The organism is Flavobacteriaceae bacterium, from assembly GCA_014075215.1.
Lineage (GTDB): Bacteria > Bacteroidota > Bacteroidia > Flavobacteriales > Flavobacteriaceae > Polaribacter.
Genome location: CP046177.1, coordinates 2,131,542 through 2,189,212 on the forward strand (window position 1 = coordinate 2,131,542; position 57,671 = coordinate 2,189,212).

At 34.0% G+C, this 57,671-nt stretch carries 51 protein-coding genes, 1 tRNA gene, 1 other RNA gene and 7 pseudogenes; 30 read left to right on the forward strand and 30 right to left on the reverse strand.

The window, feature by feature from the left end; genetic code table 11:
• The first annotated feature begins 25 nt into the window (after positions 1-25).
• The 9 genes and pseudogenes from GKR88_10500 (at position 26) to GKR88_10540 (ending at position 6,449) form a co-directional block, all read left to right on the forward strand.
• The gene (locus GKR88_10500; protein ID QMU64675.1) at positions 26-586 is read left to right on the forward strand and encodes a pyridoxal-phosphate dependent enzyme; all 561 of its coding nucleotides are present in this window, start codon (positions 26-28) and stop codon (positions 584-586) included.
• 128 nt (positions 587-714) lie between these two features.
• Positions 715-1,068 (forward strand): transposase, encoded by a 354-nt coding sequence (locus GKR88_10505; GenBank protein ID QMU64676.1) that lies wholly within the window; start codon positions 715-717, stop codon positions 1,066-1,068.
• A 19-nt stretch (positions 1,069-1,087) separates the two neighbouring features.
• Positions 1,088-2,041, forward strand: a complete 954-nt coding sequence (locus tag GKR88_10510; protein ID QMU64677.1) for a DDE transposase — start codon at positions 1,088-1,090, stop codon at positions 2,039-2,041.
• Between the two features lie 15 nt (positions 2,042-2,056).
• Positions 2,057-2,487: pseudogene (locus tag GKR88_10515) on the forward strand (pyridoxal-phosphate dependent enzyme).
• A gap of 127 nt (positions 2,488-2,614) precedes the next feature.
• On the forward strand, positions 2,615-2,932 hold the full coding sequence (gene trxA, locus GKR88_10520; protein ID QMU64678.1) for a thioredoxin: 318 nt from the start codon (positions 2,615-2,617) through the stop codon (positions 2,930-2,932).
• 67 nt (positions 2,933-2,999) lie between these two features.
• Positions 3,000-3,920, forward strand: a complete 921-nt coding sequence (locus tag GKR88_10525; protein QMU64679.1) for a DUF58 domain-containing protein — start codon at positions 3,000-3,002, stop codon at positions 3,918-3,920.
• Positions 3,921-4,060: 140 nt separating this feature from the next.
• Positions 4,061-5,176, forward strand: a pseudogene (locus GKR88_10530) (ISAs1 family transposase).
• Between the two features lie 78 nt (positions 5,177-5,254).
• A tRNA-Asp gene (locus GKR88_10535) sits at positions 5,255-5,328 on the forward strand.
• A gap of 86 nt (positions 5,329-5,414) precedes the next feature.
• Positions 5,415-6,449, forward strand: a complete 1,035-nt coding sequence (locus tag GKR88_10540) for an IS1595 family transposase (protein ID QMU64680.1) — start codon at positions 5,415-5,417, stop codon at positions 6,447-6,449.
• A 67-nt stretch (positions 6,450-6,516) separates the two neighbouring features.
• On the opposite strand, the gene GKR88_10545 is transcribed toward GKR88_10540, so the two are convergent.
• The 5 genes from GKR88_10545 to GKR88_10565 all read right to left on the reverse strand — a co-directional run bounded on the left by GKR88_10545 (position 6,517) and on the right by GKR88_10565 (position 8,836).
• Positions 6,517-6,771, reverse strand: coding sequence for a hypothetical protein (locus tag GKR88_10545; GenBank protein QMU64681.1), 255 nt, complete (start codon positions 6,769-6,771; stop codon positions 6,517-6,519).
• A 195-nt stretch (positions 6,772-6,966) separates the two neighbouring features.
• Entirely contained in the window at positions 6,967-7,248 is a 282-nt protein-coding gene (locus GKR88_10550) for a type II toxin-antitoxin system mRNA interferase toxin, RelE/StbE family (GenBank protein QMU64682.1), read from the reverse strand.
• A gap of 7 nt (positions 7,249-7,255) precedes the next feature.
• The gene (locus GKR88_10555) at positions 7,256-7,501 is read right to left on the reverse strand and encodes a hypothetical protein (protein ID QMU64683.1); all 246 of its coding nucleotides are present in this window, start codon (positions 7,499-7,501) and stop codon (positions 7,256-7,258) included.
• Positions 7,502-7,673: 172 nt separating this feature from the next.
• A complete protein-coding gene (locus GKR88_10560) occupies positions 7,674-8,075 on the reverse strand; it encodes a hypothetical protein (protein QMU64684.1) in 402 nt (133 codons plus the stop codon).
• Positions 8,076-8,086: 11 nt separating this feature from the next.
• Positions 8,087-8,836: a hypothetical protein gene (locus GKR88_10565; protein ID QMU64685.1), complete on the reverse strand. Its 750-nt coding sequence runs from the start codon at positions 8,834-8,836 to the stop codon at positions 8,087-8,089.
• Between the two features lie 106 nt (positions 8,837-8,942).
• Here GKR88_10565 and GKR88_10570 point away from each other — a divergent pair, with 106 nt between their 5' ends.
• Together GKR88_10570 and alr are read left to right on the forward strand one after the other, a co-directional pair.
• Positions 8,943-9,560 (forward strand): thymidine kinase, encoded by a 618-nt coding sequence (locus GKR88_10570; protein ID QMU64686.1) that lies wholly within the window; start codon positions 8,943-8,945, stop codon positions 9,558-9,560.
• Positions 9,553-10,653: an alanine racemase gene (alr, locus tag GKR88_10575; GenBank protein ID QMU64687.1), complete on the forward strand. Its 1,101-nt coding sequence runs from the start codon at positions 9,553-9,555 to the stop codon at positions 10,651-10,653. The genes GKR88_10570 and alr overlap by 8 nt, the downstream gene beginning before the upstream one ends.
• A gap of 41 nt (positions 10,654-10,694) precedes the next feature.
• Here alr and GKR88_10580 read toward each other — a convergent pair whose 3' ends face one another.
• The 6 genes and pseudogenes from GKR88_10580 to GKR88_10605 all read right to left on the reverse strand — a co-directional run bounded on the left by GKR88_10580 (position 10,695) and on the right by GKR88_10605 (position 17,313).
• Complete coding sequence (locus tag GKR88_10580) at positions 10,695-11,459, reverse strand: alpha/beta fold hydrolase (GenBank protein ID QMU64688.1); 765 nt, start codon at positions 11,457-11,459, stop codon at positions 10,695-10,697.
• Positions 11,460-11,802: 343 nt separating this feature from the next.
• Positions 11,803-12,780 (reverse strand): polyprenyl synthetase family protein, encoded by a 978-nt coding sequence (locus tag GKR88_10585; GenBank protein ID QMU64689.1) that lies wholly within the window; start codon positions 12,778-12,780, stop codon positions 11,803-11,805.
• Positions 12,781-12,824: 44 nt separating this feature from the next.
• Positions 12,825-13,481, reverse strand: a pseudogene (locus tag GKR88_10590) (23S rRNA (adenine(2503)-C(2))-methyltransferase RlmN).
• 16 nt (positions 13,482-13,497) lie between these two features.
• Positions 13,498-14,663, reverse strand: a protein-coding gene (locus GKR88_10595; protein ID QMU64690.1) for an IS3 family transposase whose coding sequence is annotated in 2 segments (ribosomal slippage) — positions 13,498-14,414 and positions 14,414-14,663 — 1,167 coding nt in all. Because the reading frame shifts where the segments join, the coding sequence is not laid out codon by codon here.
• 170 nt (positions 14,664-14,833) lie between these two features.
• Positions 14,834-15,883 (reverse strand): tRNA preQ1(34) S-adenosylmethionine ribosyltransferase-isomerase QueA, encoded by a 1,050-nt coding sequence (gene queA, locus GKR88_10600; protein ID QMU64691.1) that lies wholly within the window; start codon positions 15,881-15,883, stop codon positions 14,834-14,836.
• Positions 15,884-16,089: 206 nt separating this feature from the next.
• Positions 16,090-17,313 carry a 3-phosphoshikimate 1-carboxyvinyltransferase gene (locus GKR88_10605; GenBank protein ID QMU64692.1) on the reverse strand — a complete coding sequence of 408 codons (1,224 nt, stop codon included), beginning with the start codon at positions 17,311-17,313 and terminating at the stop codon, positions 16,090-16,092.
• Positions 17,314-17,373: 60 nt separating this feature from the next.
• Between GKR88_10605 and GKR88_10610 the strand changes: the two are divergent.
• Positions 17,374-19,704 (forward strand): annotated as a pseudogene (locus GKR88_10610) (glycosyl hydrolase).
• Between the two features lie 30 nt (positions 19,705-19,734).
• On the opposite strand, the gene GKR88_10615 reads toward GKR88_10610, so the two are convergent.
• Positions 19,735-20,697 (reverse strand): IS1595 family transposase, encoded by a 963-nt coding sequence (locus GKR88_10615; protein QMU64693.1) that lies wholly within the window; start codon positions 20,695-20,697, stop codon positions 19,735-19,737.
• A 43-nt stretch (positions 20,698-20,740) separates the two neighbouring features.
• Here GKR88_10615 and GKR88_10620 point away from each other — a divergent pair.
• A pseudogene (locus tag GKR88_10620) lies at positions 20,741-21,529 on the forward strand (glycosyl hydrolase).
• Between the two features lie 77 nt (positions 21,530-21,606).
• Here GKR88_10620 and GKR88_10625 read toward each other — a convergent pair.
• The 9 genes and pseudogenes from GKR88_10625 to ruvX all read right to left on the reverse strand — a co-directional run bounded on the left by GKR88_10625 (position 21,607) and on the right by ruvX (position 30,120).
• Complete coding sequence (locus GKR88_10625; GenBank protein QMU64694.1) at positions 21,607-22,848, reverse strand: hypothetical protein; 1,242 nt, start codon at positions 22,846-22,848, stop codon at positions 21,607-21,609.
• 33 nt (positions 22,849-22,881) lie between these two features.
• Positions 22,882-23,634: a 3-deoxy-manno-octulosonate cytidylyltransferase gene (kdsB, locus tag GKR88_10630; protein ID QMU64695.1), complete on the reverse strand. Its 753-nt coding sequence runs from the start codon at positions 23,632-23,634 to the stop codon at positions 22,882-22,884.
• 400 nt (positions 23,635-24,034) lie between these two features.
• A complete protein-coding gene (locus tag GKR88_10635) occupies positions 24,035-24,616 on the reverse strand; it encodes a hypothetical protein (GenBank protein ID QMU64696.1) in 582 nt (193 codons plus the stop codon).
• An 11-nt stretch (positions 24,617-24,627) separates the two neighbouring features.
• Positions 24,628-24,879, reverse strand: a complete 252-nt coding sequence (locus GKR88_10640) for a hypothetical protein (GenBank protein ID QMU64697.1) — start codon at positions 24,877-24,879, stop codon at positions 24,628-24,630.
• Positions 24,869-25,864, reverse strand: a complete 996-nt coding sequence (locus GKR88_10645; GenBank protein QMU64698.1) for a transposase — start codon at positions 25,862-25,864, stop codon at positions 24,869-24,871. The genes GKR88_10640 and GKR88_10645 overlap by 11 nt, the downstream gene beginning before the upstream one ends.
• A gap of 281 nt (positions 25,865-26,145) precedes the next feature.
• On the reverse strand, positions 26,146-27,654 hold the full coding sequence (locus tag GKR88_10650) for a hypothetical protein (GenBank protein QMU64699.1): 1,509 nt from the start codon (positions 27,652-27,654) through the stop codon (positions 26,146-26,148).
• Between the two features lie 551 nt (positions 27,655-28,205).
• Positions 28,206-28,985, reverse strand: a pseudogene (gene mazG / locus GKR88_10655) (nucleoside triphosphate pyrophosphohydrolase).
• A gap of 71 nt (positions 28,986-29,056) precedes the next feature.
• Complete coding sequence (locus GKR88_10660) at positions 29,057-29,644, reverse strand: peptide deformylase (protein ID QMU64700.1); 588 nt, start codon at positions 29,642-29,644, stop codon at positions 29,057-29,059.
• A gap of 65 nt (positions 29,645-29,709) precedes the next feature.
• Positions 29,710-30,120 (reverse strand): Holliday junction resolvase RuvX, encoded by a 411-nt coding sequence (gene ruvX, locus GKR88_10665; GenBank protein ID QMU64701.1) that lies wholly within the window; start codon positions 30,118-30,120, stop codon positions 29,710-29,712.
• A 345-nt stretch (positions 30,121-30,465) separates the two neighbouring features.
• On the opposite strand from ruvX, the gene GKR88_10670 reads away from it, so the two are divergent.
• The 9 genes from GKR88_10670 to GKR88_10710 all read left to right on the forward strand — a co-directional run bounded on the left by GKR88_10670 (position 30,466) and on the right by GKR88_10710 (position 38,285).
• Positions 30,466-30,978, forward strand: a complete 513-nt coding sequence (locus tag GKR88_10670) for a hypothetical protein (protein ID QMU64702.1) — start codon at positions 30,466-30,468, stop codon at positions 30,976-30,978.
• Positions 30,956-31,450, forward strand: a complete 495-nt coding sequence (locus GKR88_10675; GenBank protein ID QMU64703.1) for a hypothetical protein — start codon at positions 30,956-30,958, stop codon at positions 31,448-31,450. The genes GKR88_10670 and GKR88_10675 overlap by 23 nt, the downstream gene beginning before the upstream one ends.
• Before the next feature lie 27 nt (positions 31,451-31,477).
• Complete coding sequence (locus GKR88_10680) at positions 31,478-32,683, forward strand: hypothetical protein (protein QMU64704.1); 1,206 nt, start codon at positions 31,478-31,480, stop codon at positions 32,681-32,683.
• 311 nt (positions 32,684-32,994) lie between these two features.
• Positions 32,995-33,810 carry a 2,3,4,5-tetrahydropyridine-2,6-dicarboxylate N-succinyltransferase gene (locus GKR88_10685; protein QMU64705.1) on the forward strand — a complete coding sequence of 272 codons (816 nt, stop codon included), beginning with the start codon at positions 32,995-32,997 and terminating at the stop codon, positions 33,808-33,810.
• Between the two features lie 7 nt (positions 33,811-33,817).
• Complete coding sequence (locus GKR88_10690) at positions 33,818-34,585, forward strand: glycosyltransferase (GenBank protein QMU64706.1); 768 nt, start codon at positions 33,818-33,820, stop codon at positions 34,583-34,585.
• Positions 34,586-34,602: 17 nt separating this feature from the next.
• Entirely contained in the window at positions 34,603-35,604 is a 1,002-nt protein-coding gene (locus GKR88_10695) for a glycosyltransferase (GenBank protein ID QMU64707.1), read from the forward strand.
• Positions 35,597-36,247: a methyltransferase domain-containing protein gene (locus GKR88_10700; protein ID QMU64708.1), complete on the forward strand. Its 651-nt coding sequence runs from the start codon at positions 35,597-35,599 to the stop codon at positions 36,245-36,247. Before GKR88_10695 ends, GKR88_10700 begins: the two co-directional genes overlap by 8 nt.
• 15 nt (positions 36,248-36,262) lie before the next feature.
• Entirely contained in the window at positions 36,263-36,826 is a 564-nt protein-coding gene (locus GKR88_10705; protein QMU64709.1) for a threonylcarbamoyl-AMP synthase, read from the forward strand.
• A gap of 4 nt (positions 36,827-36,830) precedes the next feature.
• Positions 36,831-38,285 (forward strand): HD domain-containing protein, encoded by a 1,455-nt coding sequence (locus GKR88_10710; GenBank protein QMU64710.1) that lies wholly within the window; start codon positions 36,831-36,833, stop codon positions 38,283-38,285.
• On the opposite strand, the gene GKR88_10715 is transcribed toward GKR88_10710, so the two are convergent.
• From GKR88_10715 to GKR88_10745, 7 genes are all read right to left on the reverse strand, one after another.
• Positions 38,269-39,240 (reverse strand): lipopolysaccharide biosynthesis protein, encoded by a 972-nt coding sequence (locus GKR88_10715; protein ID QMU64711.1) that lies wholly within the window; start codon positions 39,238-39,240, stop codon positions 38,269-38,271. The genes GKR88_10710 and GKR88_10715 overlap by 17 nt on opposite strands.
• 614 nt (positions 39,241-39,854) lie before the next feature.
• Positions 39,855-41,687 (reverse strand): ATP-binding cassette domain-containing protein, encoded by a 1,833-nt coding sequence (locus GKR88_10720; GenBank protein QMU64712.1) that lies wholly within the window; start codon positions 41,685-41,687, stop codon positions 39,855-39,857.
• Between the two features lie 20 nt (positions 41,688-41,707).
• A complete protein-coding gene (locus tag GKR88_10725) occupies positions 41,708-41,878 on the reverse strand; it encodes a hypothetical protein (protein QMU64713.1) in 171 nt (56 codons plus the stop codon).
• Positions 41,871-42,860, reverse strand: a complete 990-nt coding sequence (locus tag GKR88_10730) for a glycosyltransferase (GenBank protein ID QMU64714.1) — start codon at positions 42,858-42,860, stop codon at positions 41,871-41,873. The genes GKR88_10725 and GKR88_10730 overlap by 8 nt, the downstream gene beginning before the upstream one ends.
• Positions 42,861-44,570 carry a phospho-sugar mutase gene (locus GKR88_10735; GenBank protein ID QMU64715.1) on the reverse strand — a complete coding sequence of 570 codons (1,710 nt, stop codon included), beginning with the start codon at positions 44,568-44,570 and terminating at the stop codon, positions 42,861-42,863. It lies immediately after the preceding gene.
• Positions 44,571-44,613: 43 nt separating this feature from the next.
• Positions 44,614-45,570, reverse strand: coding sequence for a glycosyltransferase (locus tag GKR88_10740; GenBank protein QMU64716.1), 957 nt, complete (start codon positions 45,568-45,570; stop codon positions 44,614-44,616).
• A gap of 74 nt (positions 45,571-45,644) precedes the next feature.
• Positions 45,645-46,166: a DUF4199 family protein gene (locus GKR88_10745; GenBank protein QMU64717.1), complete on the reverse strand. Its 522-nt coding sequence runs from the start codon at positions 46,164-46,166 to the stop codon at positions 45,645-45,647.
• A 466-nt stretch (positions 46,167-46,632) separates the two neighbouring features.
• Between GKR88_10745 and GKR88_10750 the strand changes: the two genes are divergently transcribed.
• The 8 genes from GKR88_10750 to GKR88_10785 all read left to right on the forward strand — a co-directional run bounded on the left by GKR88_10750 (position 46,633) and on the right by GKR88_10785 (position 54,811).
• On the forward strand, positions 46,633-46,797 hold the full coding sequence (locus tag GKR88_10750; GenBank protein ID QMU64718.1) for a hypothetical protein: 165 nt from the start codon (positions 46,633-46,635) through the stop codon (positions 46,795-46,797).
• Positions 46,798-47,150: 353 nt separating this feature from the next.
• Positions 47,151-50,192 (forward strand): hypothetical protein, encoded by a 3,042-nt coding sequence (locus tag GKR88_10755; protein QMU64719.1) that lies wholly within the window; start codon positions 47,151-47,153, stop codon positions 50,190-50,192.
• On the forward strand, positions 50,173-50,880 hold the full coding sequence (locus GKR88_10760; GenBank protein QMU64720.1) for a hypothetical protein: 708 nt from the start codon (positions 50,173-50,175) through the stop codon (positions 50,878-50,880). The genes GKR88_10755 and GKR88_10760 overlap by 20 nt, the downstream gene beginning before the upstream one ends.
• Positions 50,881-50,949: 69 nt before the next feature.
• Positions 50,950-51,984 carry an IS1595 family transposase gene (locus tag GKR88_10765; GenBank protein ID QMU64721.1) on the forward strand — a complete coding sequence of 345 codons (1,035 nt, stop codon included), beginning with the start codon at positions 50,950-50,952 and terminating at the stop codon, positions 51,982-51,984.
• Between the two features lie 86 nt (positions 51,985-52,070).
• Positions 52,071-52,169: signal recognition particle sRNA small type (ffs, locus tag GKR88_10770), an RNA gene on the forward strand.
• 75 nt (positions 52,170-52,244) lie between these two features.
• A complete protein-coding gene (locus tag GKR88_10775; GenBank protein QMU64722.1) occupies positions 52,245-53,048 on the forward strand; it encodes an SDR family NAD(P)-dependent oxidoreductase in 804 nt (267 codons plus the stop codon).
• A gap of 503 nt (positions 53,049-53,551) precedes the next feature.
• The gene (locus tag GKR88_10780) at positions 53,552-54,478 is read left to right on the forward strand and encodes a hypothetical protein (protein ID QMU64723.1); all 927 of its coding nucleotides are present in this window, start codon (positions 53,552-53,554) and stop codon (positions 54,476-54,478) included.
• 57 nt (positions 54,479-54,535) lie between these two features.
• Positions 54,536-54,811 carry a hypothetical protein gene (locus tag GKR88_10785; protein ID QMU64724.1) on the forward strand — a complete coding sequence of 92 codons (276 nt, stop codon included), beginning with the start codon at positions 54,536-54,538 and terminating at the stop codon, positions 54,809-54,811.
• 132 nt (positions 54,812-54,943) lie between these two features.
• Here GKR88_10785 and GKR88_10790 read toward each other — a convergent pair whose 3' ends face one another.
• The gene (locus GKR88_10790; GenBank protein QMU64725.1) at positions 54,944-56,023 is read right to left on the reverse strand and encodes a cell filamentation protein Fic; all 1,080 of its coding nucleotides are present in this window, start codon (positions 56,021-56,023) and stop codon (positions 54,944-54,946) included.
• Positions 56,024-56,117: 94 nt separating this feature from the next.
• Positions 56,118-57,459: pseudogene (locus GKR88_10795) on the reverse strand (tyrosine-type recombinase/integrase).
• Between the last annotated feature and the right edge of the window lie 212 nt (positions 57,460-57,671).

The following is a 57,671-nucleotide window of genomic DNA, read 5'->3' on the forward strand; positions in this document are numbered from 1 at the left end:
TTATTTTAGTTGTCAAATTAAAAGCATGCTTCCGGGTAAAGCACTCCTTATAAAGGCAAAAGCAACTGTAACACCTTTTGTACATAACACTCCCGTATTGACTTCTACATTGATCGATGAGTTAGTAGGAGCAAGGATCTATTTTAAATGCGAAAATTTTCAGAAAATGGGTGCTTTTAAAATGAGAGGAGCAGTTCATCATATGATGAATTTACCTGAAGAGCAAAGAGTTAAAGGGGTCGTTACACATTCTTCGGGAAATTTTGGGCAGGCAGTAGCACTATCTGCTAAAAATCTGGGAATTGATGCATATATCGTAATACCTGCCAATGCACCCCGGGTAAAAAAAGATGCTGTAAAGAGTTACGGAGGAAAAATCATAGAATGCAAACCTACTATTGAGGCTAGAGGAAGAGCGACGAAGCGAATTCAAAAAGAAACAGGAGCTGCCTTTATACATCCTTCAAATGATATGCACGTTATTTTAGGAAATTCAACCGCAGCTCTGGAATTGCTTGAAGCGCATGCGGATTTGAACGATATATATGTGGGATCAGTCACAAAAGTTGTGTGTGAGTTCAGATGAAGATTAATTGTTAATTGAAGATTGAATGAAGTGTGTCTTTGCGAGTGAAACGAAGCAATTAGGGATCAGGGTCAAAAGTTTTGTGTGGATTGAATTAAAGTTTTGATCTTTGTAAAAAAAAACAGAGATTGGAATTATCCTTAGACCTTTTAAAATTCATCTTACCTGAGATGCTCGTAGAACATTTTGATTTGGTAAGACACACTCATCGAAATGAGGAACTTCATTTGTATTTTGAAGAGCGTAATGTTGTTCCTAAAGAAGTCATAAATCCTAATGTAATTGCTCATGGTTTCCACAAAGAGATTACTATTGAAGACTTTCCTTTGCGTGGAAACACTGTGTATCTTCACGTAAGGCGACGTAGATGGTTAGATAAAGAGACTAGGCAAATCATTCAAAGAGATTGGAATCTAGTAGCTCAGGGAACTCGCATGACAGGTGAGTTTGCTGCTTTTTTAAAAGAGATTAGTCGATACTGAGAAGAGTGATTGCAAAACCATTGCAAGAATCTATGGCGTGAATGGGAAGAAGTTCCAAAGGCAGTATCGAGATTATTTGAGTGAGTTTAAACAGTGGAAGGAAAAGTCTCATGCCAAAGAGTGGTTGATCTTCCCTGAGAATATAGGAACTCGATTATCTATCGACGAAGTAGCCTTATCAAAAGGAGAACTCTACACCATCGTTACCAATAAAAAAGCTAAAGGAAAGAAAGGAAGTATTGTGGCGATCATAGCTACTACCAAAGCAGAACCTATTATCAAACACCTATTTAAAATCTCATCTGCGAAAAGAAACAAGGTCAGAGAAATTACCCTAGATATGGCGAACTCCATGAAGCTGATTGCCAAACGGTGTTTCCCCAAAGCCATACAAGTAACCGATAGATTCCATGTACAGAAACTAGCTCTAGAAGCACTTCAAGAAATTAGGATCAAACATCGATGGGAAGCCATAGATACAGAAAATGAACGGATCAAACTTGCCAAAACCAATAACAAAGAATATTACCCTGAAATATTAGAAAATGGAGATACCATAAAGCAACTCTTGGCTAGAAGCAGATACTTACTCTACAAAGCACCAAGTAATTGGACAGAAGATCAAAGAGTAAGAGCTAACATCCTCTTTAAAAGATATCCTGATATCAAAACAGCTTTTAAGCTCGTACAAGGACTTAGAAATATCTTCAACACAGCAAACTCAATACAAGTCGCTTATACAAAACTAGCGCATTGGTATAAAGATGTAGAACAAACAGCATACAAGGCTTTTAATACCATAGCAAACTCTATCAGGCTTAACTATAGATCAATATTGAATTACTTCATTAATAGAAGTACTAATGCAGCGGCAGAATCTTTCAATGCCAAAATCAAAGCCTTTAGATTACAATTTAGAGGGGTCAAAAACACAGAATTCTTCCTCTATAGATTAACTACAATTTTTGCATAAACACAACAATTAGTCTTGATCCTATATGTGCCCGTTGGCGGCGGAGGGTTGATTGCCGGAACAGCACTGGCAACTCATTATTTTGGAAAAAATTGTAAAACGATTGGCTGTGAACCCAAAGAAGCAGATGATGCGTACAGGTCTTTACAATCAGGGGTCATTGAAAAAAATAAAACAGCAAATACTATAGCTGACGGATTACGAACGTATTTGGGAGATCAAAACTTTCCGATTATTAGAAAGTTGGTAGAAAAAGTGGTGTGTGTGGAAGAGCAAGAAATCATTAGTGCGATGCAGCTTGTATGGGAGCGTTTAAAAATTGTCATAGAGCCTTCTAGTGCAGTGGCTTTTGCAGGGTTGCTAAAGCACAAGCAACATATCGGGGGGGAAAAGTAGGAGTTCTTTTTTCAGGAGGAAACATAGATGTGAGAAATTTACCTTTTTAAATAGTAAGGATAGAGAAGGTTGATAGACAGATACGGAAAAGCAATTCCTTGTTTTAGAGTCAGGTTAAATAATTGCTTATTTTTGTATCGGAATTTAATGAGTTAAATAATTTAAAAGATCAATAAAATGGCATTAGAAATTACAGATGCAACGTTTGAAGAGGTTGTATTAAAATCAGATAAACCCGTATTGGTAGATTTCTGGGCAGCATGGTGTGGCCCTTGTAGAATGGTTGGGCCCATTGTGGATGAAATTCACGCAGAATACGAAGGAAAAGCCGTCGTAGGTAAAGTAGATGTAGATGCAAATCAGGAATATGCAGCAAAGTATGGAGTGCGTAATATTCCGACAGTACTGGTTTTTAAAAATGGCGAAATAGTAGATAAGCAGGTAGGTGTTGCACCAAAGGATGTCTATACCGGGAAGATTGACGCTGTGCTTTAAAAACATTAACAATTTATATGAATGAAAGGTTTGGTCAATGCCAAACCTTTTTTTATGTTTGGGAAGTATGAATTTATCAGCAGTACAATCTTCGGAAATTAAAAATCTCGACTTATTGGCAAAACAAGTAGTGGAAGGATTCATTACGGGTATGCATAAGAGTCCTTTTCACGGTTTTTCGGTAGAGTTTTCCGAGCATAAGTTATATAATAAAGGCGAAAGTACGCGTCATATCGACTGGAAACTCTTTGCTAAAGCAGAGAAGCTCTACACCAAAAAATACGAAGAAGAAACCAATTTACGATGTCATATTATTATAGATAACTCAGCATCTATGTACTATCCCTTGGCCAAAGAACAACGTTTGGATAACTTGAACAAAATTGGGTTCTCTGTAGTAGCTGCCGCTGCAATGATGGAATTATTAAAACGGCAACGAGATGCAGTGGGTTTAAGTATTTATGCTGATTCCTATGAATATTATGCTCCGGAGAAGGGAAGTAACCGGCATAGAAAAATGTTACTGCATCAACTGGAGCGTTTGTTAACCGCTACTTCTTCAAAAAAGACGGATACGTATCAATATTTGCATGAAATTGCAGAGAAAATACATCGCAGGTCGTTAATCTTCTTATTCACGGATATGTTTCAAGCCGATACAAAAAGCGAATGGCTATTTGAAGCGTTGCGTCATTTAAAATACAACAAACATGAAGTAGTGCTGTTTCATACATATGATGCACAAACAGAATTGAATTTTAATTTTGATAATACGCCTAAAAAATTTGTAGACGCGGAGACTAATGAAGCTATTAATTTATATAGTGAAACGATGCAGGAAGCATATTATAATGTAATGCAAAGCTATTTCAGTGATCTAAAAAATAAGTGCCTGCAATACAAAATAGATTATGTTCCCGTAGATATTTATAAAGGGTACAATGAGATTTTAACAAGCTATTTGATCAGTCGTCAGAAAATGCTATAATTTTCAGGGCAAACGCATTAAACTTTTTAAAAACCCTATTGATATGTAATGTTCTTAATTCATTGAGATTCAGTTAGTTATTAGTTGTTTATGTTATTGATTGTTTGTATATTATACTGATAATCAATAATTTAATAGTTTTGAAAACAACAAACAAACTAAAGACCATATTCGGTCAAATTCCTGATTTTAGACGCACCCACAAGCAACTTTACGATTTAGAGAGCATCCTTCTTATCGGGATAATTTCAGTTATTTGTGGTGCAAATTCATGGAATGAAAAGGAAGACTATGCCTATTCAAAAGAAGATTTTTTACGCTCTTTTTTAGATCTACCCAATGGCATAACCTTCTCACGACACTTTTAATCGTGTATTCTCTAATATTGATAGTGTAGAATTTGAAACATGTTTTATACAATGGGTTAGTATGTTAGCTAAACTGCAACCCAAAGAAGTAATTGCTATTGATGGTAAAACCATTAGAGGGGCTAAGGCATCTGGTAAAAAATCCCCTGTACATATGGTAAGCGCTTGGGCAAATGAAAACAACTTAGTTTTAGGGCAGGTAAAGACCCATGAAAAATCTAATGAAATTACTGCAATTCCAGAATTACTAAAAGTGTTATCATTAAAGATACTATTGTAACTATTGATGCTATGGGATGTCAGACAGATATAGCTACTGCCATTGTTGACAAACAAGCGGACTATATTTTAGCTGTAAAACAAAATCAAGCACAATTATATCAAAATATTGAAGATGAATTTAGATTTGGTGAAAATATAGCAACCTCTATAAGTGAAGAACTAGACCATGGAAGGATAGAAACCCGAAAATGCAGTGTTATGACAAACTTTCAATGTATTCCACCGGATAATAAATGGGATAGTCTTACTGCTATTGTTAAAATAGAAAGCAAGCGTGAATTTAAAAACTCTGATAAACCAATAGAAACAGCTACACGCTATTATATATCTAACACAAAGGCTAAGCCTAAAGATTTTCAAAAAACCATACGTTCACATTGGGGTATTGAAAATAAACTGCATTGGACCTTAGATGTTGCATTCGAAGAAGATGCTTCTAGAAAAAGAAAAGATAATGCTGCGCAAAACTTTTCTATTCTAAACAAAATTGCGCTTAATCTTCTTAAAAATGAAAAAGCATCTAAAGTTGGTGTCAAAAGTAGAAGATTAAAGGCTGGATGGGATAATCATTACCTCATTAAAGTGCTAAATCTTATGAAAGTTTAATGCGTTTGCCCTGTATAATTTTTAGATTTTTTTGAAAATAAAAAAAACTCATGTATATTTGCAGCCGCTTTAGGCAACGGTTTGGTAGTTCAGCTGGTTAGAATACATGCCTGTCACGCATGGGGTCGCGGGTTCGAGTCCCGTCCAGACCGCAGGTAAGAAAAAGCCTCAGAATAGGAATATTCTGGGGTTTTGTTTGGCTCTAGTTAATAACAGCTATTATTTGTATATTTAATACATGAATTTACAAGAAATAAAGCGAGGAATTTCCAAACTTTCCCCATCTGAAAGGCAGGAATTGTTAAAAGAATTGTCAACATCACCAAAAGATTCAGTTCCAACGGTAAGAAGCCAAGAATCTAGGCGTTTTTTATTAGACAATAAGTTAGGTTGTTGCGCCCATTGCTGGCATCCAAAGTATGTAAAATTTGGTATTGACAAAGGCTCTCAGCGCTATAAGTGTAAATCCTGCAAACGCAGTTTTACAGAATACACAGGTACTTGGATGGCAGGTTTGCAACATAAGGACAAGATTGATGACTACCTTGAATTAATGCTAGAAGAAAAGAGCTTAGATAAGATAAAAGTAGCCTTATCGATAAACAAGAAAACGGCTTTTGACTGGCCTCATAAGATATTAGTCCCATTATCAGAAAACGATAAAGATGATTTTACAGGCATTACAGAAAGTGATGAGACCTTCTTTTTAAATTCAGAAAAAGGGCGACCAGTAAATCATCGGGAATCAAGAAAACGTGGTGGTAGCTCTAAAACCAAAGGCATCAGTAATGATCAAGTAGCTGTTATTGTAACCCAAGATAGAACATCTAATCCAGATATTACTGTAGCCACTATGGGAAGATTAAAGAAAATAGATATTGTAAATGCTATTGGCAGCAGAATAAAGGCAAGTAAAGCCATTTTATGTAGGGACACACATCTAAGCTACAAAGGATTTGCAATAGACAATAAAATAGAGCATCACACTCTAAAAGGCGTCATAAAACAACGTGTCAAAAACAAAGTGTATCATATACAACATGTCAACTCAACTCATAACAGAGTTAAGAAATGGATAGATAACAAGTTTTGGGGAGTATCTACCAAATACTTGCAACAATATTTGAACTGGTATCGCATCAAAGAAAAATTAAAATATAGAAACGATAAACTCAATGCCTTTGTAAATAAAGTGTCAGAACATATTAATGCGTATCAAAAATATCAAAATATTGGATTGAAGTATCAAAAATTAATATCAACGCAATTTTAAACTAGAGGGTTTTGTTTTTCTAAATTTATTATCTTTACGGGCATAAGTGAGGGCAAATTGGCAAAAGTTAGTGTAAAATACGCGACAAATTAGCGACAAAAGTGACCGGAGAAATCCGGTCTCTTATCGGTAGTTCAAGTTCACTTTGAGTAAGTTTGTATGCAACCCAAAAAGGTTGCTCATGTTCCTCTGAATAACACAGCGTAAATTGATCATATCTCACTATCTCTCCTTTTTTACCTTTAGGAGTAAAATCAAAAGATTGAGAATAGGAAAAAAGACAAGCAGCAAAAAAGCAACCGAAAAAAGTAAATCGTTTCATAAGAGGGTATTTTTAATATGCTCGCTAAAATATAAAAAACTACCTCCGTTTCCTAAGGTGGCTTCATTAGAAATTGCTATGAGGTACAACTCAAGCTCAATGAGCTTGCTTTCTAACTCCCTCTTGTATTGCTCTAAGGACTGTTACAATTGAGAATCTTAAAAAAGTACTTTCTTTATTATACGTCACTTAGTATTATTGAAACAAATCCGAATGTGAACCTAATCGAACAAGTTTTATCGTTTTGGGTTTTTCTACTTGTATCCAAATAATAAGTAAATCAGGTTTAATATGGCATTCCCAATTATCTTTATACTTTCCCTTTAATTTGTGAGGTTTCATTTGAATAAGAATGCCTTCAAACCCTTGTAATTGCAGTATTTTCAATACAGAACGAACCATATTAAAATCGCCAAAATTCTTTCTAACCTTTTTTAGATCTTTTTTAAACCGGGTAGTCGCTACAAGCTGATACATATATCATTTACAAATTTTCTAAATATTCATCTAAGTCATTAATAGGAGTTAGATTGATATTTTTTCTTGCATCATTTATCGCTTGAACTGTTTCATCATTAGGAATATTTCCTACTACTTGATATAAAATATACTCAATATAGTTATTAAGACTTCTCTTCTGAGCTTTTGCTTTTTCTCTCAGAAGTTCTAATAATTTCTCATCAATTCTAAAAGCTGTTTGTGTTTTCATAAATTCAAATTTGAATAACATAATGTTATACAAATATAATACAAATGTACTTTATACCGGTAATTTCAAGTGATAAATGGTATGAATTCTATAAACCTACGTGTCTCTTTGATTTTTGGTAATACTTACTTTACCTATTCCCTTCCGGGTGTTTTTTACCAAAACGGTTCTTTATTGAGGGAAAACTAAGGATTCATTGTGGTTTATAATCTTCATATGATTTTTCTTCTATTAAGTCCGACCCTGTGAATATATTGATCGCTTTTTTAATATCCGAACGATCGTCATTGGTGTAATATACCGAACGAGCCAGATGAACAAAGGTTTCTCCAAAGTTGCCCGAGCGCTCACATTCTCTGATATCATCTTCTATTTTCCATAATTTTTTATTTACCAGAAGCAAGTCGTTTTGTAGTTTTTTTAGATGTTTTTTATCATCTTTACTTGCCTTATAAATGCTCTCAACAATGGGAGTTAAAACATTATATTCATTCCGAATATTCGTCAATTTTTTAGCATCTTTTATCTCGGAAAGCTTAATTTCTAAAATTGTGAGCTTATCTATAATTTCTCCGTTGGAAACTTCTATTTTCATAGAACCCTTTTTTATAAAAATTTACGTTCTACAATACTTATAAAGCGTTCTTCAAACTCCTCTTTATCTGTCCAATCGTAATCCGGTTTTACTACCTTATTAATGAACCTCTTGGCTTCTTTTTCTGTTTTGATGATATTTAATTGTGAAACTATCCTGTTAAAATCTTCCTGACTTCCGTCAAATAAATTCTTGACAAAAGCAATTCGATCGTTCAAACCAATCTGAATATCTCCCTGTAGTGCATCGTTTAACGATTTTTTTGCAACATTTTCAAACAAATCGGCAACAACATCTACCGGAATCGTGTCTTCTAATTCATCTTCTAAAGAACTTTTTTTATTTTCAGAAGGTTTTTTCTCATCATTTTTCTTTGATTTTTCTTCTGTAAACAAATCATCGGTTGATTTTTCATCTTCATTTTGAACTTTTATATCGGGTTTGTCAAGGTGCTCTTCGGAGTTTTGCTGTTCTAAAGTTTTTCCCTGAGCTTTTATGTTCTCCATTTCGGGTTCCGTAGAAGTGCCGGTTTCTTCCATCTCCTTTTCAATATCGGCAGCTGCTATTTTTTCGATAATAGCTTCTTTCGTATAAGTTGGATTTGGAGTACTATTGATATATTCCTCCACATATGCCAGTACAGCTAATTTTTCATAAACAGCATATGCCTTTTCTTTTAAAGCAACAACATCTTCTTTGTTTTTCATTTGCAAAATACTATGAGCCAAACTGGTCAAATCTGCTGCTAGTTTTTTGTGCATAAGTTATGTTCTTTAATTCTCGTTTGAACTGTTTTTTTAATAAATTTGTTATTCCCCTTAATTACAAACTATAATATACAATCATTTATAAGCCTAAAATTACAAAATGTTTCTTGAAAATACGGTAAATCATGTAGAACAATTTGGTTGGATAGAAGTAATTTGTGGTTCCATGTTTTCCGGTAAAACCGAAGAATTAATAAGAAGGCTTAAGAGGGCCCAGTTTGCCAAACAAAATGTAGAGATTTTTAAACCTGCAGTAGATACCAGATATGATGACGAAATGGTAGTCTCTCATGATGCTAACGAAATCAGGTCCACTCCGGTTCCTGCATCTTCTAACATTCGGTTATTAGCAAATAATGTAGATGTTGTGGGGATAGATGAAGCACAGTTTTTTGATGATGAAATTGTAGCTGTTTGTAATGACTTGGCTAATAGGGGTATTCGGGTGATTGTTGCGGGTTTGGATATGGACTTTAAAGGAAATCCTTTTGGACCTGTGCCTGCATTAATGGCTACAGCCGAATATGTAACCAAAGTACACGCCGTTTGTAGCAGAACAGGAAATCTGGCAAATTACAGCTTCCGAAAAACTTCAAACGATGCCATTGTTTTTTTAGGAGAAACCCAAGAATATGAGCCTTTAAGCAGAGCTGCATACTATAAGGCTATGAAAGAGGTAGCGCAGAAAAAAAGAAAAGCAGCAAAAAGAGATGAATAATCATGTAACGGTTTTGGAGATTGATGCAAATGCATTAATGCATAACCTTGATTATTTTAGAAAAAAACTCAACCCTTCAACAAAAATATTAGCTGTGGTAAAAGCGTTTGGCTATGGAAGTGACGGGGTTAAAATAGCTTCTTTTTTACAAGATAAAGTTGCTTATTTCGGTGTGGCTTATACACACGAAGGTATAGCCTTAAGAAAATCCGGAATTCAAACTCCGATTTTAGTCTTACATCCTCAAATCCAAAATTTTAAGTATTTGGTACAATACCATTTGGAGCCTGCAGTTTATAGTATCAAACTGCTTACCTCCTTTTTAAAATTTGCCGATGAGCACACGCTGACAAATTATCCGGTTCATTTAAAATTCAATACCGGTTTAAACAGATTGGGCTTGTGGCACAATGATATACCACTCATTTGGGATAGGATCAAAGCTTCCGATCATATTAAAGTGATATCTGTTTTCTCGCATTTGGCTGCCAGTGAAGACCCTCATGAAAAAGATTTTACCATTGGGCAAATCGATAATTTTAAAGTCATTGTAGAAAAACTGTGCAAGCATTTGGATAATCGGCCTATGATTCACACACTAAACACTTCGGGCGTTATTAATTATCCTGAAGCACAATTTGATATGGTGCGGATTGGTATTGGTTTATATGGTTTTGGGAATGACAAAAAGGAAACTTCCCAGTTAAAAAACACGCATAAATTAAGTTCTGTTATTTCTCAAATCCATAAGATTGAACCGGGAGAAACAGTAGGTTATAATCGTGCTTTTGCTGCCAAAAACTTTTCTAAAATTGCTACTATCCCTATTGGACATGCAGATGGGATTTCAAGAAAATCAGGTCACGGAAAAGGGTATGTAACTATTCAAAATCAGAAAGCACCTATCGTTGGAAACGTATGTATGGATATGATAATGGTTGATATTTCTAAAATTGATTGTAAAGAAGGGGATAAGGTTATCATTTTTGACACTCAGGAAACCATCCTGCATTTTGCCAACATTTCCGATACCATTTCTTATGAGATTTTGACTGCTATCTCTCAAAGAGCACAGAGAGTACTCATCTCTTAAAAGCTTGCTTATCTTAAAAAAATCAGGTAAAAACTATTTATTTAGCTCACAAACCCCATTACTAAATCGTAAAATTCTTGTGGTTTTTCAGCATGCAACCAATGTCCTGTGTCTGCCATAGTTATAATTTCAGCATTTGGAAAATGAGCTTTGATGGCAGGTTCTTCTTTGTCCGTAATATACCCCGAATTTTCACTGGCTATAAATAAGACATTGCCATAAAAAGATGTAAAATTGGGCAGTGCTGCTCCTATTTTAGAATTATTTTCCGATAGTGATTTTAAGTTAAACCTAAAATTCAGTTGCCCTTTTTCTTTCCAATATACATTTTTCATTAAAAATTGCCTGACACCGATTTCCGGTATCAACTCACTTAATTTTTCATCTACTAACTGCCTGGAATTATGTACGGAAAAATCAATCGAATGTAATCCTTTCAGTATTTCATTGTGGTGAGGCTTATAAGTGCCTGGGGAAATATCCGCGATCACTAATTTTTGGACAAACTCCGGATAGGTTACTGCAAATAACATTGCCGTTTTACCTCCCATAGAGTGTCCTAATAAAATACAGTTCTTTATATGATGATGCTTTATATACGCATGTAGATCGCTGACCATAATTTCATAATTAAAATCAGCTGCATGAAAACTACGGCCATGATTGCGTTGATCTATCAAATGAACTTCAAAATCCTCTGCGAATTTGTTCCCCAGAGATTTCCAGTTATCACCCATGCCAAAATATCCGTGTAATATCAGAAAAGGCACTCCCCGGCCAATAATTTTTGAATGTAATATATCCATTTTATACTATGCTGTAACTTTAAAAATCATTAACTGCCCGTTGGTACGTCTAATTGTGTTTTTTGATTCTGAAGATTTAATAAGTTTCATTTATAGTGCCATAAAAAATTAAGCTCTAGTTCATTTTAGGTATTATGCCTTTCACTCCTGATATTGCTGAGCTCTGAATGCTTTTTACTTCTAATTTGACTCAAAATTCAATAGAAAGAATAAATAATCGTATTTATCAATGCTATTTCAAACTAGAGCCAAAAATTATTATAAAATACTCATTACCTACATTTTAAAAGCGTTTTTAATCCACTTCTTTCTTAAACTCATAACTGTCTAACTTTTAACTTGATTAAATCTTACGTTCTACCACGTAATCAATCATTTTAATCAATGAACTTTTATACGGAGAGTCTTTGTAATTGCTCAGAATTGCAAGTGCTTTGTTTTTATAAGCATGCATAGTAGCAATGGTATATTGTATTCCTCCGCTCTGCTTAACAAAATGAATGAGTTCTTTTATTCTTTTTTTCTCTTTATTGTGCTTTTTTATAGAATCAATAATCCATGCTTTATCTTTTTCCGAACTATGGTTAAGCGCATAGATCAGCGGTAAAGTCATTTTTTTCTCTTTAATGTCTATTCCGATAGGTTTCCCGATTTTTTCATCGGAATAATCAAATAAATCATCTTTGATTTGAAAAGCCATTCCGATATACTGCCCAAACATTCTCATTTGTTGGATGGTCTCTTGATTTACTCCTACGGAGGCTGCTCCGATGCCACAACAAGCAGCAATTAATGTAGCTGTTTTCTGACGAATAATTTCAAAATAAACATCTTCGGTAATGTCTAGCTTTCTTGCTTTTTCAATTTGTAATAATTCTCCTTCACTCATTTCGCGAACTGCAATAGAAATGAGTTTTAACAGATCAAAATCTTCATTATCTATAGAGAGTAACAACCCCTTGGAAAGTAAATAATCGCCTACTAAAACAGCAATTTTGTTTTTCCAGAGCGCATTGATAGAAAAAAATCCCCTTCTGCGGTTACTGTCATCCACAACATCGTCATGTACTAAGGTAGCCGTGTGAATTAATTCCACTATGGAAGCTCCTCGATAGGTTCGCTCATCAAATCCTCCGTCAGAGGCCATTTTTGCAGTTAAAAAAACAAACATCGGGCGCATTTGTTTTCCTTTTCTTCGTACAATATAATAAGTAATTCTATTGAGCAGCGGGGCTTTGGAGATCATTGCATCTTTGAATTTACTTTCAAAGAGCTCCATCTCTTTTTTGATAGGCTGTTTTATGTTTTCAACTAGCTTCATGTAGTACTACAAAAGTACAAAATATAAGCCTATACGGAAATATACTACGATTTATTTGCTAATTGCCCGCAAGCCGCATCGATATCTTTCCCCCTCGAACAGCGAACATTTACCACAATATCATATATTTCCAAGTGAGATATATAATTCTGAACCACTCTTGAATCGGCCTGCCGAAATGTTCTGTCACCAATCGGGTTGTATGCTATCAAATTTACTTTGCAAGGAATATGCTGACAAAAATCTACTAAAGCTTTGATATCTTCTTCTCTGTCATTGATTCCATCCCAGACTATATATTCATAGGTTACTTTTCGCTTGGTTCTTGAATACCAATACTTTAAAGATTCAGCCAAATCTTGCAGAGGAAAGGTTTTGTTAAAAGGCATAATGGAAGTTCTTTTTTCGTCTACAGCGGAATGTAGCGATACGGCAAGATTAAATTTTACCTGATCATCCGCCATTTTTTGAATCATTTTCGGAACTCCGGATGTCGACACTGTTATCCTTTTTGATGACATTCCCAAGCCTTCAGGTGAAGTGATCTTATCAATTGCCTTAAGTACATTATTATAATTCATCAGAGGTTCTCCCATTCCCATAAAAACAATATTAGATAATTTACGATCGTGATATAACCTACTTTGTTTGTCTATGACTACAACCTGATCGTAAATCTCATCGGGGTGGATATGCAACAAAAAATGGTACAAAAAGTTAAGCTACATTTTTGATTTGATATAATTTTTCAAATTCGATGATATTTTTGTAACCAAGAGCAGAATGTCTTCTGTATCTGTTGTACCAAGTTTCTATGTATTCAAAGACTTTAATTTGAAGACTTTTGTTGGATATAAACTTATTGTCTATCATTAGTTCTGTTTTGATTGTTTTAAAAAAAGATTCAGCTACTGCATTATCCCAACAGTTTCCTTTTCTACTCATACTGGGTGTTACATGATAACTTTTAAGGATATTAACAAACGCATGAGATGCGTATTGTACACCTCGATCAGAATGAAAAATCATACCTTCACAAGGCATTCTGTTGTTTACAGCCATTCTCCATGCAGCAATGATAGTTTGTCTTGCTTTGAGTCCATTGCTCAAAGACCAACCAATGACTTTACGATCAAACAGGTCAATAATTACCGTTAAGTACAGCCATCCTTGTGCAGTCTTTAAATAGGTAATATCAGAAACCCATTTCTGTGCAGCAGCGGTAGCTTTAAAATCTCTATCCAATACATTATCAGCTACTGGATATTGATGCTTAGAATCTGTCGTGACAACAAATTTCTTTTTACGAACTGCTTTAATCCCGTGTTTTTTCATCAATCGTGCTACCCTAGACCTATATACTTTAAACCCTTTAGCTTTGAGTTCCTCTGTAATTCTAGGACTTCCATAAGTAGATTTACTTCGCTCACAGATACGGTGAATCTCAGAGAGTAGCATACGATTTTTTCCATCTCTATCTGATGGAACATAATTCTTACTCCTGTAATAACTGTTTCTACTAATTTTAAAAATTTTACACATCTTCCCAACCGGATATTCTCTACTGTAATCTTTGATAAATTTCAATACTTCCGATCGCTCTTGGAGAAGATGCTCACGGCCTTTTTTAAGATATCCCGCTCCATGGTAACATCCTTGAGCTGTTTACGTAATCGCTCTAACTCTTTCTGATCTTCTGTGAGTTGTTTGACGCCATTACCGCTAAAAGCTAAATCAGGACGCTGTTCTAATTCTCTACGCCATCTGTAAATAAGATCTGCACTGATTCCCAATTCCATGGCAATCTGCTTTGTGTTACCTCGTACATTGCTTAATTCTACTGCTTTAATTTTAAACTCTTTACTGTATTTTCTTCGTTTCATATGGTTAAGTTATTTTAGATAAAATTAGCTTAACTCTTTGTCACTCTAAATGTAGCAAGTCCAATTTTCTCTTTTGCAGAGGATAGGAGAAAAGTAAAAATTCATCAGAAAGAAAAAGAGCTATGAAAATTTACAACCCCTCACACTAAATGAATTACTACATTAATCCGTTATAAAATCAACATCGCATCTCCATAAGAATAAAACTTGTACTCTTCTTTTACTGCTTCTTTATACGCTTTCATAATGAAGTCATACCCTACAAACGCGGCAGTCATCATCAATAAAGTTGATTGTGGCATATGGAAATTCGTAATCATACTATTCGCAATACTGAAATCATAAGGAGGGAAAATAAATTTATTTGTCCATTCTTCATAGGAATTCAACCGGCTATCTGCAGATACTGAAGATTCTATGGAACGCATTACTGTTGTTCCAACGGCACATACTTTATTCTTTTGATCCAAGGCATTGTTAATGGTCCGTGTGCTATTTTGTGGAATGATAATTTGCTCGGAATCCATTTTATGTTTTGATAAATCCTCCACTTCCACCGGGCTAAACGTACCTAAACCAACATGTAATGTCAATTCGGCAAAATCAACTCCTTTAATTTCCAGGCGTTTCATCAGGTGTTTGGAAAAGTGCAAACCGGCAGTAGGTGCAGCTACTGCGCCTTCATTCTTAGCAAATATGGTTTGATATCTTTCTCCGTCCGAAGGCTCAACAGCTCTCTTTATGTATTTTGGCAACGGTGTTTGCCCTAATTCTACTAATTTATTTCTAAACGCTTCATAGCTGCCGTCAAATAAAAAACGTAATGTTCTCCCTCTTGAGGTAGTATTATCAATTACCTCGGCTACCAAACTATCATCTTCTCCAAAAAATAATTTATTTCCAATCCTGATTTTTCTGGCCGGATCAACCAAGACATCCCACAATCTGTTTTCGGGATTTAATTCCCTTAGCAGAAATACCTCAATCCTGGCACCTGTCTTTTCTTTATTACCATACATTCTGGCAGGAAAGACCTTGGTATTGTTTAAAATCATTACATCTCCTTCACCAAAATAATGAATAAGGTCTTTAAACACCTTATGTTCTATTGACTGATCTTTTCTGTTTAATACCATTAAGCGAGATTCGTCCCTGTGCTCCGAAGGATATTCTGCCAGTAAACGAAGAGGTAGATCGAATTTGAAATGAGATAGCTTCATCTAAATTGTTTTTTTATAATGGTGGCAAATATACGATCTACAAACTGCCCTTGTCAAGTATTTTTAGATATCGAATCTAAAAAGCAATAATAAATTTTATTATTAAAAAAAGGATTTTTAACGAGTATAAAACTTAAAACTTTCAAACCAGAAAATATAAGGCTAAATCAATATAAGCAGATACCCTATCTAACAAAAATCTCTACTTATGAAAGTATATATCCCAACTGCTTCATGTCCTGCCAAAAATTACGATATGATTTTGTAACAACATTTGCATCTAATATATACAATGAAGTCAATAATCCTAACGGAGCAAATGCCATAGCCATCCGGTGGTCGTGATATGTTTCAATGGCTACGCCGGAATGTATTTTCGAAGCAGGTTTTAAATCTAAACGCTCATTAGTAACCGTAATATCCGCTCCCAGTTTTGTCAACTCATTCTTTAGTGCTTCCAATCGGTCTGCCTCTTTGATCTTCAGCGTATGCAAACCCGTTAAACGGCAACCTATTTGCAATCCAAAACAGGTTACGGCAATGGTTTGCGCAATATCGGGAGCCTTGTTTAAATCAATCTCCAGAGGTTTTTTACAAGATGCTGCCACCTTCTTTAGTACAATTGTATTTTCCTTAAAAATCGTTTTCACTCCAAAATACTCATAAATTGCTGCAAGTACGGCATCGCCTTGTAAACTCTCTTTTTTATAAGATGACAGCGTAATTTCAGAACCAAGGCTACTCAATGCCGCCACGGAATAAAAATAAGATGCGGAACTCCAGTCAGACTCCACAACCACAGATTGTTTTTTAAATCCCCGTAAAGGCTTTACCTTAATGATTTGATTTTCAAAATAAGTTTCAACCCCCAATTGGTTTAATAATGACAATGTCATATTTATATAAGGAATTGAAGTAATTTCACCTAATAGCTCAATCGTCAATCCATGGGTCAGACGAGTAGCAATCAGAAGTAATGCGGAAATATATTGACTGCTTACATTTCCGCGAATTTTAACAAAATCCTTTGTCAGTTTTTTTCCGGAAATTTTCAAGGGAGGATATCCTCCTTTATCTATATAAGAAATGTCAGCTCCCAAATCTTTCAGAGCGCCTACTAAAATTTGTATCGGTCGGTTATGCATCCTGTCCGATCCGGATATAATTACCATCCTCCCCTTTTGTATGGCAAAAAATGCCGTAAGAAACCGCATGGCTGTTCCGGCATGCCCGATATTTATTTCGTTTTTTTTTGTAGATAATGCTTCTTGCAAGTGGTGTGTATCGTCCGAGTCGGATACATTTTCAATAGCAATTTCCGGAAATAATTTTTGAAGAATTAACAGTCGGTTCGACTTGCTTTTGGATCCGGAGATGCTCAGATGCCCACTTATCAATTTATTTTCAACACCTTGAATATGAATTTTCATAAATACTTCACTCTAATAATAAATACCTAAATTTAGACTTCTTAAAACAACCTGACTAAAATGAAAAAAATAATTTTTGTTCTTATATGCTTTCTCATTTCCGAAAGCTACAAAGTTAATGCTCAAAAAAAAGCTACCAAATATTCCAAAATATATTTTAATGCCACTAAATGGCGCAATATTGGCCCATTTCGAGGTGGACGAAGTGCTGCTGTAACGGGTGTTCCCGGTAAGGCCAACCTCTTTTATATGGGTACTACGGGTGGCGGAGTATGGAAAACAACGGATGCCGGGAATACCTGGGAGAATATTTCTGATGGTTTTTTTGGAGGTTCTGTGGGTGCTGTTGCCGTTAGCGAATGGGATCACAATGTCATCTATGTTGGCAACGGTGAAAAAACCGTACGCGGAAATGTTTCTTCAGGTGATGGAATCTGGAAATCTGTCAATGCAGGAAAAACATGGAAACATATGGGGCTTAAAAATGCGCGTCATATTCCCAGAGTGCGAATCCACCCTAAAAATCCCGATATTGTATATGCAGGAGTATTAGGGGATCTGTTCAAATCTTCCGAAGACAGAGGTGTTTATAAATCTGTTGACGGAGGAAAAACATGGAATAAAAAATTATTTGCTAACAAAGATGCCGGGGTTATAGATTTAATCATCGATCCGAATAATCCCAGAATTCTATATGCCACTACCTGGAATGTTAGAAGAACCCCCTACGGTTTATCTAGTGGCGGATAAGGGTCTGCTTTGTGGAAAAGTACTGACGAGGGTGAAACCTGGACAAATATTTCTGCTAATAAAGGGTTGCCGGAAGGAATTTGGGGCATCAGCGGTATTACAGTATCGCCGGTAAACTCCAATATTGTCTGGGCTTTGATAGAGAATAAAAAAGGCGGTGTTTATAAATCTGTCGATGCGGGAAAAACATGGAGATTAATTAACAGTGAGCGCAAACTACGGCAGCGCGCATGGTATTATACCCGTCTGTATGCAGATACACAAGATGAAAACGTACTATATGTTTTAAATATTCGCTACCACCGCTCTACCGACGGAGGAAAAACCTATAAAACATACAATGCCCCGCATGGAGACCATCACGATTTATGGATTGCTCCGGAAGATAACCAACGTATGATTATTGGCGATGATGGTGGCACCCAGGTTTCTTTTGATGCGGGAATCAATTGGACTACTTATTTGAACCAGCCCACAGCACAATTTTACCGTGTTACTACCGATGATCATTTCTCTTACCGGATCTATGGAGCTCAACAGGATAATTCTACCGTTAGAGTTTCACACAGAACACAGGGGCGTTTTATCGGTGAAAAGGACTGGGAAGCTACTGCCGGAGGAGAAAGTGCACATATAGCCATTGACCCTAACAATAATGATATTGTTTACGGAGGAAGTTATGGTGGCTTATTGACCCGTAAAAATCATACGACAGGAGAAACAAGAGCCATTAATGTTTGGCCGGATGATCCTATGGGACACGGAGCTGAAGATTTTAAATACCGTTTTCAGTGGAATTTTCCTATTTTGTTCTCACCTCATCAAAAAAACAAATTGTATGCTGCCTCAAATCACTTACATGTTACAACAAATGAAGGACAGTCATGGAAAGTAATAAGCCCTGACTTAACCCGAAACGATCCCAAGACACTGGGGCCTTCCGGCGGACCTATTACAAAAGACAATACAGGCGTTGAATATTACGGAACTATTTTTGCTGTCAACGAATCAAAATATGAAGAGGGTTTGATTTGGACAGGTTCTGATGACGGGTTGGTTTATATAACAAAAAACGGTGGTAAAAGCTGGATGAACGTTACTCCTGAAAAAATGCCGGAGTGGATGATGATCAACTGTATTGAAGTAGATCCTTTCCATAAAGGTGGTGCATATATTGTCGGAACAAAATACAAAACCGGAGACTACCGGCCCTATATTTACAAAACGGAAAATTACGGAAAATCCTGGAAGCAAATCACCGATGGAATTGGTTCGGAAGATTTTACACGTACCCTGAGAGCTGACCCAAAGCGTAAAGGCTTATTATATGCAGGAACGGAAAGAGGTGTGTATATCTCTTTTGACGAAGGGGCTAATTGGCAAAAATTTCAGCTAAATTTACCCATTGTGCCTATTACGGATTTGGCTACTAAAAACAATCATCTGATTGCAGCTACACAAGGCCGTTCTTTTTGGATGATTGATGATCTGACACCACTACATCAGTTAACTGTCAATCTGATGAGACAGGATGTTATTCTGTTTAAACCTCAGGACAGTTATCGAATGGGTGGCGGGCGCGGAGCCACTTCAAAAACTCGTGGAACCAATCATCACGGTGGCGTTGCTATCAATTTTTTTAGGCTAAGTTCTAATTAACATATTAAATAGTTATTGTTTATATTCATACCATACGCTATTTGAAGCAATAGCAGTAACAGCGGTCATTTTGCTAGTGGAATTCTTAATTTTTTCAAGAACCAAGAACCAGTTCAAGTAATTTTGAAGGTACTTTGTTGCAACACCATTGAAAGACTCCATAAATTTTCTCAATCGCATATCCATATTATTAACATTTTGTACGTGGTACACTTTATCTATAGTTCGCTGTCCTTTTGAGGCGTTAAACTTTTTATGATTAAGTGTATTTGCTTTTGCAAAAGCACCATAACTTCTATGACTATCACTACAGATGACCTCTACTTTGTTGAGCTTTCCTTTGAGTACTTTATCTAAGCCCTTTTTACTTATACGACCTCTGGTTGCTACTTTAAAGTCTTTGTTTCCAGATCTATCGCAAGTAGCAATTACGGCTACTTTTTCATTGCTTATGCCCGCTTTGCTTGCTTTCTCACCGCGTTGTCTTGGTTTTCTATCTAAATGACGATTTCCTTTTTCTGAATAAGCGAAGAACAAATCGTCACTCTCAACAATACCTTGAAATTCTTCTACTGAAACACTAGAAAATGAGGTGAGTAATTTGTGTCGCCAATCAAAAGAGGTTTGAATGGATATCCCTGTTTCTTTGGCACTTTTCCTAATACTATAGCCAGACAATAGGCAGTATAGATACTTGCTTAATTTGTCTTTCTTCTTTATACCATACCAAAACTTGCCTGTAGTCTCACTAAAGTTCTTCTTACAATCATTACAAAAATAACGCTGAACACCTTTGAGTTTACCATTGGCTCGAATACGTTTCTTTGTACAATGTGGACAGGTAATAGCTTTATCCTGTTTATCATCTTTAACAGCACTCCCTTGCAAAGACAGTGATAGTAAAGACGACACAATCTCTTGCTGAGTAGCTGTAGAACTGTTTGTGAAATAATCTCTAAAATCTGATGGAATCATATAATCTGTTTTTATCAAAGATAATACATATATTTATTAGAACTTAGCTATTTTTATTAGAGAAAATGCAGAAAAAGATACTGTTTCAATTCATATTTATGATAGCAAAGACACACTGATTAAAACGTTTAGCGCAAAACCTGACCAAGAGAAAAAAGAAGGAAAACTAACCGTAAAAGACGGGAATAACATTTTTTATTGGGATATGATGTATCCCGGAGCCGAGCGTGTGAAAGGAATGATCTTATGGTGGGCTTCTTTAAACGGCCCTATGGCCTTACCCGGCACTTATAAGGTGACCTTAAAAGTAGAGGAAACTTTAAAATCTAAAAATTTTACCATCCTTAAAAATCCTGTTTCCGAAACTACTTTGGCAGATATAAAGGCGCAGTTTTATTTTATTAACGATATCAATGAAAAAGTAACTGAAATTCACAAAGCGTTAAAAAAGGTAAAGAAGGCCAGAGCCAGGATAAAAGCCTTTACAAAAACAGTCAAGGACAAAGAAAAACACAAAGCGCTGTTGGAATATGCAGATGCTCTGGTAAAAGATATGACAAAGGTTGAAGAAACATTATATCAAACAAAAAGTAAGAGTAATCAAGATCCGTTGAACTTTCCCATTCGTTTAAACAACAAATTGGCGCACTTAAATTCGTTGACCAGAATTGGCAGTTATGCCCCTACGCAACAGGCTATTGATTTTAAAAATGAAATCAGCAAAGAGATTGACAAAGAGTTGGCCAAGCTCTATGATATTTTCAACCACCGAATAAAAACACTTAATGAGAAAATAAAAGACAGCCGGATTGACTTGATTCGTTTAGATTAACCTTTTAAATCAAATCTTGTAAACCAAACCCTGAAACTTTTAAACTTATAAATAGTCAAGGCTTAATAACTACTCAATCAGCGACGTTTCATTTTTTCAGATAAGAATAAACTCAATAATACAAAACATGTAAAAGCATAGAAACCAAATAATAAACTGGAGTTATTAGTAGTCAGTACCGCATTTGATCCGGTAAGTGCTTGCAATTGGTTTAACTGCTCTGTTATAAGGCCGTCAAAACCCAGGTAAGCCATAAAAATAGCAATTACAAAAACATCAGCCATAGACCACTTTCCTGTTTTAAAAACCATAAACCTGATCACGGAATTATTTTGTAATTGATGGTTATATATATAGATGATAGAAGTTATTAATTTCGAAAGCGGAAAAGCCGCGCTAAATAAAAATACAAGTCCACCTACAAAAAACAAATCTATCCTGTTTTGAGCAATCATTAATTCTACAACTTCCATAATGCTTTTACTCTTGTAAAATAGTACTTGATCTTTAAATTGAATGTTTTCTCCTAAAAACGGAAAGTTGAGTTCGGATATTCTGGCATCAATGGCAATCATCGGTAAAAAGACCCCTAAAAACAGCAGTATTAAAGCATAGGAGGTAAAAAGTAAAAAGGTTATATTATTGGTATTTTTTAAAAATAATATTATAAAGACGATTATCATAAACACAACTAATAATGTGTAGTGATAATATTCTTTGTTTACATTATTTTGAACTATTTTTTCTGTTATAATGGCTATCGTATCTGTTTTATCTTTGCCGTTGTACTTTTTAACAATGTTATTTAATGTCGTATAATCGGTTGTTAAAAATGTATCTTTTGTATAAGCATCCAGTTGAGTTTCCAGATATTGCCGTAACATTTCCTGACTATCTCCGCTAATTAAAAAATCATAAATCTGGTCTGTAAAAACTGGAATTTCTTTTTTTACCTGGTCAAAAATCCCTGACATAGAAGAAATACTTTTTCTAAAAAAACCGGCAATACCACCCGTTGAACTTTCGGTAAATTTCTTTTCAAAATCATCTATGGCTTTATTCAGAAAAGCCATAATTTCTTTTTTGAGGACTTTTTCATCGGTGTTTTCCAAAGTAAAATCATTTATTTTGGAAGCTATTACATTGGCAAATACACTTTTCCATTTATCTACATTAAACAAACCATATTTGATATTGGAAAGTTCAATCAAATCATCAGTATATATCTGGTTTAATTTCTCCTGTTGATATATATGATAACTTAAAAGCAGAGTGGCACCTACTAAAAGGGCCAAAAAAGATAATCTTATTGTTTTCATGGTTTTATTAGTTTACTAACTCTAAGACAGGAATCATTGATTTTTGTTACTTCTTTTTTTAGCTATAAATTTCTGTGCTTTTACTAAATCTTCCGGTGTGTCAATTTCAATCCCCATAGAGCCAGTTGTCACCATTTTTATTTTTTTGCCGTATTCTAAATAACGGATACCTTCTATTTTCTCCGCTCCTTCCAGAGGAAGCATAGGTGAATTGTAAAAATCTAAAAGAGCTTGTTTCCGAAATGCGTATACTCCAATATGCTTAAAATAGCGTGCTCCGGCATTTTTATCTCTGGGATACGGAATTGGCGAACGGGAAAAATACAATGCAAAATTGTATTTACCAACAATTACCTTCACGTTATTGGGATTGTTTATATCTTCCCAATTAGTGATCTCCTGCATTAATGAAGCTAAATCAATTTGAGTAGCATTTTTATCTTTAAAAACAGCTAATACTTTTTCCAAAGGTTCTTTTTTTACAAAGGGCTCATCTCCCTGAACATTTACTACAATATCTACTTCCAAATTTTCAACTGCCTCTGCAATTCTATCTGTACCGCATTCATGTTCTTTACTACTCATCAATACTTTTCCTTCGTAATTTTCAATAACTTCCTTGATAATTTTGCTACCGGTAACCACATATACTTCATCAAAAAGATTTGTTGCTACTGCAGCTTCATACGTACGGACAATTACAGGCTTTCCTCCCAAATCGGCTATTAACTTACCAGGAAAGCGTGTAGACCCGTAACGTGCGGGAATCATGGCTATAGCTTTCATTTCCGTATATGTATTGTTTTGTTTACCATGCAGGATGAATCACTGTTTTTTCCGTACTCATGCTCATATTTCAATTACTATTCATAAAAGTACATGAATTTTTTCATTTGAAAGTTCACAAAAACAAATGAAAAAAATGTATGGACTAACGAAGTGGTTACTGAAGTGAAACTAAATGTTGTATTTTTTAATCAAAATTTAGTTTTTTTACAGAAAAAATTATTCTTCTTTTCCGGGAATACTTTGCCACAGTACATTCATAATTTTCCACTGCCCGTTTACCTTGCTAAAAAAGTAGCCTGTCAATTGCCTGGCAGCCTTTAAAGACAGAACCACAATTAGCTGTTTCATGGTTTTTAAAAAAAGAAGTAAGACAACAACCGCTTACTTCTTTTTGTTTTTATTGCTTTACCATTAGATACTCACCACTGGGAACTCTGGTATCTATAGGAGACGTTTCATCAGGTATAATGGCTCCATGCCTTTGGTATATTGTAACTGTCATTTGAGGAGGGCTGCTATTGGGAATATAACGTAAAACGATATTAGAATTTAAATAGTCCCGTTCTGGGTCTTTAAAATACAAATCTATTCTACGTTCGTCAGGATGACATGTATTGCATCTCGGACGTTCATTGGGCTTGGAGATATAACTTCCTCCAATATTATAGCTTTCATTAATATTAAGTGGTAAAGTATTTACCAATTCCGTACCGTTTTCTTTATAGGAATATTCTCCTGCTAATAAATCATAATAATCGTTATTTATTAGTTTTCTCTCCCTTTTATTTAATACAATAATTAATTCTTCATTTGAAGAAATGAATTTCCAGGTGCCCACAAATTTATTCAGTTCGTTGTCCAAATCTTTATAATAGGCTCCTTCCGGAGTATCATAAGAAGCATCCAGTCCTACTACGGGGTGTTGTGCTTTGCATGCGATTACAGCAAAAGCGATGATGATTATAATTAGCTGTTTCATGGTTTTTAATTTTAGTTATTAGTACAAGGTTCTTCTATTACAGTGCTTTCGTCGGCACTCAGGGTAAGTTTTTTCCATTTTTCACGTACATGGGGAGTTCCCGAATGGAACTGTTCCATTTGGTATAAATCCAGGCCCAAATCCCGGTCTTTTACAAATTGTAAAAAAACTTTCTGATAATCCAAAGCAGAACCGTTAACCCCGTATTCTATGATAAAAACAAGTAAAAGTTGAGATATTATTTTTACTAATTTATGCAGCAAATTTAAAAGTATCTACATAGGGTGTTTGTCGTTTGACAACGGCAAACACTCTTGCTATTAATTTGTTTCTAATAATGTTAACGGTACTCATTTTACTTTTGCCTTGTTTTATTCTTTTATGATAGTATAATTTCATTTCTGGGTTATGTTGTATAGCAGAAATAGCGCACATATTAATAATTGCTTTCAATTTTTTATTAGCCAAATGAGAGACTTTTGTACGTCCTTTAATACTAGTTCCAGATTGGTAAGGAAAAGGAGCAACACCACAATAAGAGGCAAACTTTCTCCAGTTTTCAAATTTTGAAAAATTGTCAGTAAACACAATCATCATTATAGCAGTTTGCATTCCTATACCTTTAACACTAGTAACAAGTTTATAGGTTTCTTTTAACATTATATTTTGGTCAATAATAGCTTGCATTTGAGTATTAATCTTGTGTATTTGTTTGGTTAGTTCTGCAATCATTTTTTGTTGAACGTCAAAGATTATTTTATACTCTTTTGCTTTATAAATTCTTTTTTGTTCTTTCAAAGTAACTTTAAAACCAGCTCTTTGTTTGTTAAGTTTTGTCCTTAAAGATAAGAGACTTTTTAGTTGTAATATACTTCTTTTAGGTAGCTTACTGGGTTTAAGTTCTTCTTTTAATCGATACCCATATAGAGCAATGCGTTTGGCATCAATTTGGTCATCCTTTCCACGAGCAATACCAATAGATCTTTTAATTTCTAAACCAGAAGCTATGAAAAAAGATAATTTTTGTTCAGTTAAAGACACAGATAATAAATGAGAGTACATTCCTGTATGTTCAAATACAAACATGGTTTCTTCTTTAGAGAAAGACGAATTTTTAAAACTCCACTTTAGCATTAATTTAAATCCAGATTTACTGTTCTCAAACTGTTGAACAATTTGTTTAGAATAGATACAAACATCAATTAATAATTTACTGACATCGATTCCGATAATTTCATTTGTTTTCATAATTTTGTAATTAGATATTAATAATAGTTACTTAAACTAAGACCTTTAATAAGGGCAGAAACTGAAATTCTATATGGTTCTAAGTAACTTTTAAAAAGAACGGAGACTAATACGGGGGATGGCTCTAAAAAGCTAGCTGGCCGCTAAAGTTCACTCCGTTCTTTTGTGTTTTTGGTTATCAACAAAATAAGAGTTATTAACAAAGAAAAAAAGAAGCAAAAAAAGAAATTTCATCATAACTATTATGTTTTTATTTTAAGTAATTATTTCTATTTGCTAATCTAAAGGTTGGCACTATCAGTATATTCTTTACTCAGTTTTTTACCATATCTGTCCCATTTTTCACTATTTTGATGAATTGCTTCAAGTGCCCGGAGTTTGGAAACATCACTGATCTTAATGGCATATACCTGCGCATCTGCACCTTGTTTTACTACCAGAATATTGAGAAACAAATCATCTCCTGCCGGGTTGTTGTCGTTTAGCAATGTCGAACCTAAATTTACGTAGGTATTTCTAATTTTCAGCAAAGAATACATATCATCATGCGAAAACATGGGAATGGCTACATCGTTTACCGGGTGTGTATGTATGGAACCAAATTGGTATGCTCTACCTGGTAAATAAACATGATTTTGCATTTGAGTAGGATAATGATGTGCATAAGGGCCATATTGCGGGAAATTACCTCTGTTATAAAATGCATAGCCATGTTCCCAATTACTGTCCAAATGGTCTCTCATATTAATAATTGCAATTCTGAGATGGGTGTTTTCTCCGGTGGGGTCATTGGCACTACCGTTTAGTATATAAGGATTGCTGCTGCTTGTAGCACTCATCATGCTATCGAGTTCAAAACAATGGCCTTCTTTAATACAATCTCCTCTACCATTTGCTTTATAGCCCTCGGGGCATACACAAACTCCATTTTCATTTTCTATTTTCCCTTCCGGACATACACAAACACCGTCTACCATCACCTTTCCACTTCCCTCAGGACATCTGGGGTCTGCCAACTCAACAGGAGCCGTAAGCGTTGTATCTCCATCACCACCGGAGCTTCCTCCTCCGCTACCTCCACCTCCAATAAGCTGATCTCCTCCGGAGCCATCATCTCCTCCCGGCGGGTCTCCCACAGGAGGGTCCGGAACACCGTAGTTCTCACAGTGTGAAAAATCTATATATAACAGCGGACTACCGCTACAATAGGTAAACCCATCGTTTTGCAAAACCGGCCAGTGTCCGTCCGCATTGCCTCCCAAATTACAGTGGCCATATACCAAAATACCGTCACAAGGGCCGCTACCCGTACCACCACCACCATTTGGAAAAACCCAGTCAAAAACATCTCTGGAAGACAGGTTGAGGCCTTCCAGGCTTAAATATTCTTCGGAAATCAGGTATGAAGTGGCTTTCTCATACAATGTTTCGGAATCGGTAAGGTCAGTGAACTCATAAGAGACCAAAAAATAGGTAAACACACCGTTGTGTTTTTTTACCAGAAAGTTTTCAAAATCAGAAGTTTCCAAAACAGGGCTTTCTGTCTGAAATGTCCAGGTAATGACATCGTCTATGACAATTCTGTTAATCTCATCGGTAAAAATGGTGAGGCCTTCTGCAACCTCAGTAGCACTTCTGCTGTAGATGCTTTGTGGCGAGTGCTTAGAAAATCGTCTTTCAATCAGAGGTAAAGAGGGTTTTATTTCCTTGTCTGCAAGTAGTTCCAGGTAGGTTATTTTGGTTAAGGAATACTTGAGTTTGTTAGAGGTAACGGTGTTTTGAGGATTCATAAAGTCTTCTCAGATACAGTTCCATAAGAACAAAGATAGGCCAAAGACCAAGACCCCGATTTTGATAAATGATACTTTTTTCATTTTCATCGTTTAAAGTTATTAAAATTAGTTAATACGCACCGGTTTTGCTGTGTTCCATATAAACCACAATTACCGGATAGTTTTTTACAGGCATTTTTTTGGAATGCCTCTGTTTCTATACCGGAACAGTAAACATTTACATACTGCCCGGTTTATGCCTTTTTTGTTTTATTCAAAAAAAGACGTTTCTAAAAATCGTGCAACGAAACAAGACGTCTGAAAAGGTATGGGGGTATTAAAATTCAATTGGTTTCAATTTTTTTAAGCCACAGCTCTTTTTACCTTAACACTACAGAAACAAAGCTATGCAAATTATTTTTTATATCCAAATATATCAGAAGTTTTTCTTTTGTGAAAGATTCAAAAATTCAAAGATTTGAGGAATGCTCTGATAATGCTGTTTAATTAGCTAACAAGGGTCCAACATTAAAAAGGCAGAGTGTCATTAAAAAAATCACCTGGGAAGATTAATAGAAATACTTTTTTGATTCATTCCAGAAAACTTCCATTTCTGCCAGAGACATTTCAGACAATGCTTTGTCTTCTTTCTCTACGGCATCTTCCATATACTGAAATCTGTTTATGAATTTTTTATTTGTTTTCTCAAGAGCGTTTTCCGGGTTTACATTCATAAATCTCGCATAATTTATCATAGAGAAAAGCACATCTCCAAATTCCGAAGTTATTTTTTCGGGATTACCCTTTTCTATTTCGGTATTTAACTAAGCTAATTCTTCTTGTATTTTTTTCCACACCTGGTGAGGTGTTTCCCAATCAAAGCCAACTCCGGCTGCCTTGTCCTGGATTCTTTCTGCCTTTATCATTGCCGGTAAACTTTTAGGGACGCCTTCCAAAACAGATTTTTTACCTTCTTTGAGTTTTAGTTTTTCCCAATTCCGTTGTACATCTTCTTCATTCTCAACAGTAATATCTCCGTAAATATGAGGGTGGCGGTTTATGAGTTTATCAGAAATGGTATTCGCTACACCAGCTATATCAAAAGCTTTTTTTTCCGAGCCTATTTTTGCATAGAAAATGATGTGTAATAACAGATCTCCCAACTCTTTTTTAATTTCTTCCAAATCATTATCCAGAATAGCTTCTGCCAGTTCATACGTTTCTTCAATGGTAAGATTGCGAAGGGACTCCAGTGTTTGTTTTCGATCCCACGGGCATTTTTCACGAAGTTCATCCATGATATCTAACAGACGGTTAAAGGCTTCCAGTTGTTCTTTTCGGGAATTCATGATTTGGTTTAAAAAAAGTTAAGAGTTAGGGTATTCCGCACTATGAATGGCATGTAATTTTAATATGGATTTTATTTTTTTTTAAGTTTCGGAAAACGCATTTCATATCCTGCTTTTATTTTTCCTCTGGAAATATTATCCAATTTCTTTTTAATGATTCTTTTTTTAAGAGAAGTCAACTTATCCGTAAATAAAATACCTTCTATATGGTCGTATTCGTGTTGAAAAATACGAGCTGCCAAACCTGTTAAGGTTTCCTCATGCGTAGTAAAGTTTTCGTCCTGATAACTAATGGTTATTTTCTTTTTCCTGTATACCTCTTCAACAACATCCGGAATACTCAGGCAACCTTCACTAAATCCCCATTCATAACCTTCTTCTTTGAGGATTTGTGCATTTATAAACACTTGTTTAAAATTTTTTAATGCTGCTTGTTCTTCTTTAGATATACTTTCATCATCTGCAAAAGGAACAGCATCAATAATAAATAACCGAATGGCTTTCCCTATTTGCGAAGCTGCCAGACCAACCCCTTTTGCATTGTACATGGTTTCTTTCATATTGGCAATTAGTTCTTTCAAATCGGGGTAATCAGCAGTTATTTCTTCTCCTGTTTTTCTTAAAACAGGATCCCCGTAAGCAACTATCGGCAAAATCATAAGTGTATATCGTGTTTATGATAGCAAAAGTACAAAATTAGCCAGTTATGGTGCTATGTTTTTCTTTATTTGCTGTGCAGGTAAGATTGTAAAATAATCGTAGCACTAATTTCATCTACCAATGCCTTATTTTGGCGTTTTTTCCTACTAAGCCCACTATCAATCATAGTTTGAAAAGCCATTTTGGAAGTAAAACGTTCATCCATTCTTTTTACGGGAACATCCGGAAAAGCCATCTTTAGTTTTTTTACTAAAGGGAGTATAAAAATCTCACTTTGACTGTCTGAATTGTCCATTTGTTTGGGTTTTCCTACCACAATTAATTCTACGCCTTCATTTTTGAAATAGGCTTCTAAAAAAGGGATAATATCCGGTGTTTTAACAGTTGTTAAGCCGGATGCAATGAGCTGCAATTCATCCGTAATAGCAATACCTGTTCTTTTTTTACCAAAATCTAAAGCAATGATTCGACTCATAACACCGGAATTTTTCAAAAATACTCATTTTAAATTACACTTGTTTTATGCTATGTGTTCAGGGCAAACTCATACTTTTTAAATAGATTTTCAAGTTTTTAAAAATTCATAGCAAAAGTTTGATATTCAGTTAAATAATAGTCGTTATTATTATTGGTTATTTGTGTAGTGTACAAATAACCTGTCTCTTAAACAATTAAAAATCAGATAAATGAAAAAATTTCACAAGGTTAAAAGTATGATTTTGCCCTGTCTACGTTAGTTTTTTATTTGTCATACTTAAAAAATATTTTTAATTTAAGCAATTGCTTTTTACAATTTTAGTACTTTTATAACTACAAAGTTATGTCAGGAATAATTTCTACAAGTCAAGATACTTCTAATAAATTTCCAAACTTTTGGGAAGTTTCCGTTGATAAAAAGACCATCTTTACAAATGATGATATTATAGATGCTTATTTAAAAAGTAAAGAAGATAGTATAAAAGAAAAAAAACAGTTATTTGTTGACAAATTAAATGAGAACATTGAGAAATCAACTAATTTTACTGATTCAATGTTTACCTTTTTAAGGAAAAACAATTTTAATCCAATTTCGGCCCATTTAAAGATTAATACATATAACGATTTTGTAATTTTAGTTACTCTCCCTGAAGACGAGTTCATATCTGAAGATTTTTTAGTTTCTTACAATTTTGCTGCAACAATTGAGGAACAGGTTTTAAATGATAAATATTACAATGTGATGTTTATGTTTTCAGATAGAGAAGAAGAAACTTTTAATAAAAGTTTATTAGCTTCTGACGGGTTTTTTCTAGATTACAAAATTAATAAAGTTGAAGCCCAAAACCCACTCTGAACATAATTACGAAGTATATGAATTTCTCCTTTCAGATGGACGGTTTTACGATTGGGTTGTCACTACTGCATTTTACTCTGCTCTTCATTTGGTTCAAGAGGAAATTTTTCCATTTAGTGATGATGAAGGATATACATATTCTAGTTTCGAGCAATATTTTTCTAAGTCCTTGAAAGAAGGTCAGAAAATATCCAAACATCAATTTACTATTAAATTAGTAGAACAAAGAATTAAAGGTGCAGTAAATTTGTATCGTTCACTTCATGATATGAACTCATTTAAACTTTTTCAATTTGCTAAAAAATTACTGTTTCCCGCTCTGTTTTTGTCTTCTTTTCCTTCCGTAGTGCTGCCTTGCAACTCAAAAAATCCTTCAACAGCCCTAAAAACTTCTAATTTTCGCTTAAATCCAAAAAGTTTAAATGAGTTCTATGGGGTGCATAACATTTTGTCGCGAAATAGTTATTTTTAAGGATTAACTTTTAAAAGCGACACCATTATGATTAGCGAAGAGGAATTTTTAGCCCAAGCCAAGAAGCGTTATCAAGCGATAGCAAAATTATCAAACATAAAGAGTTACTATGATTACGAAAAGACTTTTGATCAAATATGGACGGACTATGGTCGAGAGGTTTTAGAGAGAAGTATAAGCGAACCATCTAAAGACAGGCGTAAAAAAAACTTATCACGTTACGGAAAGATAGAGATTAACAACACTCATCCCTTTAGTGAAAAAGTCAATGGATTTAAGATAAGTCCCTATATGCAAGACAAAATGATTTATATTGGTCAAAACGATTGTTATGGAGATGGTCATGAAGTTTTATCGAATCTTCTAGGTGTTTCAGTCAATGCGATGCAGCTTTACAGAGTCACAGACTTTTATGGTGGTTTATTAGAGCAAGAAAAAGTATTGGAGGTTGATGCCGTTGAACCTGATATTCTTAAGGTAGATAACCAAGAGTGCATATATGCTATGGTCGATGGGTCGATGCTTTTCACTCGGGAAGAGGCTTGGAAAGAAGTAAAATTAGGCAGAATTTTTAAACAGAGTAGCTGTATGGACATATCAAATAAACGTGGATGGATACGCCATTCGTTGTATGAAGCATATTTAGGCAAAGCTGATAAGTTTACAGATAGAATGGATAGATACTTAGGCTGTTACAGGAGTATTGATAAGCGACTGATTTTTGTTGGTGATGGTGCTAGATGGATATGGAAATGGGTAGATCAACATTACCCTTTTGCCACACAAATATTGGATTGGTATCATGCTTTAGAACATTTACACGATTTTGCTAAGGTTTGTCTCTCTAATCAAGAGTCATATAACAGTTGGGTTGGTCAACAGGAGCAACTACTAAAAAACAGTCAAGTAAATCAAGTCATTGAGAATATCAAAAACTTAGAATTGACAAAGCAAAATCAACGTAAACAACAAAGCCAACTTATCACATATTATACCGAAAATAGGTCGCGTATGGACTATCAGCAATATCAAAATACAGGAGCAGGTATTATAGGATCTGGAGCCATAGAAGCAGCTAACAGGGAGGTTGTTCAAAAAAGAATGAAACTCTCTGGACAACGTTGGTCTAAAATTGGAGCTCAAAATATGCTCACATTAAGAACAACTAAACTGAGTGATAAATGGAACAAAGTAGTTAACCTAATCTGTACTGAGAAAAATAAAGCTGCTTAAAACGACAAAATGTTATGCACCCGTTCTATGTGTAGAACTTGCCGTTATAGAAATTATCATGTAAGTCTCAAAAAGGCAAAAGTAGCAAAATCTTATATTGATAAAATCAGAAAGTTGGTCAATTCTAATGTAACCTAAATTCCGAAAGGTAGTTTAAAGTGATGAATTTTGGTTTTTATTTTTTTTCAATAAGCTTGGTTATATTCAAAGAGGCTAATTCATTTGCTCCTAATTCTATCGTTCATTGATTGAATTTTATTTTTATTTTTGCAAAATAAGCTTCCTTAATTGAGGTTTTAGCAATTAAAAAGATGAATTTACTACAAGATACTATAGAAAAAGCGTGGAGTAATAGAGAGTTGTTATCAGAAGAGGCAACTGTACAGGCGATAAGAGAAGTAATACATTTGTTAGATATAGGGGCGTTGCGTGTAGCGAAACCAACGGAGGATGGATGGACGGTAAATGAGTGGGTTAAAAAGGCTGTTGTATTGTATTTCCCTATCCAAAAAATGGAGGTACTGGAAGCTGGAATTTTTGAATATCACGATAAAATACCATTAAAAAAGAAGTATCGGGAAAAAGGTGTACGGGTTGTGCCTAATGCAGTTGCCCGTCATGGTGCCTATATCGCTGCAGGCACTATTCTGATGCCCAGCTATGTAAACATCGGGGCGTATGTGGATGAAGGAACCATGGTGGATACCTGGGCCACTGTAGGAAGCTGTGCACAAATCGGCAAAAATGTACACCTGTCAGGAGGTGTGGGAATCGGAGGAGTCTTGGAACCGTTACAGGTGGCACCGGTTATTATAGAAGACGGAGCGTTTATCGGTTCAAGATGTATTGTTGTGGAAGGTGTCAGAGTTGAGAAAGATGCGGTTTTGGGAGCCAATGTGGTTTTGACAATGAGCACCAAAATTATAGATGTAACAGGGGATGAACCGTTAGAAATGAGAGGGAAGGTCCCTGAAAGATCCGTAGTTATCCCGGGAAGTTATACTAAAAAATTTCCATCAGGAGCATACCAGGTACCCTGTGCATTAATTATTGGTAAAAGAAAAGAAAGTACCGACAAAAAAACTTCATTGAATGAGGTACTCAGAGAATATCATGTAGCTGTCTAGAAATACCATGAAAAAGATTACCACTATTATACCTACTCTTAATGAGGAAGAACGTGTAGGAAACGCTTTAAAATCTGTTGAATTTGCCGATGAAATTATTGTAATCGATTCTTTTAGTACTGATCGTACACTGGCAATTGTGAAAGAAACCAAAGCGATTCTTTTGCAACGTAAATTTGACGATTTTTCCAGTCAAAAAAATTACGCTATACATCATGCCAGCCATGATTGGATCTTATGGTTGGACGCAGATGAAGTGATAAGCGACGACTTACGAAAGGAAGTCATAACTACTCTTAAAGATCCAAAGGATTTTGCAGGTTTCTATATTTACAGGACATTTTTCTTTATGAAAAAAGCACTAAGATTTAGCGGTACACAAAATGATAAATTAATTCGGCTTTTTAATAAAAAATATTGCAGGTATGAGGGAGTAGTGCATGAAAAAATAAAAACAGACAGAAAGTTAGGGGTTTTAAACCATAGGATTTTACACTATTCATATATAGGTTTTAACAGATATATTGAAAAACTAGAATTGCATTCCAAGCTTAGATCTGAAGAATTATATAAAAAGGGGTTACTACTAACACCCTATCATTTTATTATAAAACCACTGGCAAGATTTATAAAACACTATTTTATTAAACTGGGTTTTTTAGATGGCTTTCAGGGTCTTGTATTATCGTATGCACTTTCATACGGTGTTTTGGTAAGATATACCCATCTGTGGAAATTAAAATATATGAAGATCAAAAATACTGAAACAGAATGAGAAAAACCCGTTAAGAAATGTCAGGTACTTTTTCAAATGTTGTGGTTTCGATCATTATTGTTAACTATAGAAGTTGGCATCATTTGGAAGGTTGTCTGCAAGCGTTAACAGTTATAGAATCAAAGCAAATTTCTCCGGAAATTATCGTAGTTGATAACTATTCGGCTGATGGGAATTTAACCATTTTTTCAGATAGATTTCCAAGAGTCCAGTTTATAAAAAATACGGGGAATAACGGATTTGCCAATGGTTGTAATGTAGGAGCAAAAAAATCGAAAGGGGTTTATTTGCTTTTTTTAAATCCCGATACTGTTGCAAATGGAACCGTAATCAAAAAATTTATAGCATTTGCCAAAAAATATAAAAACGCAGGTGTTGTTTCTTGTCATCAAAAAAATCCCAATGGCCATTATGAAAAAACGGTTCGGGTATTTCCAAATCTTTTTACGCTATTCGGGCTCACCAGGGCTATTTATAGAAAAGTGTACAAATCAAAAATCAAAAACCAATATTTAGGCGAACAGGTTGTTTGCCCCGATTGGGTTTCCGGTTCTGTTATTTTTATGAGCAGGAGTTGGTATACACAGGTAAAGGGTTGGAATGAAGCTTACTGGATGTATTATGAAGATGTTGACCTTTGTAAAAGAGTACAAGAAGCTAATGGTGATATTGTGTTACTAAAAGATGTAGAAATGATACATAATCACGGAGGGGCATCAAGACTTAATATAAAAACAGCAGCTATTACCAAAACAGAAGTGTTAATCTCCAAACACGTATATATCAGTAACCGTTTTAGAGGCTTACACAATTTTTTAAGTCAATTACTGGTTATCGTAAATAATCTCATTTTTAAAACGGTTTTAGCAAGCTTCGGGATTATTTTCTTTTTTATTCCTAAATTGCGACTCAACCTGTATATTTATCTGAAATTGATGACATATTATATGCATGCAGTCATCAGAAAAACGTGGTTGAGTAAAAGAAGCATAAAGTACATGAAACAGTTAAATGCATAAAAAAAAAGACGAATACTATAAGAATATTAGACCGGAAATGTTGGTTTTTATTCCCAAATCTGCAAAAAAGATGTTAGAGATAGGTTGCGGCGAGGGAAATTTTTCTGCGCAATTAGTTACGGATGATAATGAAATCTGGGCTGTAGAGCCTTATAAACCCTCTGCTGAAAAAGCTTCAGAAAAACTATTTAAGGTAGTTATCGGAACTTTAGATGATACGTTGGACACATTACCTAATGATTATTTTGATGTAATCATTATGAATGATGTGATAGAACATCTATTAGAGCCTTGGAATGATATTGTAAAACTAAAATCAAAACTAAACACTCATGGAGTTTTAGTGACTTCCATTCCTAATGTCAGATATTCCAAAAATCTTTTCAAGATGCTATTTAACAGAGATTGGAAATATACGAACGATCTTATTTTAGACAGGACTCACTTTCGGTTTTTTACTAAAAAAAGTATCAAAAGAATGTATCGCGAATGTGGTTACAGTATTCAAAAAATGAAAGGGATTAATATTACAAAATCATTTTTTTACTTCCCCTTTGCCATCTTTTTTAATATCCTGTTTTTAGGGTCGCAACTAGATATGTTTTATATGCAATATGCTACTGTTGCTAAAAAAGAAGTATAATATTTTTAACTATCTATGTCGATTGAGCAGGAAATAAAACAATCATTGTATCAATTAAAAAACGAGGGGATTATACTCTATCCTACGGATACGGTTTGGGGGCTGGGATGCGATGCTACCCATTCGGAAGCTGTTCGAAAGTTATATGCTTTAAAAAAAAGAAATGAAAGCAAAAGTTTAGTAGTATTGGTAGATTCTTTGGAAATGCTGCAAGAATATGTTGCAACAATCCCTGAAACAGCATTGACTATTATAAACGTTAATGAAAAACCTACAACTATTATCTATAATAATCCAATCGGATTTCCAAAAAATGTTGTGAATTCGGGTCATACCGTTGCCATAAGAATACCCGATCATCTATTTTGTAAAAAGTTGATACGCACATTTGGAAAACCCATTGTTTCAACATCGGCAAATATCAGCGGATTTCCTACTCCAAAATCCTTTTCCGAAATAACAGCATCCGTATTAGAAGGCGTAGATTATATAGTAAATCTGGAACGTGAGAAAATTGCAGATAAATCATCTACTATTATAAAGATAAACGGGAATGTTGTTGAAGTAATAAGAATCTAATATCATGCAGTATCAGCACCCGAAAAAAGCAGTAACATCGGCTATTTTTACCATCATATCCGAAGCATCAAAGCAATTGCAAATACACAGTTATGTGATAGGAGGTTTTGTACGTGATCATATACTAAAAAGAGGAGTCGCCAAAGATATTGATATCGTAACAATAGGAGATGGAATTGAACTGGCTAAAAAAGTAGCTTCTTTCTTACCGAACAAACCCCCGGTTCAGATTTTTAAAACCTACGGAACCGCTATGTTGCGATATGAAGACATGGAAATTGAGTTCGTCGGCGCACGAAAAGAATCGTATGCACCGGATAGTAGAAACCCTAACGTTACTCCGGGAACATTAGAAGATGACCAGAATCGAAGAGATTTTACTATAAATGCCCTGGCAATTAGTTTAAATGAAAATGATTTCGGCCTATTATTAGACCCTTTTGAAGGAATACAAGATCTAGATAAAAAAATGATCAGAACTCCCTTAGATGCGAATATCACATATTCTGACGACCCATTACGGATGATGAGAGCCATTCGTTTTGCAACACAATTGAATTTTCAAATTGAATCACAATCGTTAAATGCAATTGTTAAAAATGCACACCGGTTAAAGATCATTACGAGAGAACGTATTGTAGATGAATTACATAAAATCATGAGTTCTCCGCTTCCTTCTATCGGATTTTTACTGTTGGAAAAGACGAAATTACTAGACCGGATTTTACCCGAATTAATCGCTTTGAAAGGGGTAGAGGACATAGAAGGACAAAGACATAAAGATAATTTTTATCATACGTTAGAGGTCGTAGATAACATTTCCAGGCATACGGAAGATTTGTGGTTGCGGTGGGCTGCATTGCTCCACGATATAGGAAAAGCACCTACAAAGAGATTTGACAAAAAATCCGGATGGACATTTCACGGACATGAATTTGTAGGTTCTAAAATGGTATATACATTATTCAAGCGTTTAAAAATGCCATTGAATAAGAAGATGAAATTTGTCCAGAAAATGGTATTGTTAAGTTCAAGGCCTATTGCATTGGCTAATGATGTTACAGATTCGGCCGTGCGGCGTCTGATATTTAACGCCGGTGATGATATTGACAGCTTAATGACTTTATGCGAAGCAGATATTACAACCAAGAACCACAAAAAGTTTAAAAGATATCACCGGAATTTTCAAAAAGTTCGTGAAAAGATAAAAGAAGTAGAAGAAAGGGATAGCATACGAAATTTTCAACCGCCGGTCTCAGGAGAGGAAATTATGAAAACTTTTAACTTACAGCCTTGCCGAGAAATAGGGCAAATTAAAGAAGCTGTTAAAGAAGCTATTTTGGAAGGCAAAATTCCTAATGAGTACAAAGCTTCTTATGATTTTATGATACAAAAAGGAATAGAAATAGGACTTGCTATTGACCGGGGAAATATAAAAAATGCTAGTTCTGATTTGTAGCTTCAAAATATTTTTTCAGAACAAGAATAGAAAGTAGTTTTTCTAATTTTTCATCTTTAAACTGCGCAACCCACGAATGAGCATTGTCGATGATTTTTTGTGATTCCGGTTCATTATTTTTATAATAGGTCATTTTTTCAAGAAGATCCGAATAATCATCCCGGATTAAAACATAATGATAATCAGGGATTAATCTGCCTTCCATATACCAGGTTTCATAGGTAGGTTTTGGCATGAAGCACAGTGAGTTAGATGACATGATCCATTTGAGATTGGTTGCAACATCATGTCCTTCTATAGATAAAATAAATTTATATTTCAATTGTTGAGAAATACTTAAAAACCCTTTTGCACCTTTGATTTTCGGATTTTTACTACCATATTCTCCTATATTACAATCGGAATGCTGATGAAATTTTTCAACTGCCATTTTCCTGCTTTCATTATGTAACATGCCTCGCCAGACGATCTGATCTTTTTTCTCCGAAAAGGAAAGATGGTCGTTTACAAAATTAAAATGTCGCAATCGATCTAATTTCATGACAACTGAATTTCCGGTGTGTGCGATAGGCCTGCTTTTTACAATCGTAGGCACAGATTGGTTTTCAGTAATATCACCCCACAGATAATGCACTCTTTTTTTGGGAACAAAATATTGAGCAATCAATTTAAAATCAAAATAATACATACCTCCTCTCTGAGGTTTTTTGATCCGATTTAATGGAATTGATGTTTTTGAGTGAATTGATGTTTTTGAGTGAATTGATGTTTTTTGTGTTGATATGTAATAATTTAGCCTGGAATCAATGATTTTTTTATCATAATTTTTCTTTTTAGATAACCAGGAATTGAGTCTTAACCGGTAATAAAATGGCGGAACAGCCAACCTTACAAAAACCGTTATATAATAGTATAGATTTGATTTTTTTATTTTTATAAAAATAGTATCTATCATAATTTTTACAGCCGGGCTTCAATAGTTAGTTTTCATTCATTTTTACAAACCGGTTTTTGTATTATTTATCTTCATACAATTGTATCTGGCTTCGGATACATTACTAATGGCTTGAGGAAAACCTCTTTTAATGGAGTATTTATTTTAATAAACACTTTTCTGAAAACTTCTATATTTTTTGTTCCGGATGCAAATATAAAGATAATTTCAACTTCACAAATAGTAGTTATTTTATGTTCGATATAGTTTAAAGTTAGAAAGCTGAGCATTTATTTGAAGGAAGCACATTGAAAATGCTTTTAAAATGGAGGGATGAATATTTTATACCATTTAAAGTCGAAAAGTTTAAAGTTTGACAAAGTTAATTGAGCTAAGTTCTAGAGGCCTTTGCAAAATTGATTTGGCGAAAAAGTTCGACGCCCGAAGAAAATTTTCAACCGGAATAACCTATTCGTTTTGAGGATTTAAAATTTTCGAGAAGGAAGAAATTTGAAGTCAAATCAATTCAAATACGGAATATATCACTATTTTGGCAAAGGTCTCCTCTATATAATTTTATGAGACCTTTGTCGTTAGGTTTTTACACTTTCTAACTTTTCAATGATTTGTGAAACCTAAGCTGATGACTGCAAGGTAACCAGATTGTAATATTCTCCTTTTTTCTCCAGTAGTTCCCGATGCTTTCCCTGTTCTATTATTTTTCCTTTTTTGAGAACTACAATGGTATCGGCTTTTTGTATGGTAGATAATCTATGCGCAATCACCAATGATGTCCTGTTTTGCATCATTTTCTCCAAGGCTGCTTGTACCAATTGCTCGGATTCGGTATCCAGAGCAGAGGTGGCTTCATCTAAAATCATAATAGGCGGATTTTTTAAAACTGCCCTGGCAATTGACAAACGTTGTTTTTGACCACCGGATAACTTGTTTCCGCTATCACCAATATTGGTAAGATATTCTTCCGGTAAATCTTTTACAAACTCATGTGCATTTGCAATTTTAGAAGCTGCCATTACTTCTTCTTTGGTAGCATTTTGTTTTCCTAATTTAATATTTTCCAAAACAGAGTCATTGAATAAAATGGAATCCTGGGTAACAACTCCCATCAGACCTAACAACGACTTTTTAGAAAGGTCTTTTATATTGACTCCATCAATAAAAATACCTCCTTCATTGACATCATAAAATCGGGTAATCAGGTTTGCCACAGTAGATTTTCCGCTTCCGGACTGCCCGACTAAGGCTACTGTTTTCCCTTTGGGAATGGTTAAAGAAAAATTCTCTAATACATAGTCATCTTCATATTTGAAGGAAATAGTATCAAATACAATTTCTTTATCAAAAGTAGTTTTTATAACAGCATGCTCTTTATCTGTAATGGTATTTTCAGTTTCTAAAACTTCAAGTATTCTTTCCGCAGAGGCATTTCCTCTTTTGATACTGTACATGGCATTAGAGATATCTTTGCCAGGAGTGAGAATATTGTATGTGAGTGCCATAAAACCGATAAAAGTACCTCCTGTAATGGTACCATCTATTAAAACCATTTTACCGCCATACCACAAAATAACCGTAATCACCAAAACTCCGAGAAATTCACTCAAAGGCGAGGCTAATTTTTGTTTAAACATTAAACGATTCATGGTTTTGAATAATGTACCTGTAGATGCTAAAAACTTATTTCTAAATTTTTTTTCACCGGTAAAGCTTTTGATAATCCGCAATCCGGTCAGGGTTTCTTCCACATGAGATAAAAAACGCCCGTTTTCTTTTTGGACCACATCAGAATCTTTGCGTAATTTTTTTCCGATATATGAAATAATGAATACGGCAACAGGTATGAAAACAAATATAAATAAGGTTAATTCATAGCTGATAACAAGCATCGCAATTAACGTAAAAATAATAGTAAGCGGCTGTTTTACAAACATTTCCAAAACACTTAAAAAAGACCATTGTACTTCGTGAATGTCATTGGTTATTCTCGACAAAACATCTCCTTTTCTTTTTTCGGTAAAGAAAGATATGGGTAAACTTATTATTTTTTCATAAATACTGTTCCGTAAATCTTTAATAACCCCATTACAAATGATGGTCATAAAATACAAAGCAATATAATTGAAAAGGTTTTTCAACAGGAAGATGAGAATAATGAAACCACAGAGATATCCTAACACTTTAATTTCTCCGTTTCCGCTTTGTTCAATTTGCTGTGTGACAAAGTAGTTTAAACTCTGTTCCAAATAAGGTTTCAACTCAGAAAAACCTGCATATACGGGTTTTGTATACATACGCTTGTTGGTCTGAAATAAAATACCAAGCATAGGAATAAAAGAAATCAGGCTAAGCGTGCTAAACAGCGCGTACAAGATATTGCTTATAATGTTTAGTACTGCATATTTTTTATAAGGATATATAAATCGTATGATTTTTTTAAAGTATGTCATTTTAAATGGTAGGTTTTAACTTAGAACTCGTTTAAACTTTTTAAATTTGCTGAAAAATTGCTGTTTTTAGCTCTGTTTTTATCTTTTTTTCCTTCCGTAGTGCTGCTATGCAACTCAAAAAAGCTTTCAACATATCTAAAAACTTCTAATGTTCGCTTACATCCAAAAAGTTTAAATGAGTTCTTATTCAAACCAGTCTAATTTTTTTTTTGTTTGAACTTCTTTTAATTGTGGTTTTTTAGCATTTAAAAACTCGCCAAGCATTACCCTCTCATATTTATTTAGATATTCCAATGCCATTTTTTGTGAGTTGAATTTTTCCAACGCATATTCATGACATTTTTTGTGAGAAAACTCATGTGCATGTTCAATAGCATTTGTCAATTCTTTTCTTTTATTTGATAAAAACCCAAAATCATCTGTTATCAATTCGGGCAGGGAGCCATAGGGTGTTCCAAAAACCGGACAACCGTAAAATAAACTCTCTGTAATGGCAAGTCCAAAAGGTTCATGCCAACGTACCGGAAATACAAGACCTTTGGAGGTATCCAATAACTCATTTTTCCTTTGCCCGCCAACCATACCATAAAAAGAAGCCCTTGAACTAAAGGTAAAACGCAATCCCATGTTAATATTAAACCTTACGCCTCCTATTATTTTTATTTTTTCCTGCCGGGTAGCAGTTACTGTTTTAATAGCCCCTTGTACATTTTTTACCCTCCACGCGGCATGGCCTAAAAAATGGAAATACTCTTTTTTAGAAAACGTAGGCTTCGAATAATCATCCCAGTCTAACCCATTATAAACAAAAGAATCCGAGTTATATCGGTTGGCATGATTTTTAGAAACAAAAATTACATTTTTATCATAATGGAATTGTTCATTTGTATTCCCATGAATGGTAATCACATAAGGTGTTTTGACTTTTTCAATATTTTTGATTTGCTCCTGAAAATGAATTACATCTATTCCCCGAGGTATCTGTTCCCAAATTTCTTTTGATTCATCTATAGGGATTACGGTTCCAAAATCACATGAAGACCCTTTTTTTACAAGATAGGTTACCTTGTGTTTAAGCCGAGCCAATTCCTTACCCAGATACCAAATAATGCGCTCCGTACCTCCGTACAATTTTACGGGAATAACTGCATTATGTACAATTAATATGTGCATTTACAGATGTAAAGACCGGATGATCCTTCTGATTTTGTTGTCTAATTCCAATTCAACGGTTTTTGCATTGTCAACTTTGTTCAAAGGAGCATGTACGCTAAAATAGAACTTTATTTTAGGTTCTGTTCCGCTGGGTCTTGCTGCTATTGTAGTAACATCTTCGGTATGATAAATTAAAACATTCGATTTCGGGATATCCATTATGGTTTCTTCTCCGGTAATTAAATTCTTCCGAACGGATGATTGATAATCACATAAAAAAGTGACTTTAGAGCCGTCAATTTCTTTTAGTGGATTATTTCTCAGATCAACCATCATTTGTGCAATCTGTTTAGCCCCGTCCATTCCCTTTTTAACTAAAGAAATCAGATGCTCTTTATAAAAAGAGTGTTTTGTGTATAAGTCCAGAAGTTCTTCATAGCAAGAACTGTTATTTGCTTTTGCATTCGCAGCAATTTCACATGCCAAAAGTGCAGCCGTAACCGCGTCCTTGTCACGAACAAAATCTCCTACCATATATCCAAAACTTTCTTCTCCGCCACCGATAAAATCCAGTTCGGGATAATCTACAATCATTTTGGCAATCCACTTAAAACCTGTTAATCCCACTTTGGTTTCAACACCATAACTTGTAGCGATATCATTTACAAGGTTTGTAGAAACAATGGTAGAGCCAACAAACTGTTTTCCGTTTAACTTCCCTTTGTTTTGCCACTGTTGTATCAGGAAATCTGTCATCAAACTCATGGTTTGATTTCCGTTTAATAATTTCATATTTCCATCCGTATCACGTACGGCAATACCAATTCTATCGCTGTCAGGGTCGGTTCCCAAAACTATATCGGCACCTATTTTTTCAGCCAGTGCTACTGCCATTTGTAATGCCTCGGGTTCTTCCGGATTGGGTGATTTTACCGTTGGAAAATCACCATTAGGCATTTCCTGTTCTTTTACAACATGTGCCTGAGTATATCCCGCCCTTTTTAATACTTCAGGGATTAATTTTATAGAAGTACCATGCAATGAGGTAAATACAATTTTTAAATGTTCACGCCCTTTAATATCAAAAGTGCCGTTTTTTACAGAAGATTTCCAAAATAATTCATCTACATCCGAGCCTATGTAGGATATCAAATCTTCATTAGCATTGAAATGAATATCAGCAAAATCCAGAGCGTTTACCATATCAATAATCCCTTTATCATGAGGGGAAACAATCTGACCGCCATCTGTCCAATATACTTTATATCCGTTATAATCCGGAGGGTTATGAGACGCGGTTAATACAATTCCGGCATGGCAATTTAATTCACGCACAGCAAAAGATAGTTCCGGTGTCGGGCGTAAATCCTCAAAAACAAATACCCGAATGTTATTTGCGGATAACACATCGGCAACTAATTTTGAAAACGCTTTACTATGGTGCCTGCAATCATAGGCAATGGCTACTTTAATTTCCTGATTGGGATAGCATTGATGTAAATACATACTAAGCCCCTGGGTAGCCTTTCCCAGCGTATACTTGTTAATACGATTAGTCCCAACACCCATAATTCCCCTCATGCCTCCGGTACCAAACTCTAAATTTTTATAAAACCGATCTGCCAGATCATCGGGTTTTGCATGAATCAAGTTTTGTATCTCTTGTTGAGTTTCAGTATCAAAGGTATCTGAAAGCCACATGGTTGCTTTTTCCATTATTTCTTTCATTGTTGTTTTTTAAAGGAATGATTTTGCAAAGTTAGCAATTTAGTTAGTGATTGAGCGTTTCTTTAACAGTGTAATGTTTTTCGCTGTTTTTTGATCCGGTAAGTAATTCTCCGATAAAACCTGCTAAAAATAACTGTGTACCTAAAATCATAGCCGTTAGTGCTATATAAAACCACGGATTATCAGTAATTAATATGGTTTTCAACCCCTGAGATAATTTATACAACTTCACAGCACCTATATATCCTGCGGAAAAGAAACCAAATACAAACATCAAGGTTCCCAAAAGACCAAAAAAGTGCATGGGTCTTTTCCCGAATTTTGATAAGAAAGAAATTGTAATGAGATCTAAAAAACCGTTTACAAAACGGTTCATGCCAAATTTGGTCTCGCCATATTTTCTGGCCTGATGTTGTACTATCTTTTCGCCAATAGTTGAATACCCTTCATTTTTCGCCAATACGGGAATATAGCGGTGCATTTCGCCACTTACCTTTATGCTTTTTATAACCGTATTCTTATATGCTTTTAAACCGCAATTAAAATCATGCAGTTGTAAACCGGAAGTTTTTCTGGCTGCCCAGTTAAATAGCTTGGAAGGAATATTTTTAGCAATCACATTGTCATACCGCTTCTTTTTCCAACCGGAGATCAAGTCAAAATTTTCCTTAGTGATGAGTCTGTACAATTCGGGAATTTCATCCGGCGAATCTTGCAAATCTGCATCCATAGTAATCACCACTTTCCCCTGAGCCAACTCAAAACCGGCATCTAAAGCCTGTGATTTTCCATAATTTTTTTGAAACCGAATGCCCTTTACAGAAGTATTTTCGAGGCCTAATGATGCTATGATTTTCCATGAGCTGTCAATACTGCCGTCATCAATAAAGATGATCTCATATAAAAACCGATTGGACTGCATCACAGATACAATCCAATCGTATAATTCCCGTAAAGATTCCTCTTCGTTTAATAAAGGTATTACTACCGATATATCCATGCGTTTAAGTTAAAGAAATTTGAAAGTAAAAAAGACGTGAACTTTTCAACTTTACCATGTTCTTACCGTCAATGTTAATACTGATCTTCTTCGGATTTTTTCATGATAGCCGAGGTAATTGCAGAAAATATAAAACCTGCAAAAGCACCTACAACAATACCTAAAGGTATGGAAATCAAAGGGTTTTGGAACTTTTTCTGCATTTCCATTCTGGATTCAATTTGCTCCTCTGTCAAACCTGCATCTAACAGGGATTCCTGTGTTTTTTCTGCCATTTGGTTCATAAAATCCGGTTCGATGAAGTTGATAAAAATTTGTTGATAAATGACGGCTATAATGACTCCGATAACCACAGTTCCAACACCCACTTTTACACCCTGTCCCCAGGACATAAAACCATTGTTATCTTTTTTAAATTTTTTAGTTGCTAACACTATAAAAACGATCATCACTACCAGACCGATAAGCATACCGCTAAAACCTTGATCCAGATGCTTGCCCATGGCGTACACTACCAGGCTGATTAAAATAGAGATCACTCCATAATAGAGCCCATAATTTAAAATTACACTTTTACTACTTGCTTGATTTTCCATTTGTTCTAAAATTTAGTTTTGTGATACAAACCTACATATTTTTTTCTTTTGATTGAAGAGGTATTGCATTTATAAGCTGAGTTCAAATTACTCAATTGATTTTAGTTACATAAATCAATGGTAACGAATTTACCTGTAACCTCGTCATCATGCTTCTATTTTGCAGGAATTAAAATTGTTGATGTTCTGAAAATTCGCCGGAGTGATATCTACGACGGGCGACTCCACTATCGGATGAACAAGAATGACAAACTTTTGTCGCTCAAGCTACCTGATAGAGTAAACAGTATCCTCAAATACTACAAAGCAAAAAAGCGTGATACCGATGATTTCATCTTCCCTGAAATGAAAAAGGCAGGCTTTGATTCTCCAAGAGGTATGCTTGCGAAAACGAAAACCGCAACAAAAAAATTCAACACCTACCTTGCCGACGTTATGAGAAAGCTGAAATTGATAAAAAGGTACCATGCATATAGCTCACCATACCTTTGGAAATATTTCGGAAGATAAAATTCCCATTCAAGTGTTACAGAAACTCTATCGCCATACCTCCATAACAACAATAAATTACCAATCTAATTTTACGCACAAAGAAGAAGATGAAGCATCGGATTCTGTTTTGGACCTCTAAAATTTGTATCTTTAACCTACGGAAGTAATATGCCTACAAGATGAAGCCTTTTACCAACTTCGCCAAAGAACTTAACCATAGAGGCCCGGCAAAAAGGTTTGCAAGCAATAAAGCATAACGCTAGAAATAATGAGAATAATCGAAAGGTTTCTATAAAATTGCTCGGAAGCTCAATAAATACGGCTATAAAACTCGTAGAGGTTTTGAGTTTTCGGATGTGCAGGTTAAAAGATTTTACAGTCAAAATATTGTTTAAACAAGAAAACAATTATTCACTTTTTTTCATTAGATTTGTGAGTTACACTTAGCACCTAAACTTGGTGTTTAAAATCATATTAAAGGTTTAGTAAGTAGTGAGTTATGAAATTGTTTTTTCAAAATTAGGTTTTGACTTTAAAAGGGATTTTGAGGCAAGAACTTTAGTGTTTGATAAGAATGATACCTTAACTCATAATCTCAAAGATTCAGTATTTTTCTACCAAAGTCCAAATAATACCAACACTTCGTTTTATCTAATAACTACAGTATTAAATGATAAAGATACTGAAGAAATTAGAAGGTACATTTGGAATAAAAACGATGCCGATTTGATTTTTTACTATCCAAATAATACAACAAAATTGGAGTTGTATTATGCTAAATATTCGCCAACCGTTACCAATAAAGAAAGTCAGTTAGATGTCTTTTCTATTAATCAAAAGGATACGGATAAACTTAACAAAATAAACCATTGGCGATTTGACAGTGGAGTCTTTTGGTTCAATTACAGCAAGCTCATTAATAAAGCTAAATACAAGGGGATTGATAAAGAACTGGTAATTACTTTAGAAACTTTAAAAAAACAATTAGACATAGCTCTGACTAATTTAGTAGAAGAAAGTGAGCGCAATGAGGTAGTTCAAGCATTAATAGATAGAACACTCTACATAAAATATCTTGAGGATAAACACATTATTAATTCTCATTTTTACGAATACTATTTCAAAGACAATACCCTTAACTATAAAAAGTTACTAGATAATAATTCAAATGCTGACTTAAACAAGTTGTTCAAAAAAATACACAAGATTTTTAACAACTCACTTTTTGAATGCCCTACAATAGACATTAAATTTCTAACTCCAAATGTCAGACAATTAATATCCAACTCTTTTAATACCAATTTAAGTACAGGACAATTAAAACTATTCCATTTTCAATTTGACATTCTCCCTATTGAGTTTATAAGCTACATTTATGAAGTTTTCTTGTCTGAGAAACAGAAAAAAAACGGGATATATTATACGCCTAAAAAATTAGCACAGTTAATTGTCGACGAGGTTATAAATGAGGACAAAATAGGTTCTGTTTTAGACCCGTCAAGTGGTTCAGGAATGTTTTTAATTGTAGGATTCCAAAGGTTATTGGAAATTGCTGGAAAACAAAATTTAGAGCCCCAAGACAGTATAGAGAAGATTAAATATAGAACTGGGTTACTTGCTGAAAATATTTTTGGTATTGAAAAAGAACCAATTGCTAAGAGGTTTACATTATTCTCACTTTCATTACAAATTTTCAAAAACATTAACCCAAATGATATTAAGAATTACATAGCAAGTGAATTAAACCAAAATAACGAAATCAACCTGTTTTCTAAATACTCCTCATTTTTTGAAAACATCAAACATACCAATACACTTGATACATCTGAAAATCCGTTTGGAGATAAAAAGTTTACATACATAGTTGGCAATCCTCCATTTTTTGAAATACCTAATACTGAAGAGTATCAAACTGAGATTAAATTCCTAGAATCTTATAAAGTTACTATAGACAAAAAGACTAATAAAAAAGCACAAGATATTGTAGGAAAAGCACAGATTTCTCAATGTTTTTTCCTTAAAATCAAAGATTGGGCTAATGAGAATACAAGGCTTGGTTTTGTATCTAATAACTCTAATTTTTACAATGATAAGTCTAATGAGTTTCAAAATTATTTTTACTCTAATTACGGAATAGAAAAGGTATATGAGCTATCTCGTGTAAAAAAAATACTATTTGAAAAAGCAAAAGAAAGCATAGTAGCTTTAATTTTTACCAATAAATATCAAAACAATAAAATTGACTACTATCCAGTAGAATTAGGGCTATTTTCAGAAAAACCATTTGAATTACTGATAATTCAAGAAGACAAAATAATTCCGATTGAGCAAAGTAAATTAATTAAAAAAGAGTTAAGGTTAAGGAATTTTCTTGTAGGTAATGAGTATGATTTTGAAATATACAATAGTTTTAAATACAATCCTTCTCTCTCGAATTATATACTTTTGTGTAATGAAAAGTATTTTATTCACGAGGGGTTAAAAATTGTTGGAGAAAAAACAATTTGCAAAGAATATAATATTGACAAGGATGCGTGGGAAAGTTTAAAAAGAGAACAACAATTAAGGTATTTTGAAAATTTCAGAGAGGAAAATACTTCTTCGCAAAAAAGTACTGAATTTGGATACGAATTATTGAAGCCTCGTAACGTAAGCAACTTTATTTACTCGAATGTTAGAATATTTCTCAAAGAAAGTGTATTAAATTTTGAAAGGGGGCGAAATCCAGAAATTTATACTGGGCATAAAATAATATTCAATAGAACAGGTAAATCAATTAATTCAATATATGTAAAACAAAAAATTTATTTTGATTTTGACTTACACGTAATGAAATTAGTTGATGAAACGCTATATGATTTAGTTAATGCCATTTTAAACTCCAAATTAATAAATTACTACATTAATTTATTTCTAAGGAAGCGTTACATTGGCTCTTACCTCAAAATTGGAAATGATGCTATTTTGAACTTACCCCTTCCTAAAGACTTAGACCAACATTTAGTCAATCAAATTTCGGATTTAAGCCGGAAATTCACAAAAGGAGAGTATAAGTATTCTGAAAAGTCAGATGATTTAAACCAACTTATTTATGAGTTGTATGAGTTGTCATATTGGGAAAAACAAAGAATTGAGGATTATTTTTTACCAGAAGAAAAAATAGGCAGAAAAAGAACAGCATTAAATAGCTATATAGCAACACTAAAAGAATTATTGAGATTTTATTTTAAAAACCCGATATCTGTTGAGGAAACAACGACAGATTTTAATTTGAAAGTAGTTAAAGTCTCTTTAAACGAAAACTCTAATACTCCTAATGTAGGAAAAACTAAAAAGTATATTCTAAATGAAATTTTTGAGCAAAACCCAAATGAAAATTTTTTAGCCAATCAAGAGAAAATTTATGGTAAAGATTGTGTCTATATAATCAAAAAAGCTATCAACAAAAACTGGACAGAGACAAAGGCTTTTGAAGACGGGCAAGACTTAATAAAACGCTTAATACCTAATGAGGATGAGGAGAGAATACATTAAAGTTCCAAAATCCTTTCCCTTACCTCTTCTTACTCTTGGTGTTTCAGAACTTAAAGAGTTAAACGATGAATTTTGGAAAAATGAAATTTTCCATCACTTACTCGCATTTTACCAAAACTATGATACCAAAGAGTTAAAGGACAAAATTGAACGAGAAAAGAAAAAGAAGCATCCAAGAACTGAAAGAGAAATAGCAAAATTTATCCGAGTTAAGCTGAATGGAGATAGGCAATTTGGTTATATGTTTAAAGTATTTGGAGAAAGCACTAACGATGAAGATGTAGAGGGGAATTATGATATTATTGTACATAGCACGAATTGGAAAAGCAAAGATTTTCATTTTGAATGCAAAAACTTAGATAATAGTCAAGATTTGGTAAACAAATATGTAGCCTACAATAAAGGACATTCTATATTTGACGGAGGCGTTTATCGTTACTTCAACGGAAAATATGCACAAAACTTGAATTTTGGAGGTATGATAGGCTTTGTGTTGGAGGGTAATATATCGGAGATAAAAAATAAAATCCTAAAGAAGTTAGAAGATAAGTTTGATATTACTCCGAAAGGCGATTTGCTAAGTGTAGCAGATAATTCTATTGAAGAGAACAAATTCACTTTTGACAGCAAACACGAAAGAAAAAATAAATCATTCTTGATACATCATTTACTGTTTGATTTTAATTAAATCCTATTGAAGATTACATAAAAAAGCATGGCTCTAGTTAATAACAGCTATTATTTGTATATTTAATACATGAATTTACAAGAAATAAAGCGAGGAATTTCCATGCTTTCCCAATCTGAAAGGCAGGAATTGTTAAAAGAATTGTCAACATCACCAAAAGATTCAGTTCCAACGGTAAGAAGCCAAGAATCTAGGCGTTTTTTATTAGACAATAAGTTAGGTTGTTGCGCCCATTGCTGGCATCCAAAGTATGTAAAATTTGGTATTGACAAAGGCTCTCAGCGCTATAAGTGTAAATCCTGCAAACGCAGTTTTACAGAATACACAGGTACTTGGATGGCAGGTTTGCAACATAAGGACAAGATTGATGACTACCTTGAATTAATGCTAGAAGAAAAGAGCTTAGATAAGATAAAAGTAGCCTTATCGATAAACAAGAAAACGGCTTTTGACTGGCCTCATAAGATATTAGTCCCATTATCAGAAAACGATAAAGATGATTTTACAGGCATTACAGAAAGTGATGAGACCTTCTTTTTAAATTCAGAAAAAGGGCGACCAGTAAATCATCGGGAATCAAGAAAACGTGGTGGTAGCTCTAAAACCAAAGGCATCAGTAATGATCAAGTAGCTGTTATTGTAACCCAAGATAGAACATCTAATCCAGATATTACTGTAGCCACTATGGGAAGATTAAAGAAAATAGATATTGTAAATGCTATTGGCAGCAGAATAAAGGCAAGTAAAGCCATTTTATGTAGGGACACACATCTAAGCTACAAAGGATTTGCAATAGACAATAAAATAGAGCATCACACTCTAAAAGGCGTCATAAAACAACGTGTCAAAAACAAAGTGTATCATATACAACATGTCAACTCAACTCATAACAGAGTTAAGAAATGGATAGATAACAAGTTTTGGGGAGTATCTACCAAATACTTGCAACAATATTTGAACTGGTATCGCATCAAAGAAAAATTAAAATATAGAAACGATAAACTCAATGCCTTTGTAAATAAAGTGTCAGAACATATTAATGCGTATCAAAAATATCAAAATATTGGATTGAAGTATCAAAAATTAATATCAACGCAATTTTAAACTAGAGCCAAAAGCATTTCCAACTAGCTAATAAGATTTTTATACCATTTTAGCGGTTATACTCAAAATAGATTGTAAATTTGCTTCGGCAAGTCCTACACAACTAGCTCCCTTTGAATCCCCCAGGGCGGGAACGCAGCAAGGGTATTAGGTTGTAGCAGTGTGATGTAGATAGCTTGCCATTTTTTATGCCTTGCTGTTTGATTTAAAATTCTTTTCTCATATTTGTGCCGTAATAGTAATTCAATCTTTAAATAAAAATGCCTAAAGTAGTTTTGGTTACCGGTGCTTCATCCGGAATAGGAAAAGCTGTTGCAACATGGTTAACTCAAAAAGGGTATACGGTATATGGAACCGGCAGAAACCCGGAAAATATAAAAAATTATCCTTTTGAGTTGGTGGCTTTAGATGTTACTAAAATAGATACTATCCAAAAAGTGATAACTGACATTGTAACCAAAGAAGGAAAGTTGAACGTATTAATCAATAATGCAGGAATGGGGATTACAGGCCCTGTTGAAGATACACCGACAGATGAAATGCGAAATATTTTTGATACTAATTTTTTTGGTGCTATAGATGTAATGAAGTGTGTATTGCCACAAATGCGCAAACAACAATCCGGTTTGATTGTGAATATAACCTCCATAGCCGGCTATATGGGGTTGCCTTTCAGAGGAATCTATTCTGCAACCAAAGGGGCTCTTGAACTGGTTACGGAAGCAATGAGAATGGAAGTAAAAACGTTTGGAATTTATATTACAAATGTAGCTCCCGGAGATGTTGCCACAAATATCGCTGCCGGAAGGTATCACACACCTGTTTTTGAAAACTCGGCCTATAAAGAAAAATACCGGGAAAACCTGGAAGTAATGAACACCCATGTAAACAAAGGAATGGAACCGATGGTAATAGCAAAAAAAGTTGATGAGATTATCCGTACAAAAAAACCTAAAATACATTATAAAGTTGGCGGATTTATGGAGAAATTCTCTGTTATCTTAAAAAGAATCTTATCTGATAAATTGTATGAAAAACTATTGATGGACCATTACAAATTATAAAGAATCAGTATTGAAGTTATCTTGATTTTTTGTTAATAATTTTTATAAAGGTTTCTAAAGAGTCATTTTTTACCAGGGAACTCATTTAAACTTTTTGGATGTAAGCGAACATTAGAAGTTTTTAGATATGTTGAAAGCTTTTTTGAGTTGCATAGCAGTGCTACGGAAGGAAAAAAAGATAAAAACAGAGCTAAAAACAGCAATTTTTTAGCAAATTGAAAAAGTTTAAATGAGTTCAGGGTTATTCAACCTATATTTCTTCTGTAAAAAACTAAATTTTGATTAAAAAATACAACATTTAGTTTCACTTCAGTAACCACTTCGTTAGTCCATAAATTTTTTTCATTTGTTTTTTATTTAGCCATCCCCTGAAAACTTGATTGATATTTCTACGATGTATTAATTTCACTAGTGTTTTCAAGTCAAATAAAAACGGAAAACTGTTTAAAAAGTTGTATTTTGTTATTGCAAAAAAATCAAAATTGACTTAAAAAACAGTTTAGATGGACAATATACTAACAAAAAAGATACAAACCCAATTGAGTAATTATTTTTCAGCAGATATGGCAATGACAAAACCAGAAAGGCGTTGTTTAAGAGATATGGTTTTAGGGGTTCTAAAATCCAAAACTGTCTTTGTCAATCAAATAGCAGCTTCGCTTAGAGAGTCCTTAAAGCTAAAAGATGTTTGCAAACGTCTTTCAGCTCAATATTTAAAGTTTGATTACGCAGATAAAGTTCTTGATTCTCATCTTAGATTAGCAAGTTCTAGTATTTCAAAAGATGATTTTATATTGATTGGTGGTACTGATATTAGCAAGAAACACGCCAAATATATGGAGGGTTTAGAGTTTGTGAAAAATGGAGATACAGGAACAATAGGTCTTGGGTACAATGTTCTGAACATCAATGCAATTAACATTCATAATGAGATAACTCCTCTTTATAGTAAAGCATATAGCTATGAAATGGGAGCATTAAGTAGTAATAATGAGATAAAGAAAGCTGTTAGATCTGTTAAAGAACATCTAGAAGATAAAGGCTGTTGGGTTTTTGATAGAGGAGCAGATACTACTATTTTGAAAGATTTCTTTATCAGTAACTCTTCACAAGCTATTATTCGCTTAAAAAAAAATACATCTCTATTATACAAACAAGAACAATATCAAGTAAATCAACTAGTCAAGAAAGTGAATTTTTCAATAACTCAGACAGTAGTCAAAATAAAGAAAGACAAACCTGTTCTTGTTGATTATGAATTAGGAGTTGTTCCAATAGGCTATAGTATAAAAGGAACTAGTTATCCATTATGGCTAGTAATTTCAAGAAACAAAAAACATGGAGGTCTTTGTTATTTAATGGTAAAAAGTAATCTATCTAGTGCTATAGAAGTAGCTAAATGGGCTTTTAAAGGGTATGGATTACGTTAGAAAATAGAAGAATATCACAGACACATAAAACAAGAATACAAATTGGAAGACATACAAATGAAAACTTTTGATGGAGTACAATCTATGCTCGCTACACTTACAGTGGCCATGTTTATGATTTACAAAAAAATGAAAGCATTACATTTTAATTTGTTACTAGACGCTGGATACAACTACCTTAACAAGTATACTATTAGAGAACTTACAAACTTTATATACTATAAAATATCAAAAGTAGTCTCAATTTTATTGATGCCTACTAGAATTAGATGGAAAATAAACACCAACCCGCCTAAAGATAATAGCGGGCAAACCAATTTATTATTCAGCTAAAAAAAACAGGGGATGGCTAAATACTCATAAAAGCAGTTTAAATATGGCTAAATTTTCTATTGAAAAAGAATTATAATCCGTTACTTAAATTTTGGATCGGCTTTGTTATTTTAAAATTAAGTAACAGAATATTTATATTAACCTCTCCCACTTTTCATGTAGTAAATAAGTCCTAGCTTTGTTAGAAGGATTTCCAATAATAAGAAAATCATTTTCTAGCCATTTTTTTATAAGAATAGCAGCATTTCTTTTAAAAATGCCTAAATGAATAGCTAAATCATTCGTAGTGATTTCTTTTTGTTGTAAAAATAAGTCTAGAGACATTCGCTGTTTAGCGGATAACTCTCTTAATAATTTAGAATTATCATTAGAAATACTTGTAACCTTTTTTTTAGAATTCTCTACAATATTAGAAAACGCAGTAGCCATTCCTTTGATAAAATATTCTAGAAAATCTGTTAAATCAGCCTGTTCTCTTCCCATGTAATAATTAGGGATGTCCTCTACAGCCAAAGCATCATAGTAACCATGTAAGTTTTTTGCGTAATACTCTTCCAAAGAATAGATTCCTTTTAACCCATAACCTCCAAAATGTAAAATATAATTAGTCATTAATCGAGCTGTTCTTCCGTTACCATCATAATAAGGATGTATAGTCGCAAATTGATAATGAGCTAAGGCAGCTATAATTGGTACTGGGATTTTTCTATTTTCTAAAGATATATCAATCCAAGAAACTAATTCTTTCATTAGAGTGCCAACATCAGAAGCTTCTGGGGGCATATATACAATATTGTTTGAGAGTCCGTCTTTTATTACATTTTGACCATCTCTATATGGAGTAGCACTTTTTTTCCCATTTAAAACTAGTCCATGAATGATTTGTATTGTTTTTTCTGTTAGAAGTTTGTTGTTTTTAGTTTCAATATATTCTAATGCTTTATAATAATTAACAACTTCTTTTTCATCTCTCTCTCGTCCAGAAAACCCACTTTTTTTTTGCGAAACAACTTCTGTTACTTGCTCCATTGTTAAACGATTCCCTTCAATTTGTGTAGAATAGTGCGTAGCAACTAATCGAGCAGATTTTCGAAGTGAACTTAGTAGGGTTGTATTAATAGGGGTGGATTCAAATTGCTTTTTACCTTCCTCTATGGCTACTAAATTTTGTGCAATAGATAATGTGATTGTATAATTTGGCGTAAAAGGCATTTATTATTTTTTATAAAAGTACAATAAAATGTAATTAAAGTGTAAATAAAACGATATTATATGTCAAATAAAATCATATTATTAACTCATTTATTTAAGAATTTAAAACCATATCTAAGGCATCATCTGCTTCTTTATGGATAAAATTCGCTTGATAACCAATTGTAGTTTTTAGGTTACTATGACGATATAATTTTTGAAGCATTAAAGGATTAATACGGTCTCCTGCAATATTACCAAAAGTATGGCGAGCAATATGATTTGATAGATTCTTCTGAATGGCACATTTTTCTGCAATTCTTTTTAGGTATTTGTTGAATAGTTTTGAGGTATTTCGTGTTTTTGTAAAGATATCTTCTTTGCTTTTCGGATTCGCTTTTTTTAGGAATGGAAAAACATAATCAGTATTTGTTTCTTTATCAACTTCATAAAGTTTCAAAATAGCAACTGCCTTTTCGGGGATTTTTAGACTTACTGGTTTCTCATTCTTATTCATTTCATAATATAGTCTACCATCAACAAAGTTAAACCACTTCAATTCTAGTACATCAGAAATACGAACTCCTGCAAAATAATATGAAAACAGAAAAATATTCTTTGTATGCCAAATAGAAGTATTAGGCTCTAGTTTAAGGTTTTCAATTTTCTCAAGTTCTTGTTTAGTGAGACCTATTTTATTGCCAGATTGGATACGTATTTTTTCATTCTCTCCTGCAAAAGGATAATTTTTATTATTAGTTATGCCTTCTTTTATGGCTAGATTATAGAGCGTACGAATAAAGATTAACTAGATTGGTAATAGTTCTTGTTTTTTGCTCCAAATAAGAAGCGCAAAACGTCTTATACTTGCTTATAAAAGTTGTATTTATATCTTGAAATGATAAACTTTTATTTTTGGAATAAGCTTTTATTTCGTCAACAATAGAATTCTCATATTTACGAGCTTTTGAGATTCGGATTTTTCGTCGTTCTCTAATCTCATCCATAACCAATAGTTTTGGGTTAGCGGGATTATGATTCAAGAACTCTTGAATATTGTGAAGTATAGATAATTCTGATTTAGCAACTGAAAAAGTTCCTTTGGTGTATTTGTCTTTAATTCTATCAGATGCTAATTGAAAGAAAGATACATTAGAGCCTTTTCTTTTAACTTTAGTTTGTATTTGTTGCGTAGTGAAATTCTCATCATTAGTTTCGGCTTCCAAAAGGGTAGCATGAGCTTCGCTCAAGCGCTTTAAAAGTAGATTATTTAAGCGTGTAGAATTAGGGTGCGATTTTTTGACTTTATTAGATTTTGCATCCCAATCTTTTTCAAAAATGTACTTCCCAGTAAAAATATATCTTGTTTTTCTATTTTTTGTTATTCTTAAAGCTAAAGGAAGTGAACCATCTTTCTTCTTATCGTGCTTCCAAAGTATTATCTTTACTGACCCCATAGTTAATTCGTTGAAGTGTAAAGATAAGTGATTTTGATAAATTTACCTAAAACATACCTAAAACAAATTACGATTTTATATGGTTTTATACGGTTTTATTTAATTTCTGATAAATTATAAAATACTGATAATCAATTATATTGTTATTTATTGGTATTATAAAGACAAAGCTCATAACCCGAAGGTCGCAAGTTCGAGTCCTGCTCCCGCTA

Excerpts from the sequence above, each read along its gene's own strand:
- GKR88_10500 (QMU64675.1), top strand. The coding sequence starts at position 26 with ATGCTTCCGGGTAAAGCACTCCTTATAAAGGCAAAAGCAACTGTAACA.
- trxA (QMU64678.1), top strand. The coding sequence starts at position 2,615 with ATGGCATTAGAAATTACAGATGCAACGTTTGAAGAGGTTGTATTAAAA.
- GKR88_10525 (QMU64679.1), top strand. The coding sequence starts at position 3,000 with ATGAATTTATCAGCAGTACAATCTTCGGAAATTAAAAATCTCGACTTA.
- GKR88_10540 (QMU64680.1), top strand. The coding sequence starts at position 5,415 with ATGAATTTACAAGAAATAAAGCGAGGAATTTCCAAACTTTCCCCATCT.
- GKR88_10545 (QMU64681.1), bottom strand. The coding sequence starts at position 6,771 with ATGAAACGATTTACTTTTTTCGGTTGCTTTTTTGCTGCTTGTCTTTTT.
- GKR88_10550 (QMU64682.1), bottom strand. The coding sequence starts at position 7,248 with ATGTATCAGCTTGTAGCGACTACCCGGTTTAAAAAAGATCTAAAAAAG.
- GKR88_10555 (QMU64683.1), bottom strand. The coding sequence starts at position 7,501 with ATGTTATTCAAATTTGAATTTATGAAAACACAAACAGCTTTTAGAATT.
- GKR88_10560 (QMU64684.1), bottom strand. The coding sequence starts at position 8,075 with ATGAAAATAGAAGTTTCCAACGGAGAAATTATAGATAAGCTCACAATT.
- GKR88_10565 (QMU64685.1), bottom strand. The coding sequence starts at position 8,836 with ATGCACAAAAAACTAGCAGCAGATTTGACCAGTTTGGCTCATAGTATT.
- GKR88_10570 (QMU64686.1), top strand. The coding sequence starts at position 8,943 with ATGTTTCTTGAAAATACGGTAAATCATGTAGAACAATTTGGTTGGATA.
- alr (QMU64687.1), top strand. The coding sequence starts at position 9,553 with ATGAATAATCATGTAACGGTTTTGGAGATTGATGCAAATGCATTAATG.
- GKR88_10580 (QMU64688.1), bottom strand. The coding sequence starts at position 11,459 with ATGGATATATTACATTCAAAAATTATTGGCCGGGGAGTGCCTTTTCTG.
- GKR88_10585 (QMU64689.1), bottom strand. The coding sequence starts at position 12,780 with ATGAAGCTAGTTGAAAACATAAAACAGCCTATCAAAAAAGAGATGGAG.
- queA (QMU64691.1), bottom strand. The coding sequence starts at position 15,883 with ATGAAGCTATCTCATTTCAAATTCGATCTACCTCTTCGTTTACTGGCA.
- GKR88_10605 (QMU64692.1), bottom strand. The coding sequence starts at position 17,313 with ATGAAAATTCATATTCAAGGTGTTGAAAATAAATTGATAAGTGGGCAT.
- GKR88_10615 (QMU64693.1), bottom strand. The coding sequence starts at position 20,697 with ATGATTCCATCAGATTTTAGAGATTATTTCACAAACAGTTCTACAGCT.
- GKR88_10625 (QMU64694.1), bottom strand. The coding sequence starts at position 22,848 with ATGAAAACAATAAGATTATCTTTTTTGGCCCTTTTAGTAGGTGCCACT.
- kdsB (QMU64695.1), bottom strand. The coding sequence starts at position 23,634 with ATGAAAGCTATAGCCATGATTCCCGCACGTTACGGGTCTACACGCTTT.
- GKR88_10635 (QMU64696.1), bottom strand. The coding sequence starts at position 24,616 with ATGAAACAGCTAATTATAATCATCATCGCTTTTGCTGTAATCGCATGC.
- GKR88_10645 (QMU64698.1), bottom strand. The coding sequence starts at position 25,864 with ATGAAAACAAATGAAATTATCGGAATCGATGTCAGTAAATTATTAATT.
- GKR88_10650 (QMU64699.1), bottom strand. The coding sequence starts at position 27,654 with ATGAATCCTCAAAACACCGTTACCTCTAACAAACTCAAGTATTCCTTA.
- GKR88_10660 (QMU64700.1), bottom strand. The coding sequence starts at position 29,644 with ATGATTTTGCCGATAGTTGCTTACGGGGATCCTGTTTTAAGAAAAACA.
- ruvX (QMU64701.1), bottom strand. The coding sequence starts at position 30,120 with ATGAGTCGAATCATTGCTTTAGATTTTGGTAAAAAAAGAACAGGTATT.
- GKR88_10670 (QMU64702.1), top strand. The coding sequence starts at position 30,466 with ATGTCAGGAATAATTTCTACAAGTCAAGATACTTCTAATAAATTTCCA.
- GKR88_10680 (QMU64704.1), top strand. The coding sequence starts at position 31,478 with ATGATTAGCGAAGAGGAATTTTTAGCCCAAGCCAAGAAGCGTTATCAA.
- GKR88_10685 (QMU64705.1), top strand. The coding sequence starts at position 32,995 with ATGAATTTACTACAAGATACTATAGAAAAAGCGTGGAGTAATAGAGAG.
- GKR88_10690 (QMU64706.1), top strand. The coding sequence starts at position 33,818 with ATGAAAAAGATTACCACTATTATACCTACTCTTAATGAGGAAGAACGT.
- GKR88_10695 (QMU64707.1), top strand. The coding sequence starts at position 34,603 with ATGTCAGGTACTTTTTCAAATGTTGTGGTTTCGATCATTATTGTTAAC.
- GKR88_10700 (QMU64708.1), top strand. The coding sequence starts at position 35,597 with ATGCATAAAAAAAAAGACGAATACTATAAGAATATTAGACCGGAAATG.
- GKR88_10705 (QMU64709.1), top strand. The coding sequence starts at position 36,263 with ATGTCGATTGAGCAGGAAATAAAACAATCATTGTATCAATTAAAAAAC.
- GKR88_10710 (QMU64710.1), top strand. The coding sequence starts at position 36,831 with ATGCAGTATCAGCACCCGAAAAAAGCAGTAACATCGGCTATTTTTACC.
- GKR88_10715 (QMU64711.1), bottom strand. The coding sequence starts at position 39,240 with ATGATAGATACTATTTTTATAAAAATAAAAAAATCAAATCTATACTAT.
- GKR88_10720 (QMU64712.1), bottom strand. The coding sequence starts at position 41,687 with ATGACATACTTTAAAAAAATCATACGATTTATATATCCTTATAAAAAA.
- GKR88_10730 (QMU64714.1), bottom strand. The coding sequence starts at position 42,860 with ATGCACATATTAATTGTACATAATGCAGTTATTCCCGTAAAATTGTAC.
- GKR88_10735 (QMU64715.1), bottom strand. The coding sequence starts at position 44,570 with ATGAAAGAAATAATGGAAAAAGCAACCATGTGGCTTTCAGATACCTTT.
- GKR88_10740 (QMU64716.1), bottom strand. The coding sequence starts at position 45,570 with ATGGATATATCGGTAGTAATACCTTTATTAAACGAAGAGGAATCTTTA.
- GKR88_10745 (QMU64717.1), bottom strand. The coding sequence starts at position 46,166 with ATGGAAAATCAAGCAAGTAGTAAAAGTGTAATTTTAAATTATGGGCTC.
- GKR88_10750 (QMU64718.1), top strand. The coding sequence starts at position 46,633 with ATGCATATAGCTCACCATACCTTTGGAAATATTTCGGAAGATAAAATT.
- GKR88_10760 (QMU64720.1), top strand. The coding sequence starts at position 50,173 with ATGAGGAGAGAATACATTAAAGTTCCAAAATCCTTTCCCTTACCTCTT.
- GKR88_10765 (QMU64721.1), top strand. The coding sequence starts at position 50,950 with ATGAATTTACAAGAAATAAAGCGAGGAATTTCCATGCTTTCCCAATCT.
- GKR88_10775 (QMU64722.1), top strand. The coding sequence starts at position 52,245 with ATGCCTAAAGTAGTTTTGGTTACCGGTGCTTCATCCGGAATAGGAAAA.
- GKR88_10780 (QMU64723.1), top strand. The coding sequence starts at position 53,552 with ATGGACAATATACTAACAAAAAAGATACAAACCCAATTGAGTAATTAT.
- GKR88_10785 (QMU64724.1), top strand. The coding sequence starts at position 54,536 with ATGAAAACTTTTGATGGAGTACAATCTATGCTCGCTACACTTACAGTG.
- GKR88_10790 (QMU64725.1), bottom strand. The coding sequence starts at position 56,023 with ATGCCTTTTACGCCAAATTATACAATCACATTATCTATTGCACAAAAT.